The organism is Methanocorpusculum vombati (assembly GCF_026891935.1).
Classification (GTDB): domain Archaea; phylum Halobacteriota; class Methanomicrobia; order Methanomicrobiales; family Methanocorpusculaceae; genus Methanocorpusculum; species Methanocorpusculum vombati.
Genome location: NZ_JAPTGC010000007.1, coordinates 55,253 through 109,068, shown reverse-complemented (window position 1 = coordinate 109,068; position 53,816 = coordinate 55,253). Strand labels below are relative to the sequence as shown.

The 53,816-nt window shown below is 54.3% G+C and carries 64 protein-coding genes and 1 pseudogene (2 of these 65 running past the window's edge); 23 read left to right on the top strand and 42 right to left on the bottom strand.

All coding sequences use genetic code 11. From position 1 onward, the window contains the following. The 3 genes from O0S09_RS06535 to O0S09_RS06525 all read right to left on the bottom strand — a co-directional run. Nucleotides 1-764, bottom strand: the 5' portion of a protein-coding gene (locus O0S09_RS06535) for a metal ABC transporter ATP-binding protein (protein ID WP_268923163.1). The gene continues 22 nt to the left of window position 1, outside the view; the window shows 764 of its 786 coding nt (coding positions 1-764); the start codon lies at nt 762-764; the stop codon falls past the left edge of the window. Beyond that, nucleotides 761-1,630, bottom strand: a complete 870-nt coding sequence (locus O0S09_RS06530) for a metal ABC transporter solute-binding protein, Zn/Mn family (protein WP_268923162.1) — start codon at nt 1,628-1,630, stop codon at nt 761-763. Before O0S09_RS06530 ends, O0S09_RS06535 begins: the two co-directional genes overlap by 4 nt. 116 nt (nt 1,631-1,746) lie before the next feature. After that, nucleotides 1,747-3,201 carry a DHA2 family efflux MFS transporter permease subunit gene (locus O0S09_RS06525; RefSeq protein ID WP_268923161.1) on the bottom strand — a complete coding sequence of 485 codons (1,455 nt, stop codon included), beginning with the start codon at nt 3,199-3,201 and terminating at the stop codon, nt 1,747-1,749. 196 nt (nt 3,202-3,397) lie between these two features. Here O0S09_RS06525 and rpiA point away from each other — a divergent pair, with 196 nt between their 5' ends. Continuing rightward, entirely contained in the window at nt 3,398-4,069 is a 672-nt protein-coding gene (gene rpiA / locus O0S09_RS06520; RefSeq protein ID WP_268923160.1) for a ribose-5-phosphate isomerase RpiA, read from the top strand. A gap of 165 nt (nt 4,070-4,234) precedes the next feature. On the opposite strand, the gene O0S09_RS06515 is transcribed toward rpiA, so the two are convergent. Then, nucleotides 4,235-4,918, bottom strand: coding sequence for an ArsR family transcriptional regulator (locus O0S09_RS06515; RefSeq protein ID WP_268923159.1), 684 nt, complete (start codon nt 4,916-4,918; stop codon nt 4,235-4,237). Nucleotides 4,919-5,010: 92 nt separating this feature from the next. Further along, nucleotides 5,011-5,925 carry a nitrogenase cofactor biosynthesis protein NifB gene (gene nifB / locus O0S09_RS06510; protein WP_268923158.1) on the bottom strand — a complete coding sequence of 305 codons (915 nt, stop codon included), beginning with the start codon at nt 5,923-5,925 and terminating at the stop codon, nt 5,011-5,013. 133 nt (nt 5,926-6,058) lie between these two features. Between nifB and O0S09_RS06505 the strand changes: the two genes are divergently transcribed. Beyond that, the gene (locus O0S09_RS06505; protein WP_268923157.1) at nt 6,059-9,298 is read left to right on the top strand and encodes a tetratricopeptide repeat protein; all 3,240 of its coding nucleotides are present in this window, start codon (nt 6,059-6,061) and stop codon (nt 9,296-9,298) included. Next, entirely contained in the window at nt 9,299-9,775 is a 477-nt protein-coding gene (locus O0S09_RS06500) for a 23S rRNA (pseudouridine(1915)-N(3))-methyltransferase RlmH (protein ID WP_268923156.1), read from the top strand. A 33-nt stretch (nt 9,776-9,808) separates the two neighbouring features. Here the strand turns inward: O0S09_RS06500 and O0S09_RS06495 are convergent, their stop codons facing one another. After that, nucleotides 9,809-10,486, bottom strand: a complete 678-nt coding sequence (locus O0S09_RS06495; protein WP_268923155.1) for a RibD family protein — start codon at nt 10,484-10,486, stop codon at nt 9,809-9,811. A 116-nt stretch (nt 10,487-10,602) separates the two neighbouring features. Here O0S09_RS06495 and O0S09_RS06490 point away from each other — a divergent pair, with 116 nt between their 5' ends. Beyond that, nucleotides 10,603-11,250, top strand: a complete 648-nt coding sequence (locus O0S09_RS06490; RefSeq protein ID WP_268923154.1) for a CDP-alcohol phosphatidyltransferase family protein — start codon at nt 10,603-10,605, stop codon at nt 11,248-11,250. Between the two features lie 22 nt (nt 11,251-11,272). On the opposite strand, the gene O0S09_RS06485 is transcribed toward O0S09_RS06490, so the two are convergent. The 14 genes from O0S09_RS06485 to O0S09_RS06420 all read right to left on the bottom strand — a co-directional run bounded on the left by O0S09_RS06485 (nt 11,273) and on the right by O0S09_RS06420 (nt 24,202). After that, complete coding sequence (locus O0S09_RS06485; protein WP_268923153.1) at nt 11,273-12,370, bottom strand: HEAT repeat domain-containing protein; 1,098 nt, start codon at nt 12,368-12,370, stop codon at nt 11,273-11,275. Between the two features lie 18 nt (nt 12,371-12,388). After that, a complete protein-coding gene (locus O0S09_RS06480; RefSeq protein WP_483869621.1) occupies nt 12,389-12,736 on the bottom strand; it encodes a peptidylprolyl isomerase in 348 nt (115 codons plus the stop codon). 132 nt (nt 12,737-12,868) lie between these two features. After that, nucleotides 12,869-13,321, bottom strand: coding sequence for a ribonuclease III domain-containing protein (locus tag O0S09_RS06475; RefSeq protein ID WP_268923151.1), 453 nt, complete (start codon nt 13,319-13,321; stop codon nt 12,869-12,871). Beyond that, nucleotides 13,318-14,556: a methyl coenzyme M reductase-arginine methyltransferase Mmp10 gene (gene mmp10, locus O0S09_RS06470; RefSeq protein ID WP_268923204.1), complete on the bottom strand. Its 1,239-nt coding sequence runs from the start codon at nt 14,554-14,556 to the stop codon at nt 13,318-13,320. Before mmp10 ends, O0S09_RS06475 begins: the two co-directional genes overlap by 4 nt. Nucleotides 14,557-14,700: 144 nt before the next feature. Further along, nucleotides 14,701-14,970 (bottom strand): DUF5350 domain-containing protein, encoded by a 270-nt coding sequence (locus tag O0S09_RS06465; protein WP_268923150.1) that lies wholly within the window; start codon nt 14,968-14,970, stop codon nt 14,701-14,703. A 98-nt stretch (nt 14,971-15,068) separates the two neighbouring features. Beyond that, a complete protein-coding gene (gene gatE, locus O0S09_RS06460) occupies nt 15,069-16,907 on the bottom strand; it encodes a Glu-tRNA(Gln) amidotransferase subunit GatE (RefSeq protein WP_268923149.1) in 1,839 nt (612 codons plus the stop codon). Continuing rightward, a complete protein-coding gene (gene gatD / locus O0S09_RS06455) occupies nt 16,908-18,149 on the bottom strand; it encodes a Glu-tRNA(Gln) amidotransferase subunit GatD (protein ID WP_268923148.1) in 1,242 nt (413 codons plus the stop codon). Further along, the gene (argH, locus tag O0S09_RS06450) at nt 18,146-19,627 is read right to left on the bottom strand and encodes an argininosuccinate lyase (protein ID WP_268923147.1); all 1,482 of its coding nucleotides are present in this window, start codon (nt 19,625-19,627) and stop codon (nt 18,146-18,148) included. The genes gatD and argH overlap by 4 nt, the downstream gene beginning before the upstream one ends. Next, entirely contained in the window at nt 19,614-20,435 is an 822-nt protein-coding gene (locus O0S09_RS06445) for a CpXC domain-containing protein (protein ID WP_268923146.1), read from the bottom strand. The genes argH and O0S09_RS06445 overlap by 14 nt, the downstream gene beginning before the upstream one ends. Beyond that, nucleotides 20,432-21,082, bottom strand: coding sequence for a CpXC domain-containing protein (locus O0S09_RS06440; RefSeq protein WP_268923145.1), 651 nt, complete (start codon nt 21,080-21,082; stop codon nt 20,432-20,434). Before O0S09_RS06440 ends, O0S09_RS06445 begins: the two co-directional genes overlap by 4 nt. Nucleotides 21,083-21,086: 4 nt before the next feature. Further along, entirely contained in the window at nt 21,087-21,848 is a 762-nt protein-coding gene (locus tag O0S09_RS06435; protein WP_268923144.1) for a dihydroorotate dehydrogenase electron transfer subunit, read from the bottom strand. Next, nucleotides 21,841-22,731, bottom strand: a complete 891-nt coding sequence (locus tag O0S09_RS06430) for a dihydroorotate dehydrogenase (protein ID WP_268923143.1) — start codon at nt 22,729-22,731, stop codon at nt 21,841-21,843. Before O0S09_RS06430 ends, O0S09_RS06435 begins: the two co-directional genes overlap by 8 nt. A gap of 200 nt (nt 22,732-22,931) precedes the next feature. Next, a complete protein-coding gene (gene tmk / locus O0S09_RS06425; protein ID WP_268923142.1) occupies nt 22,932-23,525 on the bottom strand; it encodes a dTMP kinase in 594 nt (197 codons plus the stop codon). Beyond that, nucleotides 23,519-24,202, bottom strand: coding sequence for a HisA/HisF-related TIM barrel protein (locus O0S09_RS06420; RefSeq protein ID WP_268923141.1), 684 nt, complete (start codon nt 24,200-24,202; stop codon nt 23,519-23,521). The genes tmk and O0S09_RS06420 overlap by 7 nt, the downstream gene beginning before the upstream one ends. A gap of 108 nt (nt 24,203-24,310) precedes the next feature. Between O0S09_RS06420 and O0S09_RS06415 the strand changes: the two genes are divergently transcribed. The 3 genes from O0S09_RS06415 (at nt 24,311) to O0S09_RS06405 (ending at nt 26,783) form a co-directional block, all read left to right on the top strand. Then, nucleotides 24,311-25,000, top strand: a complete 690-nt coding sequence (locus O0S09_RS06415; protein ID WP_268923140.1) for a (5-formylfuran-3-yl)methyl phosphate synthase — start codon at nt 24,311-24,313, stop codon at nt 24,998-25,000. A 5-nt stretch (nt 25,001-25,005) separates the two neighbouring features. Then, on the top strand, nt 25,006-26,475 hold the full coding sequence (gene guaB / locus O0S09_RS06410; protein ID WP_268923139.1) for an IMP dehydrogenase: 1,470 nt from the start codon (nt 25,006-25,008) through the stop codon (nt 26,473-26,475). A gap of 155 nt (nt 26,476-26,630) precedes the next feature. Beyond that, nucleotides 26,631-26,783 (top strand): DNA helicase PriA, encoded by a 153-nt coding sequence (locus tag O0S09_RS06405; RefSeq protein ID WP_268923138.1) that lies wholly within the window; start codon nt 26,631-26,633, stop codon nt 26,781-26,783. A 1-nt stretch (nt 26,784) separates the two neighbouring features. On the opposite strand, the gene O0S09_RS06400 is transcribed toward O0S09_RS06405, so the two are convergent. Then, nucleotides 26,785-27,057, bottom strand: coding sequence for a DUF1922 domain-containing protein (locus O0S09_RS06400; protein WP_268923137.1), 273 nt, complete (start codon nt 27,055-27,057; stop codon nt 26,785-26,787). Nucleotides 27,058-27,160: 103 nt separating this feature from the next. Between O0S09_RS06400 and O0S09_RS06395 the strand changes: the two genes are divergently transcribed. Further along, nucleotides 27,161-27,898: a coenzyme F420-0:L-glutamate ligase gene (locus O0S09_RS06395; RefSeq protein WP_268923136.1), complete on the top strand. Its 738-nt coding sequence runs from the start codon at nt 27,161-27,163 to the stop codon at nt 27,896-27,898. 5 nt (nt 27,899-27,903) lie between these two features. Continuing rightward, entirely contained in the window at nt 27,904-28,392 is a 489-nt protein-coding gene (locus O0S09_RS06390; RefSeq protein ID WP_268923135.1) for a prolyl-tRNA synthetase associated domain-containing protein, read from the top strand. An 80-nt stretch (nt 28,393-28,472) separates the two neighbouring features. Here O0S09_RS06390 and O0S09_RS06385 read toward each other — a convergent pair whose 3' ends face one another. Continuing rightward, nucleotides 28,473-28,634, bottom strand: a complete 162-nt coding sequence (locus tag O0S09_RS06385; protein ID WP_268923134.1) for a preprotein translocase subunit Sec61beta — start codon at nt 28,632-28,634, stop codon at nt 28,473-28,475. A gap of 54 nt (nt 28,635-28,688) precedes the next feature. Here O0S09_RS06385 and O0S09_RS06380 point away from each other — a divergent pair, with 54 nt between their 5' ends. The 6 genes from O0S09_RS06380 (at nt 28,689) to O0S09_RS06355 (ending at nt 32,639) form a co-directional block, all read left to right on the top strand. After that, nucleotides 28,689-29,714, top strand: a complete 1,026-nt coding sequence (locus O0S09_RS06380) for an amidohydrolase family protein (protein WP_268923133.1) — start codon at nt 28,689-28,691, stop codon at nt 29,712-29,714. 50 nt (nt 29,715-29,764) lie between these two features. Continuing rightward, entirely contained in the window at nt 29,765-30,181 is a 417-nt protein-coding gene (locus tag O0S09_RS06375; protein ID WP_268923132.1) for a universal stress protein, read from the top strand. A gap of 84 nt (nt 30,182-30,265) precedes the next feature. Beyond that, a complete protein-coding gene (locus O0S09_RS06370) occupies nt 30,266-30,694 on the top strand; it encodes a universal stress protein (RefSeq protein WP_268923131.1) in 429 nt (142 codons plus the stop codon). A 301-nt stretch (nt 30,695-30,995) separates the two neighbouring features. Beyond that, nucleotides 30,996-31,841 carry a CBS domain-containing protein gene (locus O0S09_RS06365; RefSeq protein WP_268923203.1) on the top strand — a complete coding sequence of 282 codons (846 nt, stop codon included), beginning with the start codon at nt 30,996-30,998 and terminating at the stop codon, nt 31,839-31,841. An 85-nt stretch (nt 31,842-31,926) separates the two neighbouring features. Further along, nucleotides 31,927-32,196, top strand: a complete 270-nt coding sequence (gene trxA / locus O0S09_RS06360) for a thioredoxin (protein WP_268923130.1) — start codon at nt 31,927-31,929, stop codon at nt 32,194-32,196. 107 nt (nt 32,197-32,303) lie between these two features. After that, a complete protein-coding gene (locus O0S09_RS06355; protein ID WP_268923129.1) occupies nt 32,304-32,639 on the top strand; it encodes a hypothetical protein in 336 nt (111 codons plus the stop codon). A 34-nt stretch (nt 32,640-32,673) separates the two neighbouring features. Here O0S09_RS06355 and O0S09_RS06350 read toward each other — a convergent pair whose 3' ends face one another. Next, a complete protein-coding gene (locus tag O0S09_RS06350) occupies nt 32,674-33,231 on the bottom strand; it encodes an aldolase (RefSeq protein WP_268923128.1) in 558 nt (185 codons plus the stop codon). A 204-nt stretch (nt 33,232-33,435) separates the two neighbouring features. On the opposite strand from O0S09_RS06350, the gene O0S09_RS06345 reads away from it, so the two are divergent. Continuing rightward, a complete protein-coding gene (locus O0S09_RS06345; protein WP_268923127.1) occupies nt 33,436-34,482 on the top strand; it encodes an AAA family ATPase in 1,047 nt (348 codons plus the stop codon). Next, complete coding sequence (locus O0S09_RS06340) at nt 34,479-35,177, top strand: DUF4276 family protein (protein ID WP_268923126.1); 699 nt, start codon at nt 34,479-34,481, stop codon at nt 35,175-35,177. The genes O0S09_RS06345 and O0S09_RS06340 overlap by 4 nt, the downstream gene beginning before the upstream one ends. A 46-nt stretch (nt 35,178-35,223) precedes the next feature. Here O0S09_RS06340 and O0S09_RS06335 read toward each other — a convergent pair whose 3' ends face one another. From O0S09_RS06335 to O0S09_RS06280, 12 genes are all read right to left on the bottom strand, one after another. After that, nucleotides 35,224-36,030, bottom strand: coding sequence for a DNA integrity scanning protein DisA nucleotide-binding domain protein (locus tag O0S09_RS06335; protein ID WP_268923125.1), 807 nt, complete (start codon nt 36,028-36,030; stop codon nt 35,224-35,226). Continuing rightward, nucleotides 36,027-36,902: a succinate--CoA ligase subunit alpha gene (gene sucD, locus O0S09_RS06330; protein WP_268923124.1), complete on the bottom strand. Its 876-nt coding sequence runs from the start codon at nt 36,900-36,902 to the stop codon at nt 36,027-36,029. The genes O0S09_RS06335 and sucD overlap by 4 nt, the downstream gene beginning before the upstream one ends. Then, nucleotides 36,899-37,987, bottom strand: coding sequence for an ADP-forming succinate--CoA ligase subunit beta (sucC, locus tag O0S09_RS06325; RefSeq protein ID WP_268923123.1), 1,089 nt, complete (start codon nt 37,985-37,987; stop codon nt 36,899-36,901). The genes sucD and sucC overlap by 4 nt, the downstream gene beginning before the upstream one ends. Beyond that, complete coding sequence (locus O0S09_RS06320; RefSeq protein ID WP_268923122.1) at nt 37,984-38,520, bottom strand: 2-oxoacid:acceptor oxidoreductase family protein; 537 nt, start codon at nt 38,518-38,520, stop codon at nt 37,984-37,986. Before O0S09_RS06320 ends, sucC begins: the two co-directional genes overlap by 4 nt. Continuing rightward, nucleotides 38,517-39,305, bottom strand: coding sequence for a thiamine pyrophosphate-dependent enzyme (locus O0S09_RS06315; protein WP_268923121.1), 789 nt, complete (start codon nt 39,303-39,305; stop codon nt 38,517-38,519). The genes O0S09_RS06320 and O0S09_RS06315 overlap by 4 nt, the downstream gene beginning before the upstream one ends. Further along, on the bottom strand, nt 39,302-40,435 hold the full coding sequence (locus O0S09_RS06310; RefSeq protein ID WP_268923120.1) for a 2-oxoacid:acceptor oxidoreductase subunit alpha: 1,134 nt from the start codon (nt 40,433-40,435) through the stop codon (nt 39,302-39,304). The genes O0S09_RS06315 and O0S09_RS06310 overlap by 4 nt, the downstream gene beginning before the upstream one ends. Next, the gene (locus tag O0S09_RS06305) at nt 40,432-40,704 is read right to left on the bottom strand and encodes a 4Fe-4S dicluster domain-containing protein (protein WP_268923119.1); all 273 of its coding nucleotides are present in this window, start codon (nt 40,702-40,704) and stop codon (nt 40,432-40,434) included. Before O0S09_RS06305 ends, O0S09_RS06310 begins: the two co-directional genes overlap by 4 nt. Nucleotides 40,705-40,836: 132 nt before the next feature. Continuing rightward, nucleotides 40,837-43,575 (bottom strand): alanine--tRNA ligase, encoded by a 2,739-nt coding sequence (gene alaS, locus O0S09_RS06300; RefSeq protein ID WP_268923118.1) that lies wholly within the window; start codon nt 43,573-43,575, stop codon nt 40,837-40,839. Between the two features lie 122 nt (nt 43,576-43,697). Then, a complete protein-coding gene (locus O0S09_RS06295; RefSeq protein WP_268923117.1) occupies nt 43,698-44,243 on the bottom strand; it encodes a FumA C-terminus/TtdB family hydratase beta subunit in 546 nt (181 codons plus the stop codon). Further along, on the bottom strand, nt 44,240-45,064 hold the full coding sequence (locus tag O0S09_RS06290) for a fumarate hydratase (RefSeq protein WP_268923116.1): 825 nt from the start codon (nt 45,062-45,064) through the stop codon (nt 44,240-44,242). The genes O0S09_RS06295 and O0S09_RS06290 overlap by 4 nt, the downstream gene beginning before the upstream one ends. 300 nt (nt 45,065-45,364) lie before the next feature. Continuing rightward, nucleotides 45,365-45,730, bottom strand: a complete 366-nt coding sequence (locus tag O0S09_RS06285) for a hypothetical protein (protein ID WP_268923115.1) — start codon at nt 45,728-45,730, stop codon at nt 45,365-45,367. Next, nucleotides 45,723-46,256, bottom strand: coding sequence for a type II toxin-antitoxin system antitoxin SocA domain-containing protein (locus O0S09_RS06280; protein ID WP_268923114.1), 534 nt, complete (start codon nt 46,254-46,256; stop codon nt 45,723-45,725). The genes O0S09_RS06285 and O0S09_RS06280 overlap by 8 nt, the downstream gene beginning before the upstream one ends. A 173-nt stretch (nt 46,257-46,429) precedes the next feature. Here O0S09_RS06280 and O0S09_RS06275 point away from each other — a divergent pair, with 173 nt between their 5' ends. The 4 genes from O0S09_RS06275 (at nt 46,430) to O0S09_RS06260 (ending at nt 48,368) form a co-directional block, all read left to right on the top strand. Further along, on the top strand, nt 46,430-46,873 hold the full coding sequence (locus tag O0S09_RS06275) for a hypothetical protein (RefSeq protein WP_268923113.1): 444 nt from the start codon (nt 46,430-46,432) through the stop codon (nt 46,871-46,873). A gap of 1 nt (nt 46,874) precedes the next feature. Beyond that, on the top strand, nt 46,875-47,168 hold the full coding sequence (locus O0S09_RS06270) for a hypothetical protein (RefSeq protein ID WP_268923112.1): 294 nt from the start codon (nt 46,875-46,877) through the stop codon (nt 47,166-47,168). A 323-nt stretch (nt 47,169-47,491) separates the two neighbouring features. Continuing rightward, nucleotides 47,492-47,941 (top strand): type IV pilin domain-containing protein, encoded by a 450-nt coding sequence (locus O0S09_RS06265; RefSeq protein ID WP_268923111.1) that lies wholly within the window; start codon nt 47,492-47,494, stop codon nt 47,939-47,941. A 178-nt stretch (nt 47,942-48,119) separates the two neighbouring features. After that, nucleotides 48,120-48,368, top strand: coding sequence for a hypothetical protein (locus O0S09_RS06260; protein WP_268923110.1), 249 nt, complete (start codon nt 48,120-48,122; stop codon nt 48,366-48,368). Between the two features lie 145 nt (nt 48,369-48,513). Here the strand turns inward: O0S09_RS06260 and O0S09_RS06255 are convergent, their stop codons facing one another. Further along, nucleotides 48,514-48,834: a HepT-like ribonuclease domain-containing protein gene (locus tag O0S09_RS06255; RefSeq protein WP_268923109.1), complete on the bottom strand. Its 321-nt coding sequence runs from the start codon at nt 48,832-48,834 to the stop codon at nt 48,514-48,516. A gap of 39 nt (nt 48,835-48,873) precedes the next feature. After that, nucleotides 48,874-49,257 (bottom strand): nucleotidyltransferase family protein, encoded by a 384-nt coding sequence (locus O0S09_RS06250; RefSeq protein WP_268923108.1) that lies wholly within the window; start codon nt 49,255-49,257, stop codon nt 48,874-48,876. A gap of 767 nt (nt 49,258-50,024) precedes the next feature. On the opposite strand from O0S09_RS06250, the gene O0S09_RS06245 reads away from it, so the two are divergent. Continuing rightward, nucleotides 50,025-50,402 (top strand): nucleotidyltransferase family protein, encoded by a 378-nt coding sequence (locus O0S09_RS06245; RefSeq protein ID WP_268923107.1) that lies wholly within the window; start codon nt 50,025-50,027, stop codon nt 50,400-50,402. Beyond that, nucleotides 50,399-50,734, top strand: a complete 336-nt coding sequence (locus O0S09_RS06240; RefSeq protein WP_268923106.1) for a HepT-like ribonuclease domain-containing protein — start codon at nt 50,399-50,401, stop codon at nt 50,732-50,734. Before O0S09_RS06245 ends, O0S09_RS06240 begins: the two co-directional genes overlap by 4 nt. Before the next feature lie 164 nt (nt 50,735-50,898). Here the strand turns inward: O0S09_RS06240 and O0S09_RS06235 are convergent, their stop codons facing one another. The 5 genes and pseudogenes from O0S09_RS06235 to modA all read right to left on the bottom strand — a co-directional run. Continuing rightward, nucleotides 50,899-51,417 carry a nucleoside-triphosphatase gene (locus tag O0S09_RS06235; RefSeq protein WP_268923105.1) on the bottom strand — a complete coding sequence of 173 codons (519 nt, stop codon included), beginning with the start codon at nt 51,415-51,417 and terminating at the stop codon, nt 50,899-50,901. A gap of 5 nt (nt 51,418-51,422) precedes the next feature. Next, complete coding sequence (locus O0S09_RS10040; RefSeq protein ID WP_425438240.1) at nt 51,423-51,968, bottom strand: TOBE domain-containing protein; 546 nt, start codon at nt 51,966-51,968, stop codon at nt 51,423-51,425. Between the two features lie 8 nt (nt 51,969-51,976). Further along, nucleotides 51,977-52,466 (bottom strand): annotated as a pseudogene (locus O0S09_RS10035) (ATP-binding cassette domain-containing protein); the annotation flags it as partial. Between the two features lie 13 nt (nt 52,467-52,479). After that, nucleotides 52,480-53,301, bottom strand: coding sequence for an ABC transporter permease (locus O0S09_RS06225; protein WP_268923103.1), 822 nt, complete (start codon nt 53,299-53,301; stop codon nt 52,480-52,482). 31 nt (nt 53,302-53,332) lie between these two features. Then, nucleotides 53,333-53,816, bottom strand: the 3' portion of a protein-coding gene (gene modA, locus O0S09_RS06220) for a molybdate ABC transporter substrate-binding protein (RefSeq protein WP_268923102.1). It continues 440 nt past the right edge of the window; the window shows 484 of its 924 coding nt (coding positions 441-924); its start codon lies beyond the right edge, outside the window; its stop codon occupies nt 53,333-53,335.

The following is a 53,816-nucleotide window of genomic DNA, read 5'->3' as shown; positions in this document are numbered from 1 at the left end:
TCACCGGTATCATGACTCGCAAGAACACGGTGCGGCACATGACCGTGCGTGATCAGCTCCACCGGGCAGCCGTACGCAGCCGCAACCATATCCCCGGTAATCTTATCCGTATCATGCGTGAACAGTTTCCGGTTCAGGCACGCAACCCGGTTCACATGCCCCGACATCGCACTGATATCGTGCGTTACCATCAGTACCGTCATCCGCTCGCGCAGCTCCTCCAAAAGCGTCATTAACCGTTCCCCCGTCGGTCCGTCCACATACACCGTAGGTTCATCCAGAATCAGCAGTTCCGGACATCCTGCAAGCGCACGGGAGATCACTGCACGCTGCTGCTCTCCGCCCGACAGCTCTGCAATCGGACGGCTCTCATACCCGGTCAGATCCATTGCTGCAAGAGCATCCGCTGCTGCTGCATAATCCTTTTCGCGGTACCGCTTCACCAGCCCCGGAATGTGTCCGAGCCGCCCGGTCAGTACCATCTCCCGTACCGTCATCGGATACGAAAAATCAAACGTGTGCACCTGCGGCACATACCCGACCCGCGACCGTGCCGACACAGGATCTTCACCAAAGACCCGGATAACACCCGACTTCGGCTGAATCAGCCCGAGGACACTCATCAGAAACGAGGTTTTCCCCCCGCCGTTCGGTCCGATAATCGCAGCAACATCACCGTTGTGCAGTACAAAACTCACATCATCCAGCACCACGTGCCCGGACCGTTCCACCACCAGATGATCAATCTCCAAAACCTCATTCATTCCTTCAGCACCTCCGCAAGAGAATTCAGCGTATCCATATAATGCACTGACAACGGATTAATCTGCACCGGCACAACCCCAAGCTCTTCAGAAAGTACGATCGCAGTCCGCTCTCCGGACAGGGGCTCGGTCACAATAATATGTACACCCGCCGCCTTTGCCGAATCAACAATCTCCGCAAGTTCACGTGCCGCGGGTTCCTTTCCCTCACGGGCAATCACCAGCTGGGTGAGAGAATAATCCTCCGCAAGATATCCGAAGGATCCGTGCGTGGTCAGAAATGCCTTCGGTTCCATAGTCTCCGCAACAGCGGCAAGCCGCATGTCCGCATCGGACAACCCCGCGCAAAATGCAGCCGCCCTATCCGAAAACCGCTCCGCAAACTCCGGATATTGGGCCGTAAGCCCGTCACGTACCGCCTCCGTCATCAAAATCCCGTTCCGTGCCGACAGCCAGATATGCGGATCCATCTCTCCCTCTTCACCGCCCGCTTCAGCAACCGCCTTCACTTCCGCACCGGTTGCAACACGCGGCAGATCCGGCAGTGCAGCCGCCACCTGATCCTCCAGCGGCAGAAATCCCTCACCAAGCGTAAACCACATCTCCGCCGATGCAAACAAAGCCACGTCAGCAGGAGCCGGCTCATATGTATGGGGAGACATTCCTTCCGGTACAACCGGGAGAACAGTGAATCCGTCCCCGGCAACAGCAGAGACAATTTCCACCATCGGAGGAACCGTTACGAGCAGGACCCGCCCGTTTTCTGCCTCCGCAGGAACTGACACGCATCCCGCCGAACATGCTGCACACACAAGAACAACTGTCAGAACAGAACATATTTTGAAAACGGCAGAATACCCACGCATGAATAATGAATATTCAGCGTTTGGGATGCTAAAGATTTCGCCAAAAAAGATATTGCACCTGTACTCGTATGTCTCCCGCGGAACACACGAAAAAATGCCAAGATAAAACAGGGGATTTACTCCCCTGCTGCCGGATCTTCCCGGATAAAGATACACAGCAGGAAAAGAACCACGGCAAGAATGACCGAGACCACAAATGCCAGATCAAATCCGTGACTGAGAATTGCAGCTGCGATATCTCCCGGCGGTTTTTCCGTGATGCCGGAGTTACGGACCGCAGTCATGATACCGTGCATAAAGATAATGTTGTACACCGCAACACCGATGGTCATCGGAGCGAACCGTTCCAGTCCCGTGAGACTTGAGACCATGCCCTGTTTTGATGCAGGGGCAGCGTTCATGATGAGGGTGGTAAGCGGAGTTGTCGTAAGACCAAGACCAAGACCAATGAGGGCAAGTGCCGAGATGATCACGCCAAGACCGGTTACCGGTGTCAGATGTGTCAGGAGGAAGAAACCTGCCGCAATCAGTGCGACGCCTGTCATCACGAGGTACCGGATTTTTCCTTTCAGTTTTGCGTAGATCAGCCCTGCAAGAATTCCGGTGATCATCATCCCGACCGACATTGCGGTGATGATGAGGCCGGAAAAAGAAACGCTGTAGTCGTGGACATGCTCCAGATAGAACGGCAGGAGGTAGTTTGCACCGGCGAAGGTGAAGAAGAGCAGAGCGAAAACAACGTTAAGCACAATAAAGGATCTGCTTTTGAAGAGGCTCAGGTCAAGAAGGGGGTCGGTGTAATGGAGTTCGCGCCAGAGGAATCCGCCAAGACCCAGAACCGCAAGTACGATCGATATAAGGACAGGGGCTGAGGTCCAGCCGAGCGAGACACCTTCGGAGAAGGCGAAGAGAAGTGCGGCAAGTCCGATGAAGACAAGCACTGCCCCGATACTGTCAAATCCCTTCAGGGATGTTGTGGCGGCGGCGGATTTCGGGATTGCCGCGTATCCCAGCAGCACGGCAAAAATGCCGATGGGTACATTGATGAAAAATATCCAGTGCCAGGAGAGATACTCGGTCAGATATCCGCCGAGCGTCGGGCCGAGTGCCATACCGACCGCAGCAAAGAGGACAACAAGTGACATTCCTTTTGCCCGCCGGTCGCCCGGAAGATAGTAGGAAAGCATAGCGGGTGCGATCACGGTCATCATTGCGCCTCCCAGTGCCTGCAGTACCCGGGATGCAAGGAGTGTAGAGAACTGTCCGGTAAAGTCCGGCAAAAATCCGCAGGTGAAGGATCCAATCGTGAAGAGTATGAATCCTATCAGGAATATTTTTTTGAATCCGACCACATCGGATACTTTTCCGATGATGAGCAGGCACCCGGCCATTACCAGCAGATAGATCGTCGAGACCCATGCAACGGACGAGGTGGTGAGATCAAACGATGCGGATATGGTCGGCAGAGCAATGTTGACAATCGTTCCGTCAAGTGCCGACATGAAGGTTGCAAGCGAAGCTGAGAGGAGAATGAGTGTCAACGTTCGCCCGGAAGGGGTTTCACTCTGCATAATGTAGAGTGTTACGAGTGACTCGGATAAAAAATGTTGGAAACAGCCATTGTTCTTATCCCTGACGTTGTCCATAACGTCCTGATACCTGCGATTTGCAGGGCGATCCATGCGACCCGGGGGATGTTCAGGAATAAAGGATGCACCTCCCGCCCTCACCAAGTACTTATATGCGAAGGCCGCATACGAGTCTGGTATGAGTGATCCTGTTGTTGCAGCGAAGAAGGATGCCGGCATCCGTGCGGCAAATATGGTAGAAGACGGGATGATCGTCGGTCTGGGAACCGGTTCAACCGTGTTTTTTGCAATGGAGCGGCTGGGCGAGCGGATAAAAACGGAAGGTCTCCGCATTCTTGGTGTCCCCACTTCAAACCAGACGGCGATGCGTGCAGAGGAATACGGGATTCCGCTTACAACGCTGACCCTGCATCCGGTGCTTGATCTTGCGATTGACGGTGCGGATCAGGTTGATCCCAAAAAACAGATGATCAAGGGCCGCGGTGCGGCACATCTGCGGGAGAAGGTTGTGGCAGATGCGGCAAAGCAGTTTGTCGTCGTGATCGATTCCGGTAAAGAGGTTACGGGTCTGGATGCAGCTGTCCCCATTGAAGTTCTCCCCTTTGCCTACGGCAGTGTAGCAAAAAAACTCCGGGAACTCGGAGGCGAGCCGGTGATGCGGGAAGGAGTAAAGAAGGACGGCCCGGTTATCTCCGATAACGGCAACTATGTGGTTGATTGTGCGTTCGGGGCAATTGCCGATCCCGCTGGTCTTGAAGCAGCAATCAACCGCATCCCGGGTGTTCTGGGCAATGGTATTTTTGCCGCGATGACCGCAAAAACGGTTGTGATCGTCGGCGGAAAAAGATAATTTTCTTTTTTCGGGAGCAGGATGTCACGAAAGGATTTCGCAGCATCATAGAGTAAAGTACAACTTTTTCCGGAATCTTTTTTGGTATGAAAATGAATTGCCAATCCCGAATTCATCGGGATGCCTGAAATTCCCGTATCAGGAACAAAAAAATGCAGCGCCCCATCAGATTCGCATCGGAAGAACCGGACCGGCGGCAAGTGCAACAGCCTTTTGCGTCCCCTTGATTCGGTAACGGCCGCCCTCCGACTCCACATATCCCTTGGTGGCGAGTGTACGCAGGGACCCGGTCACCTCGGGGATCGGGTGACCGATGGTATCGGAAAGCTCTATCGGTGTCAGCGGCGAGTAAATGAGGGCAAGAAGAATCTCCGACTCCACACTGTTCTGGAACACACTCCTGCCGCTGACAATGACATCATTCATCATCTCATCGATATCCTTTTCCACCGCTTCCAGATTTTCGATCAGCTTCTCACGGGAGTCCAAGAGACGACGTATCATGAGTATTTTATCGGTCAGCGGGGGAGCAGACGACTCCGTACTTTCCGGCACGGGCGCCAGAACAACACTCTGCGGCGGCTGTTCGGGCTTTGTCATCTGCACCGAAAGTTCAAAATCCTGCACCAGATAATAGTATTTTCGCCGCTTTTCATCCTGATAAAAGGAAATAACATCCTCTTTCTGCATGATTGCCAGGTGCTCAATAACCGCTTTCGGGTTGATCACCAGACGCTCGGATATCTCCGTTACAAAGCACGGCTTCTGGCGGAGAAGATCAAGTATCCTTCGTCTGTTCCGGTTCCCGAGAATATCCAGTAGATGAGCTATTGCGTCCTGATCCATCATAGTGCAGCTTACATATTGTAAGTGTTGCGTCCGTAAAAAGATTCTCTCCGGGATGTGATGCAGTCAGGAAACCCGCAAAAAAGAAATGAGGATTACCGACAACCCGTTCCGGAACCGTCGCCCTTCCCGCAGCAGCCGAACTCATTCTGCACATCCTTGCCGAGCAGCCCGACCGCATCCGCACGGCAGCGCTGACAGTGACGCATCTGGCGGACATACGGGGCACAAAGCTCATGCATATGCGCTTTCTCCGCAGGTGTTGGCGGAAGTATATCCTTAAACTTGTACTGGGGAATTAAGGGAATGATGTTGAAGTTGAACACACCCATTGCCCCAACCTTCTTGGCAATCTCCGGGATATGGGCATCATTTACTCCGGGTATATACACGGTGTTGATCTTTACCAGCATCTTTCTCCGAACCGCCTCCTCAATTCCCGCAAGCTGATGGGAAAGCAGAAGCTCTGCCGCCTCACGACCGTGATACTTTTTCCCGCCATACTCAACGAAGGTGTAAATTTTTTCACCGATTGCAGGATCAATCGCATTCAGCGTCACCGTGATGTTGCGCACACCGTATTTTTCCAGCTCATCAATCTTGTCCGGCAGAAGAAGACCGTTCGTACTGATACAGAGAATCGTATCCGGATACCTCTCATGAACCAGACGGAGCGTCTCAAAGGTCTCGGGATTTGCAAGCGGATCGCCCGGACCTGCAATACCGACAACCTTGATGTGCTTCATCTTTGCAACGACCTCATCGATGCGCTCCAGCGCCTCTCCCGGCTGAAGCACCATACTGGTAACGCCCGGCCGTGACTCATTGACACAATCAAAGTCACGGACACAGTAATTACACTGGATATTGCATTTGGGAGCAACCGCAACATGACAGCGGCCGAAGGAGTGCCGCGCCTCCGGACTGTAGCAGGGATGTTCATTGATGCGCCGGAGGGTCTCAGGATCATAGGGAAGATCCTGTGCCGGCGTTGAGCCACTATATTCCATAAGTATAATCTATTACCCGCCCCGCCTATTTCTAATATAGGGATTCGGCATGCGCAGGAGGAAAGTTTTTGCAGAAACATGGTATAGTAGAGGGATCAAACAAGTACAGCACTACTCTTGAGGATATACGTATATGGTTGATATCGGCGGTCTGTTTGGTAAAAATGATAGGCAGAACCCGTGGACTCCCCGCGGCGAGCTGTCATTTGAGAAAGGACTTTACGAAGACGCAGCAAAGAGTTTTGCCCGTGCCGTAGAGCATGAACCTCAGAACAGCTCCCTGTGGTACAGGCTCGGGGTATCCCAGAACCGTTCCGGTCAGCATGAACAAGCAGCACGTTCGCTTACCAAAGCGACCGAACTCGACCCGCAGAATACGGATGCATGGATCACCCTCGCAACACTTCTTGCCGACGCCCGCAGATTTGAGGAAGCGGTCGCAGCCATCAGTCATGTAACGCTCGGCGACGGTGAACCCTATCTGCAGGAACTGAAGTGCGAGTGGCTAGAACGCATCGGCCGGTACGCGGATGCTGCCGCGGTATGCAGTCATCTGACGAATCTTCGTCCCGATGACAAGCACCTGCGGATGCGGCTGGCAGAACTGACCATGCGGTCCGGAAACTTTGCCGGGGCAAAAGACATGTTCGATCAGCTTGCCGCAACAGCCTTTGATGACCGCGGCATGTTTTTGTCATCTGCCGCGTTCTGCTGTGAAATGCTGAACGACCGCGACGGTGCCCTTTCCCGATATACCGGACTTGCCGAAGACGACCCCGCCGGCTGGTACCGCCGCGCCCGGCTGGAAGAAAGCATGGGCAGCTACAAAGATGCCGCAGCATCCTACGGAATGGTGCAGCAGTACTCCGCAGACACCGACATTACCGTAACCGTGCGCCGTGCGCTTTGTCTCTACTGGGACGGAAACGAAAAGGAATCCGCAGTACAGCTGGAAAAAGTGCTTGCACGCGGATATGCAAATGCGGAACTGTGGTATCTGCTGGGCATTGTTTCCTTCCTGTCAGGCAACATGAAACGTGCATCCGAAGCGTTCCTTGAGATGATTCATCTGAACCAGTCAAACACCTCGGTCTGGTACATGAAAGGATGCGCCGAGTATCTGTCAGGCAGATACAAAGAAGCTATCGACAGTTTTACCCGGATGGGCAGACTCGGCGGAGACGGAGGCCGGGCTCCGTCAAAGATGAAGTGGTTTGCCGAAGAGGACGACGACATGCAGCTGTTCAACAACCCTGCGCCGGTAGGGGCAGCTGCAATGACCAAACCCGAGATCGGTGCGGTCAATGTCGGCCTTGCCTCAATGCAGAGCTTTGCCCTGTCCGCACTCGGACGGTATGCGGAGGCGGACAAGACGGCAGTGCGTGCACTGGATGCAGCACCCGACCGGCTGGATTTACAGCTTCTGCACGGAAAGTGTCTTGCAGCACAGTCCAGCTATCAGCAGGCAGCAGATGTCGCCGCCCGCGTAATTGCAAAAGACCCCGAATCACTTGCCGCGCATGAACTGTATGCATCCTCAATGATGCGCATCGGCCGCTACAAGGAAGCGGCCGATGCATGGGAGGAAATTATCCGGACTGCTCCGGATAACAACCCTGCATTCTTCGGAGTGGCGGATGCATGGGCCGGCATCGGGAAGTACGAAGCAGCAGCAACCGCGTATGCCCATCTGCTGGAAACGATGCCCGACGATCTGTCGCTCATCTTCGGATCGGCGGACGTGCTGTTCCGGAACGGACAGTATGCCGACGCACTTGCATACTACGAGCGTGCGGCAGCGGTGTCCCCGGGAACACCTGCGGCGCATGTGGGGGTTGCAAAATGTCAGGAGATGCTGGGAATGTATGCACAGGCAGGTGAAGCCCTTATCGCCGCCGAACAGCTTCTGCCCGGCCATCCCGGCATTCTGATCGCGCTTGCGCGGGTACAGGCGGAGGGCGGCAACGCTGAGGCGGCGGTTGCAACCTACTCGGGAGTTCTGCGCGAGTATCCGGAAATTCCGGGAGTCGCCGTGCAGGTGGCAAAACTCTGTGTAGCCCTTGGCAGAAACGAAGAAGCAGCCGACGCAGTTGCCCTCGCGCTGAAGGATTCGGAGGGAAGTCCGGACCTTCTGACCCTCGGCGGGGATATCTGTACGACGCTTGGCCGGTATGATGAAGCGGCGGAGTACTACTCCCGCGTTGCAAAACAGATGCCGGAGAATGCCCATGTGTGGTTTGGTATCGGTCATCTGCATCTGATCAGCGGCGACTTCCGCGAAGCATCAATCGGCATGGACAAAGTTCTCGAACTGGAACCCGCGAACACCAAAGCGCTGCGCGACAAGGCAGCAGCCCTTACCGCACTCGGCAAACTCCCGGAGGCCGAAGATGTTCTGCGGAAACTGACCGAAGCAGACGAGGCGGACACGAAGGCACTGCTGGATCTTGCCGGTGTTCTTGAACAGATGCAGAAGTACGATGAAGCGCTTGAGGTGTATGGCCGGTACCTGCAGAGCGGTGCATCCAGCAGTGATGTGATTCGCAAACTCTCGGCAATCTATCTGATTCAGGGGAACTACGAAGAGGCGCTTGCGGGATACGACATGCTGCTTGCGGAGAATGAAAAAGATCTGGTGACGACCCGTCAGCGCGCGGAGACCCTGTGGTATCTCGGGCGGTATGACGAAGCAGCGGCGGCGTACTCGGATCTGCTGGATGAACGACCGGGCGATGATTCCGCACGCTACTCGTATGCATCGGCTCTGGCAAATGCAGGCCGGACCGATGAGGCGATTGAGGAGTTTTCACGGCTGGTCGCAGACAATGCGGACAATACGGCGGCACTGTTTGCGGTTGCGGATCTGTTCGGCCGCGCAGGGAAGTATCTGGAGTCTGCGAAGTGCTACGATAAACTGATCGGACTGTACCCGAAGAACAGCCTTGCACACCTGCAAAAAGCAATGATGCTGGTAAAGGTCGGGAACATTCCGTCCTCGGCTGAGGCGTTTGAATCGGCCCTTCTGGTTGATCCGAAGAATCCGTATCTGCTGTCAGGTCTTGCATTCATGCAGATGCTGTGCGGCCGGCCTGCGGAAGCGCTTGCACAGCTGGAAAAAGCGGAACGTGCGGGTGCAGCTGATTCGGATCTGTTCTACTGCCGCGGTCTGATCTGCCTGCAGCAGAGCAGGTTCGATCTTGCGGTTACCGCTGTAGAAAAGATTCTGGAAAATCATCCGGATCACGCGCCGGCCTGGCATCTGAAGGGACGCGCACTTGAAGCGGCCGGTCATCTCCGCGAGGCGGTTGCATGCTTCACCAAAGTGATGGAGTTCGAAGCGGACAAGGGCACGGACACGGACGGGGAAGCCTGAATGCAGATTCAGGTCCTGTGTGTCGGCAGGATTAAGGACAGCTATCTGAATGAGGGAATCGCCGAGTTTGCAAAGCGGCTGAGACCCTATACCACTGTTTTTGTGACGGAACTTGCAGAAGTGAAGGTGCCGGAAAGTGCATCACCTTCCGCAGAAATGCAGGTGAAGGAACGGGAAGGCGAAAAGATCCTTGCCGGAGTGAAGCCCGGATTTCTGACGATTGCGCTGGACCCCCGTGCGCCGCTGATCGCAAGCGAGGAGATAGCAGCACAGCTGGGAGAGGCAGAACTTTCAGGGAAGAACATATGTTTTATTATCGGAGGACCGCTCGGCCTGGGGCCGGCGGTTCTTGCGGCTGCGGATCGGAAGGTATCGTTTTCCCGGCTGACCTTTACACATACGATGATCCGGCTGATTTTATTTGAACAGATTTACCGGGGTTTCCGGATTCTGCGCGGAGAGCCGTATCATAAGTAACCGTACGTGAAGGAAAAAAACGGAGATGTATGTTTAGAGTACCCGGTACTCGGTAACCAGATTTGTTCCAACCATCCGTGTCCCGGAAAGTTCAAGCCGGATCATCTGATCCTCTGAATCGATGTGCATCCCGCCGACCAGTGACGGCGTGTCATTCCCGCCCACAATAAACGGCAGATGAATTAATCGTATCTCGTCCACCAGATGGTGATGCAGCATGTGCCAGTTCAGGGTAGGGCCGCCCTCAATAATCAGGTTCCGTACCGAAAATTCCCGGTACAATATATCCATCAGGACAGGAAGGTCCACCTTCTCCTCTCCTGCGACAACGACGGACACGCCCTTCTCCCGAAGCGCCGCAACCCGATCCGCCGGAGCCGCAGCAGACACGGCGACAACCGTCGGCACGGCTGAGGTGTCCAGCACATTCGCATCCAGCGGAATATCCGCCAGACCTGAGGGGATCACCCGCAGAGGACTTTTCCCCGGGACCATGCGCACGGTCAGAAACGAGTTGTCAATCTTAATCGTGGATGATCCGACCATAATCGCATCATAGGCCGCACGCGTCTCATGCAGCAGAATTTCTGCTTCATGCGACATATGCTTCATCAGAATCTTGCTGGAAGCACCGCGTTTCAGGGTAAGTTTCCCATCCGCCGTAATCTCCGAGATCATCAGCACATGGGGTTTATGCAGTATCGTATTCATGAAGTATTTCCTCTTGATTCATATAGGAATAAAAGCTAAAGAATATTTGGTATGGAAATCCCGTCCAAAAATGTATCATCCCATGCTTTCCCGGCATCTGATGCAGTCAGGTTACCATGAATATTACCGCTCTTCGTCCCCGGCTGATTGGCTGCATTGATCCAATCGGCAATGCCTTCGTCCGGATTGGACTTAAACCAAACCAGATAACAATACTTTCCCTCGTTTTCGGCATTGCCTGCGCTGTATGTTATATGCAGCATCTGTTCCTCCTCGGCAGTATCCTGCTTGCGGTCTCCGCCGTACTGGACCTCGTCGATGGAAATGTGGCCCGGAAAACCAACCGCAAGAGTGATTTCGGTGCGGTACTTGACTGGATCATCGACAAATACGTGGACGGACTGGTCCTTCTGGGAATCGGTCTTTCCGGAACTGCCGTCATCTCCCAGTTCCTCACCGTTCCGTCCTGGGTTGATACCGCAATCGTCGGCCTTGCCATTATCGGTTCGCTGATGAACACCTTCATCAAACCGGTAACCTACGCAGAAATCGGTTACACCAAAAAAGAGGACGGGAAGATCAGTGATCCTCTGGAAGGAATCGGGTTCTTCGGCAGACCCGAGACCATTCTCTGTCTCATCCTCTTCGGCCTCGTCAGCCAGATCTGGATCGCCGTACTTCTCATTGCTGTCTGCACCAACCTTTCGGCTCTGCAGAGAATTCTCTACCTTGCACGCCGTCACGGCGCCTACAAGGAAGAGTAAAAAAGGGATTGAAAGAAATTCTCTATTTTTTATTTTTTTTCAGGGCTGCGTTCAGCGCGTTCTTCATAATTCCGCGGAGAATCGCGTTCCCGCTCTTTGATGCCTCGGTGAGTGCGGCGATCACGTCATCGCCGCCGATCTCGCCAAGGGCGGTTGCTGCAGCTGCCTGAATTCCTGGTTTTGGATCATGCAGACAGGCGATCAGTGCCGTAACCACATCGGGCCGCCGGGATGATGCAAGAGCGGTCACCGCTGCACGCCGCACGCCGGGAACGGCATCGGATAAGAGCGGCAGAAGCACATCCTCCATCATATACCCCTGTTTGCCGACAGCTTCTGCGGCGGCCATCCGGACTGATGCATCGGTATCTGTACACAGTTGTACCAAAAGGGCCTGGGACGCGGTTACGGATGCAACTGCACGGCGGACCTGGGGACTTGCATCCTCAGCAGACTCCTCAGGGACCAGAGGGCCGAGTACAGCAACCGCCGCTGCACGGATCTCCGGAAACTCGGCATCAGAGAGGCATCCCGAAACCTGTACCAGATCCTCAGGAGACAGTTCCCTTCCCCGGAGACCTTCAAGCGCTGCAAGACGAATCTGCGGGTCGTCCGCCAGTGCTGCAAGAAGCTGCGGAATCACGCATGCATCCGCATACACGCCGAGGGATAAAACTGCAACCTCGCGGATATCAGGGTTTTTTGCACCTGCCGCATGCATCAGGGGAACGAGCGCCTCAGGAGTCCGGAACTGTCCGAGGGCCTGAACCGCAGAAAACCGGATTTCCTCCTCCTCAGAAGAAACTGCCGCCGCAACAAGTGCATCGCATGCAGGGCTTCCCCCTTCCATAAACAAAAGAAGCGCCGCCTCGCGCACTGCCATATCAGGATCATGGAGATATGCAAGAAACTGCGGATACGCAATCTGCCCGGCATAGTTTCGCAGGGTCCAGAGCATTACTCTTCGGACAAGAGGACTTGGATCATTGAGATGATGCAAAATCTGCGGCAGCCAGCAGCTGTCCATCAATGCCGCAACTGCATTTGCCGCTTCCTCCTGCACCGCAATATCGCTGCTTTTTATTGCCTCAATGCAGCACAAAAAGGTCTTTGCATCCATAGAACACCAAAGAGAAACTTAGTTTTTCACATCAGTAACTTTGATCACATGCCAGCCGAACTGCGTCTTCACCGGCCCCACAACATCGCCGGCCTTTGCCTTAAATGCCGCATCCTCGAACGGCTTCACCATCTGTCCTTTCCCGAAATATCCCAGATCGCCGCCGGATCTTCCGGACGGACACTGGGAATGAAGCTTTGCGAGTTTTGCAAAATCATCACCATCGGCAAGCTGTTTCATCAGTTGTTTTGCCTCGGATTCCGTCTTTACCAGAATGTGGGATGCCTTCACCCGTACCATACCATAGCATATCGCACTGAAACGCAATAAACTATGACGGCACGATTGCGGAATAGTGACATGCATCTCCTACTTCATGTGAGTTTTTCTAAACCAAAAAAATAAGATGTGTGGAGGGGATCAAACAAAATAAAAGCAGATCACGGAAAAACTCCTGCATCGGATGAGAAACATCCGGTCTTTTTCCTTGAGCTGGTGTTATTTTGCCGAGCCGTGCGGCGTACGAACGGTTCTGATAATCGTCGTTGCAGCCTCAACACCGCCGTCCATGTATGCGGCGCCGACCAGCGCCTCAAAACATTCTGCAGACACCCGGCCGCTCGTCCATATCTGCATGCGGAGTTCACCCTTCCCCCATTGCATATACGAGGGAAGTTCCAGTCGTTCAGCAATTTTTCGGACAACCGTCATATTGACGGCATCAATCTTTTTGCGGGTAATCTCACCTTTGTCATACTCGCCTTCCGCCATGATCTCGCAGATCATTACCAGATCCAGCACTGCGTCACCGAGGACAGCAAGGGAATCCATGGTTTCATTCATCGGAGTTTCATGTTCGCGGGCGTATGCAGTCCGTGTCATTGCATGGTCAAGATACGCTTCATTTTTGAACGTGTATCCTATCTTCTCATATAGCTTAGCATATTTCATGTAGGACACCCATACTGGTTTATCAGCCGGATAAGCGCAGAAAACCCTTCCATTTCCATGGTAAGGACATCAACCTCCGTCATACCCATACTTGTCTCCCCGTCAGCTGAAAGCATTTCAGGTCCCCGGACGACCGTGCGGTACACGCCATCACGCGAAAGAACCTTTTCCGCCTCCGCATCATGCACAAATGCGCGGCCGGGAAGTATTACGGTATCACAGAGATCCGGCAGATGAAGTGATGTAAGATCATCAATGGTTATCAGACAGGCGATCTCTTTGTTCACCGCTATGACGGAAGACGGGTCCCCGCCGCGGGCCGAGAGAATTGTTCTGATATATGGAGATGCAACGGCGCCGGTTATAATTGTTGCTCTTTTGTGAATCATCGGCAGACGATCCAGCAGTTCGGGCATGTTGCGGATGGCAAACGGTGAGTCGAAGAGGGGATCATACAGCGGAGTTCCGGAGATCCGGAGATCGGGGAATGCTGCTGCACTTTTCCGTACCAGTTCAGAAAACTCTTCGATTGTGTGCACCCGCTGACCGGGGAGAATTGGGGCATTTTCAAGGATCAGTCCCTGTTCCGGGCGGTTTGCAAACCGCATCAGAATTACTCCCTTCACTCCGATGTCTGAAAGCCATGACAGTGTTTCGGTAAGAACAGCACCGTCATTTACCTCCGGAAGGACAACGATCGCCGCATACACATCAATTTCTTGTGCAAGACGGCGGATGATCGCAAGCGACGCTTCCGGGGTTGGATCATGCATCCATTTCCGTCTGAGTTCTGCGTCCGCAGCAAACACGGTGAATGAAACTTCGGTCAGGTGGTTTGCAATCAAAAAGTTGGCAATCTCCGGGTCATCAAAGCCTTTGCCGCTGGTGTAGCCGATGTGCAGCGGAATGTCCAGTGTTCCGAGCAGCTCCACCAGATCGCGGAATTCAGGATAGCAGCTGGGGTCACCCCCGCCGGAGATGGTGATGCGAGTAACGTCTCCCGTAACCATCTGGAGGTCTGCAAGAAACGACTCAGCAACGGTTTGCAGAGGCAGAAACCCGGAGTACTCTTCTTTGACCCCGCGGGAACAGTAGTCACAGCCTTTCAAAAACGGAAGACAGTACCGGCAGCCGAACGGAGGTACATCCTTCGCATGCTTGAAGTAGCAGTAGGCACAAAACCCCCGGCAGTCGGCACCGGGACGTCCGCCTATATCAACGGTAAGATGCACCATGGTTTCTTCTATATTCATTGGCGCTGCAGGGTTATGAAAGGTTGAGATAAAAAAACCAAAAAACAACAAACAGAAAGAATTGAAAATGTACTCCCGCATGCGGGAATACATAAATTGGGGGTGAACGTATTGTGTCCGAGAAGATCAGCGCTTTGCCTTTGCCTTTGCGCCCATCATGGACTTCTTGGATCTGCGGATCCGGCGGCGAACGCGCGGGTCTGCAATCTTTGGTCCACGGCGGCCCTGCTGCGGAGCGTTTGCCATGCGGCTCTCGATCTTCGTAACAATGCTTGCTCTCTTGAATCTCTGGTTCGGTCCTGGTTTCTTGACTTCTCCCTCTTTCTGGGGAACGAGTCTGATCTGACCGTTGACACCTTTGACCTGGTGCCAGTTGATGCTACCTGTCTTACCCATATTGAACTCCTTACCTTGTTCGTGCCCTATTCACTTAAACATATCTCAATGACGGCGGTCTGACTGTATATCTCAGTATGCCAAAGAATCTGAACGGATCAGATGATCCGTCCAAGTTCCTCGTCCAGAACCTCCGAAACCACTTTACCGTCGATCCGACCGCGGACCTCCTTCATTACCACGCCCATAACCGGACCGAGCGCTGCTTTCCCGCGTGATTTAATGAAATCAACGCGTTCCGAAACGATCGTGCGGACCAGTTCCTGGAGCTCCTCGCGGGAAAATGCAGGCGCGACCGTTGCAATCGCCTCATCCAGTGTCATCCCGCGTGCGCATGCCGACAAAATCTCCGACACAGCTTCTTTTGCCGCATGACCGGCTTCAACCGCCTTCATCACCGCAATCACGGAGTCGTCAGGGATCGCATCCGGCGAAATACCCGCACGGCCCAGTTCCTTTAAGGATGCAAGAATCGTGCGTGCTGCAAACACCGGACGGATACCCTCGGAAACCGCACGCTCAAACAGCGGCAGCTTCTCGGAGAATGCCATCTGATGCGCCATACCGGCATCAAGACCGTACGCAGAGATAAACCGCTCCGCTTTGTCGGTTAGAAGCTCCGGCGTTGCAATGCTTTCCCAGTACTTCCGGCTGACCGGAACAGGCAGAATATCCGTCTCCGGATACATCCGTGCAGCCCCCGGCAGCGGGCGCATGTAGGCGGTTGATCCTCCCTCAAGCATCTTGCGTGTCTCTTCAGGCACACCTTCCATCGCCATCTTCGCGCGGCGGATAATCATCTGCATTGCGCACCGGGACTTCTGCTCCGTCGCCGCAACAATGATCACCGCATCCTGCTCGCCCGCACCAAGGCTCTCTTTCAGAACAGCAACCTCCTCGGCCGTCACTCCGTAGGCAGGCAGTTCGTCGGTGTGGAACAGACCGCCGACCCCGCACTTCTTTGCGTAATCCGACATCTCGGACCCGAGTCTTCTGCCCGGCTGAATCTCCATCCCGACAAGTCCCGCAAAGCCGTGCAGAACGGTTCCGAGAATTACCTTCGCCTTCTTCAGCACCTGTGACTGGGTCTTTGCAAAGACCGATGTCACATCGTACACCTCTCCGTTCACCAGCGCATTGCGCGCAGCCAGTTCATCCTTGATTGCAAGCAGCGACAGCTGGCGCTGTACCTCGCGGCGGACAACCTCGGCGATCAGATCCAGCTCCTGCACGCCCTTGATCTCCACACGTGCACCATCACGGATGGACACATTCACATCCTGACGGATCGTACCAAGACCCCGTTTCACCCGTCCCGTAGAGCGCAGCGTCATACCGATGTACTGGGCAACGTCATGCACCTGTTCGGGAGTCCGCATACACGGAGCAGTCGTAATCTCAATCAGCGGAATACCCAGCCGGTCCACCGAGAACACCTGATCGGTAACACGCTGGCAGGCATCCTCCTCAACGGCGACCGTCTCAATCCGGCAGGTCTGATCAATTGCACCATTCAGCGCAACAAGCGCTGTCCGCTGGAATCCGCTCGTGGCAGAACCGTCCACGATCATTTTGCGCATCGTGTGAATCTGCGGCAGCGGCGTCATGTCAAACATCTTTGCAATCGTCAGCACCAGATCCAGCGCATCGGGATTCAGCGGCGCGGGCGGCTGCTCATCGATCTCCACAAGGCCGGTCGTATCATAGGTATAATACGTAAACAGCCGTGCCGAAAGCATTTCCTCTTTTGCCGCGCGGTCAACATCCCCCATCTCAGACGTTGCAACACGGAGGAACCGTTTCACCTCCCCCGTATGTTCGGCCGAATCACGGATGATCGTCGGTGTGTGGGAAAACAGCTTCTCCTTCGTATTAAGCTGCTGGTGAATCTCGATTCCTGCCTTTAACCCAAGAGCCTCGTAGTCGAAATCAGTCATTTACATCTCCCTCCCGAGATCATAGTCAAGTTCCCCTTTCAGGTTCGTCTGCATCATCCGCACCGCATCCTCGCGGCGGGTAGTATTACCAAGAACCCACATCAGTTTCACGAGCGCAACCTCAGGCAGCATACTTCCGCCCTCAACAACACCGGCGTCAAGCAGATCGCGGCCTGTTTCATACACGCGGTCACAGACATCACCCGCCTGACACTGCGAGGTCATCACCACCAACGTTCCCGCAGCAGTAAGTGCTGCAATCTTTGCAATGCAGTCCGTTCCCACATGGCCAAGACCCGTTCCCGCAATCACAAGACCCGCATACCCGGAGAACGCATCAAACACCGCAGGGTCCATGCCCGGATAATACTGAAGGAGAGCGCAGCGGGACTCCAGCCGGTCAAGCAGCCGGAGTTCATGGGTTCCGCGCAGAACAGCATCCTTCCCGAGTGTTACCGCACCATCCGGATACGAAACCATCCCAACCGGTGCTCTTCCGATGCTCTGGAACGCATCGCGGCGCGATGTGTGGTTTTTGCGCACACGGGTCGCCCGGTGCAGTGCACACTCCACATCATCAGAGGTTGCATGCATACAGACAACAACCTCGCCAAGGTCCGATACCCCGGCCTTTGCCGAGCAGATCGCGTTCATAGCGTTGTCACTGCTCGGGCGGTCGGCAGACCGCTGGGCGCCGACAAAGATCACCGGTACCGGCGTGGTAAGCATGAATGAAACCGCCGCAGCACTGTAGAGCATCGTATCGGTCCCATGCGTCACAATAACTCCTGCAGCACCTGCGGCAATCTCATCGCGCACCGCGCGGGCAAGCTCCTGCCACATGGCAGGGTTCATGTTCTCCGACAGAACATTGAACGGCTGGGCCGTGTGGTAGCGCGCAATTCCTGCAAGTTCGGGGATGGAGCGGATGATGTCTTCTGCGGTGAATTTGGAAGAAACCGCTCCGGTCCGGTAGTCAACCGTACTTGCGATCGTACCGCCGGTTGAGATGATCGAAAGCAGAGGCAGGTTTGCATCCTGCTTCAGCGGCTCTGCTGCTGCGTGATGCGGCTGTGCTGCCGAACACTCCGGTGCCGGGGTGCAGAGCACCTCGGGCACACAGATGTTGTAGCCGCTGGAAAGTTTCACCACGGCATTGCCGTCTGAACCGGAGATGTAAATACCGTGCAGGTCAAGACCTGCAAACGCCACGTGTACGGGATCGCTGTTGGAAAATGTCATGCCGTTAACCTCATGTAGTCTGTTTTTATGGAATCATCTGCGCGGGCAAGCGCAGAGCGCAGAGACTCTGCACGTTCCTCGTCGTCTGCGAGCAGGGCACCTGCGGCATCTGCCGCTGCTGCCATCATGGCAGGGTTTGGTGCGCCCGCACTCTGTTTCGCTGCAACCATCTCGGACGGAGACAGCGCGCGGTCAATATGCTCCTGAGTAAGTCCCAGCTCTTTCAGGGACTGACCGTAAATCTCGATGCCTGCCGATTCGACGATATCAAGCGACAGTCCGCCGAGTTTTACCGCCCGGCCAACAATGTTGTGAGCCGTCCGGAAGGGCATCCCGAACTCCCGCACCATGAGATCCGCAAGCTCGGTCGCCGTCGAGTTGCCGCGATCGGACTCCTCCGCCATTCTTTCGGTGTTGAAGGATGCGGTCCGGATCATTCCTGCAAGGATCGGCAGGCTCGCCTCGGCAGCATCAAAACTCCGCCACAGATGCGGCGTTAAATCCTGCATGTCGCGGTTGTAGCTCATCGGCAGTCCTTTCATCAGGGTGATGCCTGCCATCAGCTCGCCGGAAGCAACGGCGGATTTGCCCCGCATAATCTCTGCGGTATCGGGATTCTTCTTCTGGGGCATAATGGAACTGGTGGAACAGTAGGCATCATCCAGCTCGACAAACCGGATGAAGGCACTGCTCCAGAGCACCAGCTCCTCGCACAGGCGGCTGACGTTTGTCATCAGAATCGAAAGCGCGGCAAGTACCTCAAGCATAAAGTCGCGGGACGCAACGCCGTCCATTGAGTTGGTCATGGCCGCGGTAAATCCGAGGTATGCAGCGGTCGCTTCGCGGTCAAGGGCAAAGCCGGTCCCGGCAAACGCAGCGGAGCCGAGCGGTGATGCATTCAGGCGGACGTACGCATCAAACAGCCGTCCCGCGTCGCGGGCGAACACTGCTTCATATGCGAGCAGATAGTGGGCAAGTGTCGTCGGCTGTGCATGCTGGAAGTGCGTAAAGCCCGGCATGATGCTGTGGGTATGCTGTGCCGCCTGGTCAAGTAAGGCGCGGCGCAGTGCGGCGATGCCGTCAAGGATCTCCAGAATATCAAGACGTGTCTGCATCCGCAGACACGTCGCAACCTCATCGTTGCGGCTGCGGCCGAGATGCATTCTCCCGCCGGTGTCCGCACCGCAGTCTGCGATCAGCTGTGCCTCAATGCCTGCATGAATATCCTCGTGAGCCGGATCGAACACCGCTTCCGGAAGTCCGTCGTTCATATACCGGTGAAGGTGGGACAACAGTACCTTTGCGGATGCCGGATCGATCAGGTTCTGTTTTGCAAGCATCAGGATATGTGCCATGTCCACGCGGAGATCGCAGTAGGCAATGCGCCGGTCCGCCGCTGCCGAGGAAAGAAACTCTGCAACCGCGCAGCTCCGGTCGCCGCCGAGCCGGCCTTTGCGGATCTGATCAGTTCCGGTCATGGTCACACCCGCAGCAGTCGCACGTCCTTCGGCCTTGCTCCGCTCCCTCTTCGGTATCGCAGTCGCACGCCGTTCCGTCGTGCTCCGTTTTCCCTTTGGCATCACAGTCACACTCTGCACCCTCGTGGTCGCAGTCACATGCATGTTCTTCTGCTTCACCCGCTTTCAGCCGGTCGGCGATCCAGTCCTGATCGATTGCCGCGCATTCCGTGACGGGTGCATCCCAGATGGGCTCGCCGGTCACCACACAGGTCTGATAAAGCGCGTACGGCAGCTCAACAACACCCAGATATTTGTTGTCCCGGAATGCTGCAAGAAAGATTTTTTTGCCCTCTGCATCCTCATCCACCTTGGTGAACAGCAGAACATCCGGCACCTGATCCGGATTGTCGCCGTGCAGTTTAGTGAGCGTCAGCATCTTGAACAGCTCCATCACCCGATCGTCAAGACCAGCCTCAAAGATGAAGATTTTTTCCTTCAGGGCGTTCAGATCCGAAACAAGCCGCATCGGTTTTTCCCGGTACACGACCTGATCCGCCATATCACCGTCAATACCCACCTCGCGGTCGGGACAGTCCGGTTCCAGATAGATCAGAAATCCTCCCTGCGTCTCTTTGTCTTCATAGACAAACGGGTATCCGGCAAATCCGGTGTAACCACACTTCTCGCAGGTGAACAGGAACAGTTCGCCGGAGAGAACCTTTTCGCGCATCTCCGGATCGGTTGTTACGTTCACGGACGGACAGATGGTAATCTTCTGTTCATGCTCGCAATCGGGACAGACAACCACATCCTCGTCGGTGATCATGTCTGCTCCTTCTTTGCGGCGGACTGCACCCAGAGTTTGTCAACAACGGTGTAGCCCTCAACCGCCCGCTCCCAGATGCCGTGCATCAGCATCTTGATCTTTTCATAGGTTTCGAACGGAATTTTGATCGGTTCAAGATACTCTGTGCCCTTTCTCGGAACAAAGATGAGAGAGCGGCCTTCGCAGCCGAACATGTCCTGCGCATAGTACAGGGCATCGGGCATTTTCTCCTCGTGGCGGGCATCCATCTCCCGCAGAATGGAGTCCTTGACGGTCTCGACGATCCGGTCATCCAGAAGGTCACGGAAGATGAAGATCTTTTCGCGGAGGTCGTCTGCGTTGTGAACAAGCCGCAGACGCATCTCGGGAAGCAGATGGGCGGGCAGGACGTTCGGAAGTTTTGCCTCGCGGTCGCTGCTGTCGGGTGCAAAAAAGACCGAGAACTTCTTGTCAAGGTCGTGGTAGAGCATCGGATACTCAACAACTCCGGAAAATCCGCATTCTTCACAGGTCAGGGTGGTAAGCGTTCCTTCGAGATATTTTTCCGCAAGACCCGGATCTGACGAGGCGTTGATGCTCGGGTACATGGTGAAGTTCTGTTTTTCCCCGCATTTCGGGCAGGTTATGATTTTTACTACTGGTTTCATGGTATTATTCCTTTCTTCCGGAAGGACCCCGGTGGTGATGGGCAAACTCGCTGTTTTTGATGATGTCGCCGGTAAAAACCGGGCCGTCACGACAGACACGGAGACCTTCATGATCCATACAGCAGGAGCCGCAGACGCCGACGCCGCATTTCATGTACCGGTGCAGGGAGAACTGTCCCCGTGTCTCAATGCCTTTGGCTACGAGCCGGTCAAGGATTCCTTTCATCATCATCTCAGGACCGCAGACGCAGATGGTATCATATTCTGTTGCGTCAAGCTGGTCGAGAATACCGGTGACAAATCCGTGATATCCGCGGGTTCCGTCGTCGGTTGCAATCTTCAGGTCGGTTACGTTTGCAAGTTCATCCGCAAAGACCAGCTCTTCGGCGGTTCGCGCCCCAAGAATGAAGGTGTCAACCTCGCCGCTTGCGGCGAGGGTGAACAATGGCGTGACCCCGATGCCGCCGCCGATGGCGAGGACTTTTCCGGTCGGGAAAAATCCGTTGCCGAAGGGTCCCCGGATGCCGATTTTGTCACCCTCTTTGAGGGTGAAGAGGGCTGCGGTTGCGTCCCCGACTTTCATGACGGTGATGGCGTTTGCAGCGGAGAAGGCCATCGGGATTTCGTCAACACCCGGTACCCAGACCATGCAGAACTGACCGGGCCGGAAGTTGAAAAGTTCGTCGAAGACGAAGGTTTTGATGGTCGGCGTTTCCTCGATTACTTTGGTGATGGTGACCACCACCGGCATGTGTTCTTCAGTCATGAGCGCACCCCACAATTTCTCCGGCAGGTATTCCGTTCGCATCATACAGATCCTCGGCGATGTCGGAGAAGACATTGATGTTATCATAGACCGCGCTGCCGATCTCAACAGCCGCAGCGCCCGCCATCATCATCTCAAGGACGTTGTCGGCGGTGGAGACACCGCCGCAGCCGATGATGGGGATGGTACATGCTTCATAGAGATCATACACTGCACGCACCGCAATCGGGAACACGGCTGTTCCCGAAAGGCCGCCGAACTTGTTTCCGAGAACCGGGCGGCGCATGCCGGTTGAGATGCGCATTGCCTTTACGGTATTGATGGCAACGACCGCGTCTGCTCCTCCCTCCTCTGCGGCTCTGCCGATTACCCCGATGTCGGCGACGTTCGGGGTGAGTTTGACCCAGACCGGTTTCCCAAAGGCCTTGACGGCTTCGGTACACTCCCGCACGACACGCGGGTTTGCGCCGATCGCAGCGCCGTATCCTTCGGCGTGCGGACAGGAGAGGTTGAGTTCAAACGCAGGGGCGTCCGGGAACCATTCGGCAACTTTGGCGAACTCCGCCGGAGTTCCGCCAAAGATGCTGACAACTACCGGCTCTTTTGCGGTAAGGAGCGGGGCAATTTCTCCGGTGAACTCCTGCGAGGGGTTGGGCAGACCCATTGCATTGAGGATGCCGCCTGCGACCGGAATAAGCGACGGGCCGTGATGACCGTCTTTTGGTTCCGGGCCGATTGATTTGGTGACAACTCCGCCTGCCCCGAGGCGAAGCATTCGTGACAGTGATGCGGCGGTAGTCCCGAGCACTCCTGCGGCGAGGAGCATATGGTTGCCGAGAGGGACGCCGCCGATCGTTTCTGTCGGTGTCTGCAGCTTGATCATATCTGTGTTATTGTATGTAGTCCGCCCCGCATTAATCCTAACGAGGTGATGGGCTTTACGCCAAACGTCCCGACTTGGTTTACCGCTTCGCAGGAGTAGACGGAAAGAGGAAAAACTCACGAACTGTTTTCAAAAAAATTGTCATCACGCAGATGTTTGAAAAATAGAATAGAGATACCGGGGTAAAGCCCTGACGGGCTTTACCGTACGGCTGCACGAATACTCTTCTCCACAAAATCGAGAATTGTTTCCGCGTCACGGTCGGCATCCACCAGAACAAACCGTGCCGGATCCTCCGCAGCACGGGCAAGATAATTTTTCTGCACGGCCTCTAAGAACTCCTGCCGTTCAAAGTGTTCCTGCTCGCACCGTCCCGCAAGCCGCGACATCGCCACCGCCACCGGCAGGACAAGAAGAATCGTCATGTCGGGCCGTACAGACCAGCCTGCATGAACTGCCTCCAGCCATCCGTGCGGGTCCGGATGGACACCGGCAAGCGATACCTCCTGATAGGCAAACCGTGAATCCGAGTACCGGTCGGAGATGACAATACGGCCATCGGCCAGAGCCGGTCGGACAACCTCGGCGAGATGCACCGCATGGTCGGCGACGAACAACGCAGCTTCGACCATCGGATCACCGTCGGCGGCAATGGCGCGCCGGACGGCGTCGCCAAGGTACGGACTTCCCGGTTCACGGGTGAAGAGGGGATGAAGATCCGCAAGGCGGGTTTTCAACCCTTCATAGAGGGTCGACTTGCCGGAACCGTCGATGCCCTCAAGGGTAATCAGCAAAACGATCCCTCCCGGATGATCTCAAGCGGGACCGTTCCCCGGTGCACCGCGGTTGCAACAATCGCGCCGTCAAACCCGGCATCGGCAAGAGTCTGCAGATCCTCCACCGACCGCACACCACCGCCGTAGTAAAGTTTTTTCGCAGAACTGCTCCGCAGCAGTTCTGCATATGCGGGATCGATGCCCGAGGAGGTACCGACCGAGGAGATGTTTAAGAGAATACATCCGTCAAAATCGGTTTCATCCGCCGCACGCAGCACGTCTGCGGGACTGGCCGCAGGCGGAAATGCCGCACCTATCACGTGACCATCTTTGACGTCAACACTCAGGAACCCGCCGGCAAATTCATTGAGGGGAGCATCGATCGTTTCGGTTCCCACAATATTATGGATGGTTTCCCCCCGCAGATACTCCTCGGGGATACTGCATCCGCGATCCACCCAGAGTCCCGCAACCCGCTCTGCAAGCCGGAGAATCAGTTCTGTATGATCCCCGCACATTCCGATCCGATCAAGGTCTGCTGCATACAGATACTTCGGCTGCATCGCCGCAAGATACGCGGACGGCTCTGCCGACGGGGACAAACCCCAGGTCAGCGGCGTATAGGTCCCGCGGTTCCCGGAACTACCGTGCACCACGTATCCGTCCTTGAGATCCATTGCAAGTACAACATCCATCTTGGTAATTGTATATGACGCGCCGGGGAATAAAAAATCCCCGGGGTCTCCCCGTTCCGGCGACCAGAAGTGAATGTCCTTATTAAGGGTAAAGACCATATAATATCCATGAAACTCTTAGTCAGCCCAAGCTCTATAGAAGAGGCAAAGTTCTGCCTCGATGCTGACATTATTGATGTGAAGCGTCCCGCTGAAGGGTCGCTGGGTGCGAATTTTCCGTGGGTTATCCGCGAAATTAAAAAGCTTGCCGGAACCAAGCCGGTCTCCGCCGCTATCGGGGACTACGGACCGACGCCGGGCAATGCAGCTCTTGCCGCATACGGTGCGGCATGCGCCGGTGCAGATTTTGTAAAGATCGGTCTGATGTTCAACGACAAGGATGCTGCCCGTGATGTCATTAAGGGTGTGGTTCGTGCCGTCAAGGAACCGTTCCCGGAGAAAACCGTGGTCATTGCCGCATACTCCGACTATGTCCGGCTGGGAACGATTGCCCCGCAGGTTATGTCCCCGATTGCCGCGGAGTGCGGAGCCGATTTTGCAATGATTGATACCGGCAAAAAGGACGGCAAAAGTACGTTTGAGTTTATGAACAAAGAGGCTCTGCAGGCATTTACGGATCAGAACCGGTCGCTTGGTCTGGGAACGGCCCTTGCCGGTTCCCTGAAGTTTGAGGATATTCCGGTCTTACAGGAGATCGATCCCGAGATCATCGGCGTCCGTGGTATGGTCTGCGGCGGCGACCGGTCAACGATGGTCAAAGCAGAGCTGGTAGCAAAAGCAATTCAGATGGTCAGGTAAGCAAAATGTACAGTGACAAACTCAATATTCCAACGGCATTAACGTTTGACGATGTGCTGATTGAACCGGCGGAGTCCTGGACCGAGCCGAGCGATGCGGATGTGAAGTCGAGATTTTCGAAGAATATTCCCCTGTCAATTCCGCTCGTGAGTTCGGCCATGGATACGGTTACGGAGTCGGCAATGGCGATTGCTCTGGCACGTGCCGGCGGTATCGGAGTTTTGCACAGAAACTGTACGCCGGAGCAGGAGGTTGCCTTTGTGGAGCATGTGAAGAATGCCGAAAAGGTGATCGAGCGCGATGTCCGGTACGTGACGCCTGATACAACGATCGGATTTGTGGCAAACCTGATGGACATGCACGGCATCGGCGGTGTTCCGGTCGTCGGCCCGAAGGGAAAGCTGGTCGGTATTGTGTCCCGCCGTGATGTGCGCGGTGTGGTCCACAAGCTGGGTGCGGAGACGGTCGATACAATCATGACGAAGCGGCCGATTACGGTGAAGGAGGACATCACCGCGGATGAGGCCATCAACACGATGTATGCAAAGAAGGTTGAGCGGCTGCCGGTCGTGGATGAGAAAGGGAAACTGATCGGTATCATTACGATGCAGGATCTTCTGGAAAAACAGCAGTATCCAAACGCAAACCGCGACAGAAACGGCAATCTCCGGGTTGCAGCGGCGGTCGGTCCGTTTGATATGAACCGTGCGCTGATGCTGGCCGAGGCCGGGGTTGATGCAATTATTGTGGACTGCGCCCACGGCCACAACATGCATGTGGTCAAAGGAGTAAAGGACATTAAGGGTTCGGTCTCCTGCGATGTGGTTGCCGGAAACATTGCAACAGCTGCGGCAGCCCGTGAGCTGGTGGACTTTGTGGACGGTATCAAGGTTGGTATCGGTCCGGGTTCGATCTGTACGACCCGCATTGTTGCGGGTGTCGGTGTTCCCCAGGTCTCGGCGATTGCGAATGTATGCGATGTGGCAGAGCCTGCGGGCGTACCGGTGATTGCGGACGGCGGCGTGAAGTACAGCGGCGATGTGGCGAAGGCAATTGTTGCCGGTGCATCATCGGTAATGATGGGCAGTATGTTTGCGGGAACCGATGAAGCACCCGGCAAGATCATTGTGGTGAAGGGGCGCCGCTATAAGCAGTACCGCGGTATGGGTTCGCTTGGTGTGATGACGTCCGGCCAGTCGAGCGACCGGTACTTCCAGAAGAAAGGCATCGGTGCGACGAAGTATGTGCCGGAGGGTGTCGAAGGCGCAACGCCGTATGTCGGATCGGTGACGGATGTGATTTATCAGACGATCGGCGGTCTGAAGTCTGCGATGGGGTACACCGGCAGCAAGGATATTGAGTCGATGCGGAAGAATGCACGCTTTGTGCGAATTACTGCGGCTGGTCTGAAGGAGAGCCATCCGCATGACATTCTGATCACAGACGAGGCCCCGAACTACCGCATGGGCCTCTGATTTTTTCTTTTTTTTGTTTGCTGCATCAGGCGGGATCACGATTCTCCGGGTCCGGGAAAAATGACGGGAGATTTTGATCCTGCACCAAGAAGCTGTTGGAACAAAATCCGTTCAAGCACTAAATTTATCCGCTTCCGTGCAGAGGTATTATCCATATGGTAGTTGAACACATCTGCGGTTTCAAAAAAGAGATTTACTGCCGCGAGTGTGGAACGGAACTCATCCAGAACTCGCACGGTCAGCTCCTCTGCCCCAAATGCGGTCGTCGTCCGGCAATTCTCTGTCCCAACTGCGGCAGACTCTGGTAAGTTATACCGCTGCGTGCAGCCAGGCAAGATACTTCTCGCGTATCAGATCCACCTCTGCGGGTGTCAGATCCAGACGCCCGCTCCGGTACAAATACCGCTCCACCTCTTTTATCAAGACCTCGGCCTGCGAAAAATCATCCACCTCCAGATAGATGGGCACGCGTTCCAGCGAGATAACCTCCCCGCAGACCGGACAGAGCTTCCACTTTCCATACTGATCCGTATACGTAAACTGATGGCAGCCCGGGCAGCGGATAACGCGATAGGTACTCATTGCGGTTATATGAGTTGATCGACCTGAAGACTAAAAAAAGTATCTCTTAGCGCCCAGTACAAAACCCCCGACTTTATAATCACACAGGTGCATATCACAGGTAATGTCAGTTCAGGTAACCGGAATTTCCGGAATTCCGCTCATACAAAAGGGTGACGACATCGCTTCGATCATCTGTGCAAACACCGGTTTTGAAAACGGCGATATCATCTGTGTCGCCTCAACAATCGTATCCAAAGCCAAAGGCTATGTGCGGGCGCTCGCAGAGATCACGCCAACCCAAAACGCAGAAAGGATTGCTGCAAAAACCGGAGAAGATCCCAGGTTCGTTCAGGGAGTCCTGGACTCATCTGCCGACATCATTATAGAATATCCGTTTCTCCTCTCTGAACTCCCCTTCGGCCACGTAGGGGTGCGCGCCGGAGTTGACAACAGCAATATCGAAGGCAAAAACATCATTCTCCTGCCAAAGGACCCGATGGCCGAAGCCCGCGAGATCCGGGAAAAAATTCATCAGATAACCAAGAAAAACGTCGGCGTTATCGTAACCGACACCTGCGGCCGTGCCTTCCGCCGCGGACAGACCGGTAACGCCATCGGCTGGGCCGGTATGACCGCTATCCGCGACTTCCGCGGCGACCACGATCTCTTCGGTCTGGAACTTGAGATTACGGAAGAAGCAGTCGTTGATGAAATTGCCGCCTTCTCCAACTTCATCATGGGCGAGAGCAACAACGGCATTCCGGTTGTCAAATTCTCCGGGTGCGGGACCTGGAAAGGCCATGACTCCCTCTACTTCACCAAAGAGGAAGACCTGATTCGAAAAGCCCTTCACATCTGAGAAATATGAATCCGGAAGACCCTGTCTTTGCCCTGCTGGACGAGAAAAAAATACCCTACAGGATAACCCGCCATCCGGCCGCATACACCTATGAAGACATGGAGAACCTTGGTGTACCTGACCTTGGTGAGGTCTGTAAAAATCTTTTTTTGCGCGACGCAAAGGGAAAGCGGCACTTTCTTGTGGTGCTCTGCGGCAAAAAAACCGCCGACCTCAAAACACTTGCAGAAAAGATCGGATCGACCGCCCTTGGTTTCGCCTCGGCAGAACGCCTCACCCGGTATCTCAGTCTCTCGCGGGGCGAGGTAACACCCTTTGGCATCCTCAACGATCACGACTCTGCGGTTGAGGTAATCTTCGACGCGGATCTGATCGAAAAACCGTGCATCGGTGTTCACCCCAATACCAATACTATCACCGTCTGGATAGCCTATGCCGACATCCGGCGGATTGTGGAAGAGCACGGAAACAAAGTTCAGGAAATTACCCTCTGAACAAAACAGATTTCAAAAAAATACCGCTGTCAAAAATGACAGCGCAAATCCCTGCAGGGGTCTCCAAACCCCGGAATGATTTAGAAGAAGAAATTCAGCAGGTATACTGCAACACCAACAACTGCCACGACAATCAGAACGGTCTTCGGACCGATATGAACAGCCGTCCGGTTGTCGGCATCATAATACGTAACAAGACCTGCGGATGAACTTAATCCTCTGCCCGACTTCTTTGATGCCATACCATATTATGTTCCCGCTCCAAACATATAAACTCAGGAGGAAGATCAGCAGATATGCCGGACGGAGAAGTGCAGGGACTCGCATTCTGTGGGGAAACATTTTCACCGCGCAATGTATCCATCAGTATTGAAAAGGGTAGTATCACTTGTATTGCGGAGAGTAAAAAACCGGTAACCCGATGGATAGCACCGGCATTTTTCAACGCCCACACCCATATAGCCGATACCGTTGCGATGGATACACCAGTCGGGGGCCGACCGCTTGCAGACCTTGTCGCACCACCCGACGGACTGAAACACAGAATTCTCCGCGCAACCCCGGACGTTCGTCTGAGCGCTGCAATGCAGGAGACAATGCAGTTCATGCACGCAACCGGCACCGCAGCATTCGCCGAGTTCCGGGAGGGAGGGGAGGACGGTGTCCGGCTTCTGCAGCAGGCGGTAATACCCGGCATTCATCCCGTAATCTTCGGACGGGATGGGGGCGAGTTTTCGGCGGACGGGCTTGGTCTCAGCAGCGCAAAACATCCCGCCGCAGATCTTGCCGCAGTGGAACGCGCCCGCGCCGCAGGGAAACGCATCGCCATTCATGCCGGGGAAGCGGGAACGAAAGACATCGACGATGCGTTTGCACTGGACCCGGATTTCATCATTCACGCAACCTATTTCGAGGACCGCCACATACGCGAAGCTGCCGACCGAAATATCCCCCTGGTTCTCTGTCCGCGGTCCAACTGGATACTGGGCGGAACAACCACCGCAGCACGCCCTCCGGTACGAAAAATGATCGATGCCGGATGCACACTCTGGCTTGGTACCGACAATGTCATGTTTGTTGCTCCCGACATGTTCGCCGAATGTGCATTCCTCACCACCGTGTATAAAACATCGCCCGAAGAAACACTTACCATGGCAACCGGCGGTTTTTCCCTTCTCGGTCATCGGGGCATCATCGAAGAAGGAGAACCCGCAAACCTCATCTGTCTTGATCCGGGATACGCAAAGGAATGGACACAGTCTCCGGCACTCTCGCTTGTATCACGGATCGGCAGCCGCTCTGTCCGGGCAGTGTACGGGTAAACAGAATCATCCGACATTTTTTATTCTTATAACGCGACAGTAAAATTATCATGTTCACCAGAATTCTTGTGGCGCTGGATGGTTCTGAGATCAGCCGGATAGCGTACTCCCGGGCGCTTGAGCTCGCCAGAGAAGACAACGCCGAACTGCATGTGATTACGGTTGTCAACAGTCCTCACATATGGAAGGACGACAGTCCCGCAAACCAGACCCGGACCGAAACGGATGCAAAAATGCTGCTTGACGAACTGGAAAATACCGCAAAAGAGGCGGGTGTTTCCTTTACCCCGCATCTTGTCTCCGGCCATCCGGGTGACAGAATCGTCAGCACCGCCGACGAGATAGATGCCGATCTGATTCTGGTCGGTTCCCTCGGAAAGTCTCATCTGGATCGTCTGCTGCTCGGCAGCGTATCTGCCTATGTAACCCAGTACAGCATGCGGAATATCCTGGTTATCCGCGGATGAAACGGATCTCTTGCCCGCTCCGAACTCTTTTTAAGTTTTGGAGAGGATAAGTAATCATAACGAGATAATCGGAGGTATACAGTCATGTTTTCCAAAATACTTGTAGCAATTGACGGGTCCGAGATCAGCCGGCGGGCATTTTCACGGGCAGTCGAACTGGCGAAACAGAACAAAGCCGAACTCCATGTAATCTATGTCATAGAATCAGGCATCGTCAGCCCCGCACCGGTGGACACCACCTGGGAACTGATCTACGAGCGGTTTGAAAAGGAGGGGCATCAGGTCATTGCAGAACTTGCCGAGGACGCAAAACAGCAGGGAGTCACCGTTGAGCCGCACATCGAGGCAGGCCATGCGGGAGACACCATCATTGAAATTTCGACCAAGATCGATGCAGATCTGATCGTTGTTGGTTCCCTCGGCAAATCCAAACTGGACCGCCTGCTTCTTGGCAGTGTCTCCTCCTATGTGGTTAACTACGGCAAAACCAACATCTTAATTGTCCGGACCTGAAATATTCGCACAAATTTTATCAGAGAATCCCCCTCTTTTTTTCTGCGCGTGGTATCTGATCCCCTTTGAAGGGATGAAAAAAATTTGTCCCTTTTACCGGGGTTTCTGCAATGATTCCGGCTTTTTCTCGCATCCGAACAGATCCTGCAAAGCAGATCATCCATTGTACCGGATAGAACTGTTTTTACATCAATAGCCCTAACGTAATTCTAACTTTTCCCTTTGGGAAGAAGTGTAATGCCCATGTCACAGACAAGAAAATTCGTACAACATACGAAGGTGTTCCATGACAACTGAAGAAATGCTTGCAAAAGACTACATGACAAAGGATGTTGTGTCCGTGGAGATTCCCTCCAGCCGGGACGACGTTCTCCGGATTCTGAAGCGCACCGGCATCTCCGGTGTTCCGGTAGTAAAAGGCGATCAGCTGATCGGCATTGTCACCAGAAAAGATATTCTGCATAATGCAGAGGAAAACCAGATTGCGCTTCTGATGAGCCACGAGCCGCTGACCATCCGTCCGGATGCAACGCTTGCCGAGGCTGCGGAAGTTATGACCAACTGCAATGTCCGCCGTCTTCCGGTTGTTGAGGGTAATAAACTGGTTGGTCTTCTGAGTGTTTCCGATCTGGTCAGCGCAGTTGCCAAGATCAATGACAAGCGCGAGATTCGCGACCGGTTTGTTGACAAACAGACCTTTGCCATCTGGGAGGAGACCCCGCTTCCCGTTGTCGGCAGAATCATGGAGCTTGCAGAAGTGGATGCAATGCCTATCTTAAACTCCGAGAATAAACTGACCGGTATTATCTCCGAACGTGACTTAATCCGCTGTTCCCGTATTGAGGATGATGTGCAGACCAGCGATTTCTCCACCGGAACAGACGATGATGAATGGACCTGGGAGAGCATCCGCGACAACCATACCATCTCCTACGGTATCTCCAAAGTGGAACTTCCAAACCGTCCGGTTAAGGATGTCATGGTGACAAAGGTTATCTCCGTCCCGAACAATGCCGAGATCAGCGACTGTGCCTTAAAGATGAAGCGCGGTCGTGTGGATCAGATGCCGATCATCGATAATGATCAGCGGCTGTCCGGCATGCTGTTCGATCGCGATGTGATTACGGCATTATACGAAGCAGAATAATATTATTTTCCCTGAAAATACTCCATCTATTTTTCTGCATTCCCCAAAGAGAAGTTATATTAATCTGCCTGTCATACGAGTAACTATGACAAAACCCGTGTTATATGATTTCTTTGCGACCTGGTGCGGTCCGTGCAGAATCCAGAGTCCGATTATTGACTCGCTCGCGGAAAAGATTGGTGACAAGGTTGACATGAAGAAGGTGGATGTGGACCAGTTCCCCGACCTTGCAAACAAATACCAGATAAGCGTGGTTCCCACTCTCATCATCGAAAAGGACGGGAAAGTTGTCCACCGTCTTGAGGGTGTGACGGATGCATCCCGCCTTGAAGCGCTGCTGATCCCTCTCTGCTAATCCCAATATTTTTGAGGGAAGGTGCATGCCGTCCGGTTGTGCACCAGACCTTTCTTTGGAAGTAATTTTCACAAAGCCCTTTTTATCAGACGTTCAATACAGTATCCATGACTCAGATCACTGTTGAGGTTGTCGGCTACACCTATCGTCCCTGCGGTCCGTTCCCCTGTGATGCCGAGCGTTCCTGCGGACTTACGGAGTGTTACCAGAAAGAGAAGCTGTCCTTTGCATTCCCGGCGCTGCGTGATGCACTCGGGGAAAAGTACGGCGACAAGGTTTCCGTTGAACTGGTGCCGCTTGACAAAGAGATTCCCGACCGTATCAAGGAAATTGTCCGCGCCGAACATCCGCCGCTGCCGATCATTTTGATCAACGGAACATGTGTTCCGGTTGGTGCGGTATCCGTCCCGCGGATCAGCGAGTACATCGATCCCCTCCTCTAAAAAAATATTTTTTCCCGGCAGTTCGGGTGATACGTTACTGTCGGTAGAGTTTTGTGTAGTGTAATATTTTGCAGCAGTGTTCTGCAAGAGAGGTAAAGAGATATGCCTGATCCAGATCTTTTCCCGCCGCAAACGTTCCGTGCCCTCTTGCAATGACCACATTTGCACTGCGCAGCCCTTTTGCAACAGCGTCGGCAAGTTCCTGTGTCCCGGGCGCTCCGTCCACGACGGTAATGGAGGGTGCAAGCATTTTTCCTTCGCTGTCGATGGTGCGTATCTCATCCTCCACCAGAAGGGAGAGTGCGACGGCATGGGCCGGGTGGGCATGGACAACTGCTGCGTGCTGCTCTGCTTCATTGTAGATTGCCGTGTGTACCCGCCACTCGCTGGATGCTCCGGGAGTAACCCTGCCGTTCAAAGGCATGAGGACCGCCTGCGCCGGGTCTGCATCAAGGTAGGATCCGGTGCGGGTGATAAAGTAACCGTCAGCGTAACGTGCGCTCATGTTTCCGAAGTTTCCGCCGACGAGATGCTCGGTGAAGAGGCGTTTTCCGATGCGGGAAAGATCGGAAAAGATTTCCTGGTCTGTCATATATGGGATTATATTTCCCGGAGTTGCTATTTCTATTCTGGGGTTTGCAGCGCTGCATCTTTCTTCGTGACTCGCCTGCGGAGCACACAGAACGCAGGTTTTTTCGTGTTTTCCCGTGAAGCGGCGGGAAACGCAAAGATTTGTGAATCGTGCACCCTCCCAAAGACGCAGTTTTAATACCCTCCGCAGCGATACTGACAAATAATGACTGCCCCAGACATCTCACGAGTACGGATTGCAGGATTTCGCTCAATTGAAGATGCCGATTTTCCGCTTGACCGTATTAACCTCCTGATAGGATCGAACGGGTCAGGGAAAAGCAATATTCTCGGCATATTTGAGCTGTTTCATGCAATCACGATGGGGAAACTGCAGACGTATGTTGCCGAGAGCGGCGGGCCTGAGGTTCTGTTCCGGTACGGAACCAAACAGACGAATACAATCGTGCTGCGGGCGGAGTTCGGAGACAGTTTCTATGAGATACATCTCCATCCCGATTCAGGCAGCGGATGCCGCATCGCATCCGAACAACTGATCATCACCACCGGGGACAAATCGCTGAAACTGGTTTCCTCTGATACGGTTGAGACGGGAATCTTTGCAGGAGCGTACGAAGATCCCTCGTGGGAAAGTTTCCGGCTGCATCTGCAGAGCTGGACAACCTACCGGTTTCAGAGCAGGTGTACGGGAGCGGAGGATGAGCGGCGGCTGACGGAGTTTTTGTTCCGGCTCAAACTGACGGAGCCCGGGTATTTTGAAAAGATCACCGATACCATCCGGCTCATATTCCCCCAGTTCGGAGATTTTCTGTTCCGCGAGGAGAACGGAGCCGTAACACTGTTCTGGACAGACGCGCAGGCAGGCGGCCACGTATTCGGACTCTCGGTACTCTCCGGCGGTACCGCCCGGTTCATCAATCTGGCAGTCCTTCTCCTGCAGCCTGCTCCGCCGCGGCTGATTCTGATTGATGAACCGGAACTGGGACTGCACCCGTTCGCGGTTGCCGTGCTTGCGGATCTGATGAAGCTGGCAAGCAGAAGTGCACAACTGCTGGTCTCCACCCAGTCGGTACAGCTCCTGAATGCGTTCGGTCCCGCAGAAGAGAGTGCCGGTTCCCGGATTCTGATCGTTGACATGAACCGCGGCACAACAACGATTACCGTGCCGACACCCGAGAGTCTTGCGGACTGGATTGAGGAGTACAGCATCGGAGAGCTCTGGCAGATGAATGTTCTGGGAGGAAATCCGTGACGCTTCTTCTGAAGATTCACGTGGAAGGATACACAGAGGCCTCATTTGCATCCCGGATGCTCCGGCCGCATCTTGAGGAGTATAACTGCAGTATCGCAGTTATCATCAACAAGACAAGCAACAGCCGCGGTATTGCACATCGCGGGGGCCTGAGTCATTATGAACAGTTCCGGGTGAACACGCGCCGTCTGCTGAAGAACAGAAATGCCGTGGTGACGACGATGATCGACTATTACGGACTTCCGGCAGATTTTCCCGGAATGGAGGAGGTGAACCGGTTTCCCATCTCCGCAGAACGCGTTGCCTATCTGGAACGGCGGCTGGATGCGGATATCAGCGGGGATACTGTTTCAGAGGATACGTTTATTCCCTATATTCAGCTGCATGAGTTTGAGGCGCTGCTCTTTTCGGATGTATCCGTTGTGGACCGTGTGCTGTCCGTAGACCGCGAATCAAAGTATGCCGAACTGACGGAGATCAGAAATCACTATGCACCCGAAGAGATCAATACACATCCGGAGACGGCACCGTCAAAACGGCTGAAGAAACTGTATCCGCGCTACTCAAAGACGGTGGAAGGAATGGCAATTGCCGAACGAATAGGACTTCCTGTCATCAGGAGCTGCTGTCCGCATTTTGATGCATGGCTCACAAAACTGGAACTGGTGGCGGAGTCCCGGCAGGGAACAGAGTAAGCGGGTTCGTCACACCCGGGATAATACGGCAGCGCCAAAAAAAGATTCAGACGGAGAGCCGGATATCGGTCCGAATCTGCGCAACGGCGGATCCCGCCACAAACACACGGACAACACCGCCGCTCTCGGAGACGGTAATACCAATTGCAGGCGCAACCTTGGTGATTGCAGCCGTCGCCAGGTGGCGGCCTCCAAGACCGCTCTGGAGATGCACGTCCCGGCCGTCGGCATCCAGATACCTGCCGGATGCACCGATGATGCCGTTTTTGTCGATCAGAAACACGCCGTCAAGCTGGGAGAACTCTTTGACGCTCTCCCAGTTTTCCTTCATCCGCACGTCGCGCACCGATTCGGGGTGGCCCTCGTACGGGTTTAAGACACCCTGATGCGACCAGCGTTTCAGCTCTTCGATATCGCCGATGATAAAGGCAGTGCCGATGGCCCGGCCTTCCCTGCCTTCCCGGGCGATCTCAAGTGCAAGCGACAACACGGAATGCAGTGCGTCGAGATCGGCAATATCGGCATACTGCTCAATGTTGAACTGATCGTTTGCATCCTCGATGTCATAGATCAGCAGGGCATATGGGAACACCGCAACAACAGTTCCGCTCTGCATTTTTGTCAGAATTTTGTACTGCAGTACTGCATCGATGATGTGGTTGGAACAGTAGTCCACCAGCGCCACCATGGTGTGGTCACGGAGAATCTCGGGCTGGATGTCGCGGACCCAGATCACCGGGGTTTCCAGATGAATTTCGTTGTCCTTGTTCAGGAAGGAAATAATTGCAAGAGCGTCCACTGTCCGGGCAAGTTCATCTGCGGCGAGAAGCAGTGTACGATCTTTTTCCTTCATAGGACCTCCTTTACCAGCAGCGGAATCTCTGACGGGCGGGTTGCAACCGGAATGCCAAGTTCTCTCAGACGTTCAATCTTGGATGCGGCGTCACTCTCGCCGCCCTCAACGATCGCACCGGCATGGCCCATGCGTTTCTCTTTGGGGGCGGAGATGCCGGCAATGTAGGCAACAACCGGCATGCCGAGAGAGAGTGCACGTTTTGCGCCGCGAATCTCCAGGTTTCCGCCGACTTCACCGATCAGAACGGTGGCACGGGTTCTGCCGTCTGCAACGAATACGTCCATCACATCGGAAAATGTCTGGCCGATGATCGGATCGCCGCCGATACCGATGATGCCTGACTGGCCGAGTCCGGCAAGCGAGAGTTCCGAGATGACCTCATAGGTCAGCGTTCCGCTGCGTGAAACTACGCCAATATCGCCTTTGCGGCATAAATTTGTTGGGATGATGCCAAGTTTGCACGCTTCCGGGATCAGAAATCCCGGACAGTTCGGGCCGATAACCTTTGTGCCGCAGGTTTTGGCGTAGGCAACTGCCCGCATCACATCGTGCACAGGAATGTGCTCGGTGATGACAACGACCGTCGGAATCCGTGCATCTGCTGCTTCCATGATGGCATCGCCGCATCCGCCTGCCGGAACAAAGATGACGGACGCACCGATGTCATGATGGTCCATTGCATCCCAGACGGTGTTGTACACCGGTACACCGTGTACCTGCTGACCGCCTTTGCCGGGGGTCATGCCGGCAACAACGCCTGCGCCGCCTACCTCTTTTGCGTACTGGTTCATCAGATTGATGTGGAATGCTCCCTGCGAACCGGTCGCTCCCTGTACCAGAATTTCGGTGTCTTTGTCTGCGTAGATCATTTGTTTGCCACCTCCACTGCGGCACGGATGGCCTTATCCATCGTATCAAGCATCTGATACCCTTTTTCTTCGAGAAGTCTGCGGCCCTCAGCTTCGTTTGTTCCGGCAAGCCGGACGATCACCGGCTGGGGGACACCTGCGTCAATGATACCGTGGGCTACTTCATCACAGCGGGTGATACCGCCGAGAAGGTTGACCACAATGACCTTCACGCCGGGCATGGAGGCAACAAGACGCACCGCACGCGCCACGCGTTCGAATCCTGCACCGCCGCCGACATCCAGGAAGTTTGCGGCGCGGCCGTTGTAATGGGCGATGATGTCAAGCGTTGCCATGGTCAGACCTGCACCGTTGCCGATGACACCGATGTCGCCGCCCAGTTCAACGTAGGAGAATCCGTGTTTCTCCGCCTCAGCCTCACGAGGCGTTAGGTCGCGGTTCTCGGAGATTCCCTGACGGACAAGTGCGTTGTCGTCGAGCACAATCTTGCCGTCCGCGGCAATGACGCCTTTTGGCGTCATTACCAGAGGATTGATCTCGGCAAGGATTGCATCGGTCTTGCAGTAGACATGATAGAGGGCGTTGATGACCGGACCAATATCCTTCGGGGCGGACCCTAAGACATTGCGCATGAGGAAATCCGGTACATTGGTAAAGCAGGGATCAATATAGGCGCGGTGAAGTGCTTCCGGTTTTTCCTTTGCAAGCGTTTCAATTTCCACACCGCCTTCTTCGGAGAAGAGGATGACCGGCATTTTAGCGGTGCGGTCGATGGTGATACTGAGATAATATTCATGCCGGATGTCAAGTGCTTCTTCAACCAGTACCTGTTCCACCGGCAGTCCCTTGATGGTTTTGCCGAACAGTTCTTTTGCAACTTCGGCAATATTTTCGTCGGTTGCGGGAAGAATGCCGCCCGCTTTTCCGCGGCCGCCAACGTCCACCTGTGCCTTGAGGACGACACGGTCTGCAACCCGTGCCTGAGCCGCGGCTGCTTCACCGGCACGGCTGATAAGTTCGCTGTTCGGGACCGGGATGCCTGCTTCCCGGAAGATCTGTTTTGCTTCGTGTTCGCGGAATTTCATGGTCTCTGCTCTCGTATCAGTTCCATGCCGATGGCAAGGGCTTTTTTGTTGTTTTCTTCGGTGCCTTTGGGGACGCTGTCAAGAACTGCGTGCTCAAGTGCTTCATAGCTGATGATGCCGGTTGCTTCAAGAAGTCCGCCGAGCATGATGACGTTGGCAAAGACCGGCTTTCCAAGCCGGGCCTTTGCAACGGCAGTTGCGGCAACTTCGTAACAGGTGCAGTCAGGACGGCTGGTGACATAGCCCGGGTCAATCAGCATGACCGAATCAGCTGATGCGTTTGCACCGTATTTTTTGTATGCCTCCTCGGACATGATCGCATAGATGTGCGGATCGGTGACCTTCGGATAGTGGATGGGTTCATCGGAGATGATGACGGCGGATGCACTTGCACCGCCGCGTGCCTCCGGGCCGTAGCTCTGGGTCTGGACGACGTGTTTTCCGCCGTAGAGTGCTGCGGCGCGGCCAAGGATGACGGCGGCGGTGATGATGCCCTGACCTCCGAGTCCGGAGAAGCGGATTTCCTGTCTCATGGTCTGCCTCCGAGAACCGGGTTGCTGCGCCGGACAAGTTCACCGACGATGAACTTCCCCGGGGCGAGCGGGATGCCTGCTGCTCTGTCGCGTTCGGCTTTTCCTTTGAGGACGGCGTTTGTACGGAACATGTCGATCATCTGGGAAACCTGCTTCATTTTGTTTTTGCTGCCGAACGAGGTCGGGCACTGTGCCATGACCTCAATGAAGGAGAGACCCGGGGTTTCAATTCCCGTACGGATTGCTTCGGTGAGTTCCTTGACATGGAAGGAGGTCCAGCGTGCGACATAGTTCGCTCCGGAAGCTTCTGCCACGGCGCAGAGGTTGAACGGCATTTCGTGCATGCCGTAGGGGGTTGTGGTGGTTATTGCGCCGTAAGGGGTGCAGGGGCTCCCCTGCCCGCCGGTCATGCCGTAGATGTTGTTGTTCATGCAGATGACGGTGAGGTCAATGTTTCTGCGGCAGGCGTGAATGAAGTGGTTGCCGCCGATAGCGGAAAGGTCGCCGTCACCGGTAAAGACGATGACATCGTTCTCCGGTTTTACGAGTTTGACGCCGGTTGCAAACGGCAGTGCACGGCCGTGCGTGGTGTGCAGGGAGTCGCTTGCGGTGTAGCCGGCGGCACGCGACGAACAGCCGATGCCGGAGACGAAGGTTGTTTTGTCCTGATCCAGTCCGAGTTCGTTTACGGCCCGGAGCGTGCAGTTCAGGATGGTACCGTTTCCGCAGCCGGCACAGTAGATGTGGGGCAGGCGGTCCTGACGATACCAGTCTTCGAGGGTCACAGTACTACCTCCGTGAATGTGCCGGTCGCAGTCGCTGCAACGTCTGCGGCGTGTCTGAGTTCGTCAACGGTGTGCAGTGCACCGCCGAGTTTGGGGGCGGTGACAACCGGAACGTTGGTGTGCATGCGGACCTCGCGGGCTATCTGGCCGAGGTTCATTTCGGGAACGACGAAGGCTTTCGCCGCATGGAACACGGCAAGTTTTGCGTCCGGGAACGGCCAGACAATTCTGAGGTTTAAGTGGCCGTACATTCCCGGATAGTCGGCAAGAAGCTGCTGGACGGCTCTGGTCGGGGCTCCGTAACTGATGAAGACGATTTCTGCGTCAGGGTTTACGATGTCAACGTCTGCTATCTCATTGCGGAAGTTTTCGATTTTTCCGACCTGACGTCTGACAAGGTTTTCGTGCAGGGCTGCGGAGTCGGTTGCCGGATATCCCCGCTCGTCATGGGTGAGTCCGGTGATGTGAACGCCGTGTCCGTTGCCGAAGGTGCCAAAACCCGGTACGCCGCAGGCGTCCGGTTTGCAGGGAAGCTCGCCTGCGGCGAGTTCGCGGCGCGGGGTGATCTCGACGTTGTCCCGCAGAACAACCTTTTCGCGCATGTGGCCGATGGTTTCGTCCGCCATGAGGAAAACGGGGGTGCGGAACCGGTCGGCAAGGTTGAACGCTTTGACGGTCAGGTCAAACATCTCCTGCACGGAAGAGGGGGAGAGGGCGATGATACTGTAGTCACCGTGCGAGCCGAACCGTGCCTGCATCATGTCTCCCTGGGCTGCCATGGTGGGCTGGCCGGTGGACGGGCCGCCCCGCTGGACGTTGATAACTACACAGGGGGTTTCGGTCATGGCGGCATAGCCGATGTTTTCCATCATGAGGGAAAATCCCGGGCCCGAGGTTGCGGTCATGGTGCGTGCGCCGGCCCATGCACCGCCGATGATTGCGGCCATGCTGGCGAGTTCGTCCTCCATCTGGATGAAGGTTCCGCCGATTTTGGGAAGACGGGCTGCCATGCGTTCGGCAACTTCGGTGGAGGGGGTGATCGGGTATCCGGCAAAGAACCGGCATCCTGCGGCAATTGCACCCTCGGCACAGGCAGTGTTTCCGTTGAGAAACTCGGTTTTATCGGTCAATATTCAATCACCACTTTGTGTGCTTCGTAGGGTTTTTCTTCTATCCATGAGATGGCCTGGTCCGGACAGGTCATCTGACACATTCCGCAGAGCTGACGGCCGTACATGATCTGCAGGCGGCAGTTGGTACAGCGCTCGGGATGGTCAAGGACAGGTATTACATAGCCGCGGGGACCCGGACGGTTCCCTTCCTGAAATATCCGATAGGGGCAGACCCGGGTACAAAGGTTGCAGCCTTTGCAGCGGCGTTCATCGATGACGAGCTTCATTAGATACTGCTTATATTATGCGTTTGGAAGAGGCTAAAAGTTCTCGTATGGGGACCTCGGGAAATGGGGCTTGCGAGTGTGTGACACGGTTGGCCGCGCAGTGATGACAGTAAAAAGGATCGAAAAAAAAGGTTAGAGCTGTGCTCTGATGAGAGTGTCGGCCTTTGCGATCGCATCCGCGATCTTTGCCGCGTCACTTCCCGCACCCTGTGCGAGATTTTCTTTGCCGCCGCCTTTGCCGCCGAGCTCGGCACATACTGCAGAGACAAGCTGTCCGGCATGGACTTTGCCGGTGACACCGGAGGCTGCAACAACGCCGATGCCGTCTGCGGTTGTAATGAGAACCGCGACACCGCCCCGTGCCGCAACTGCTCCGGCAACTGTGACCAGTTCTTTGCGCGAGACATCCACCTGTTTGATGACGACCTCAATGCCGTTCACCACAACGCCTTCCAGACGGGAGAGTTCCAGCTCCGCAATCTTGGCCCGCAGACGTTCGATCTCTTTGCGCTGGTCTTTCCATTCGGTGAAGAACCGCTCGACGGATGCGGGCAGGTTTTCGGTCTGCACGGACAAGGTGTCGGCAGAGGTGTTCAGGAGTGTCTGAATGTGCTGCATTGCGTCAAGCGCGGCAAATCCTGCGGCGAACTCGACACGCTCCACACCGTCCTGAATGTGTTCCAGACGCAGGAGTTTGACGGGACCTATCTCGCCGGTGCTCTGACAGTGCGTTCCGGCGCAGGCCTGTACCTCGGCACCCATCTGTACGATGCGCAGCTCTTTTCCCGGCGGCACACCACCCTGATAGAGGGCGAATCCGAACTTCTGTTCGGCTTTTGTGCGGCTTTCCATCTTGATCATGACCGGCAGGTTCTCCATTACCAGACGGTTTGCCACGATCTCAATCTGTTTGAGCTGTTCGGGGGTGATATGGGTGTAGTGCCGGATGTCAAGCCGGGCAGTATCCGTGGAGAGCTGGGATCCTGCCTGGTGGATATGAGGTCCGAGCACCTCTTTTGCCGCACGGAGAATGACGTGGGTTCCGGAGTGGTGGCGCATGAGTGCCCAGCGGCGTTCTTCGTCAACAACACCTTTTACCCGGTCGCCGCGTTTGAGTCCGGGACCGCGGACCTTGTGAAGAATCACGTCGCCGGACTTTACCACTTCATCCACGCGGATCATGGTGTCAATTGTGACAAATGTTCCGGTATCGGACGGCTGGCCTCCGCCTTCGGGGTAGAAGAGGGTATGATCGAGAATGACGTAGTCGTCAAAGACGTCCACAATGGTTGCCTCAAACTCCATGTCGGTCGGCCGTTCGTAGTAGCTTCTGCGGGTTGCAGGAAGACCTGCAATACGCTCTGCGTATTTGGATAGCGGGGATTCGGGTTTCACTCCCTCGTTCTCCGAGTGCATGTCGGCTATCTGGGAGTCGAAGTCGTCCGGAATTTCGAACTGCGCACCGGTCTCGGTCAGAATCCGGCCCATCAGATCCACCGGGATGCCGTGGGAGTCATAGAGCGTGATAAGCTCTTCGAGCGGGACCGGCTGGTTCTTCTTGACATAGGTCTGACCGACGCGCTGCACGGTACGGGTTCCACGCTCAATGGTTGCGTCGTACTTCTCGACCTCGCGGCTGATGATCTCACGGACGATTGCGGGTTCCTGTTCAAACTGGGAGAGACCGATCTTTTCCATCTGTGCAACGACAAGATCGCTGAGGTCTTCGTCAACGCCTGCTTCCTGCATCATTCTGATGCTGCGGCGCAGAACGAGACGTGCAAGGTATCCTTCGCGGACGTTGGAGGGGACGATTAAGTCGCCGAGCATGTAGGCAAGGCAGCGGGTGTGGTCGCAGAGTGCATAGATGTTTTCCATCGGAACAATCATTTCTTCCAGTTTTGCGAGGGAGACACCGGTTGCGTCAGCTACTTTCTGCCGGAGATCGTGCAGTTTTTCGCCGCGAATGTCCATGAGTCCGGCGAACTTTGCGTTCATTCCGAGAATGTGTGCAAATTCCGGATTGTCGAGGCGGTCTTCCATGCCTGCAGCGTTTAAGAGCCGCGGGATCATCTCGGGGAAGACTGCGTCATATGCGGTCGGTGTTCCCTGCGATGCCCAAGCAAACCGTTCAAGGCCGTAGCCGGTATCCACGATCCGGAGCGGCATTTCATAGTAGTCCTTGCCGTCGATCATGACCTGTGGTTTGCCGGAGTTCTTCCGTGAGAGGTTCATGAAGACGAGCGTTGCAACCTCAAGTCCGCCCATCAGAACTTCGACGCTTGCACCGGCGTTTCCCCCACCAAACCACGGGTTTTCTTTGAAGGTGAGGTTGGCAAGGTCGCCGCCGATGGATTCCACAAAGCCGCTGCAGAGTTCAACACAGTGGTCCTTCCAGTACACCGGATGGTCGTCGGTGTTGAAGGCATGATGCGCCATCATCTCAAAGCAGGTGAAGTGGCGGCCCGACCGGCCGACATTGTCGAGGTCGTTGAGCCGGATGCACGGCTGGGAGATGGTAAGGGGATTTGCCGGAGGAGGGCAGATACCGCTTGTGACGTACGGCTGGAAGTCAGCAATGGATGCGATGGTCAGGTAAATGTCATCGCGCCACCGTGCGGCTACCGGGTACCGGCTGATACGGGTGTGACCGTTTCTCTCGAAGTAGGAGAGATAGGCTTCCCGCATCTCTTCCACACTGTGTCTGGCAAACATGGGGTTGCCGATGAACTGGTATGGTTCACAGGGAGCGTCACCGCAGACTTCACGTTCCGGGTCCCGGGTCCAGAATGGCATTCCGCATTTTTTACAGATTTTGCGGACAAATCCTTCCCGCTTGAAATATTCAAGCTGATATTCATTCTCAAGCATGAAGAACCACTAACTGAGGTTGATAACCACTATACGTTAGAGTGGAGGTAAGATAATAATTCCTTTCGGGTGGGCGGTGCTGTGATGCCGCAAAAAGAATGGGACGGTAAAACCCCGCAGCCTCACCAGCGCAGCTGATCATACCGTTTGCGCACACCCTGCGCCACCTCTGCAAACAGATCCCCTCCATGCGCATCAATCCCCACCACCAGCGGCATATCCCGCACACGAATCTCCCACACCGCCTCTGCCATCCCCAGCTCCGGATAATGACAGCCCGCAAGTGCCATACACGAGGCTGCAAGAGCCGCACACCCGCCGGTAAAGGCAAAATACACCGCCCGGCCTGCCAGCGCCTGCCGCACCCCGGCTGACATTCCCCCCTTCCCAATAAGCGCCCGCACACCTGCATCCACCATTGGCGCAGTAAGACCATTCATCCGCGCAGACGTTGTGGGGCCTGCTGCAACAATCACATTCCGCCCCGTATCGACCACCGGCCCGCAGTGATAGATCACTGCACCCGCCGGATCAAACGGAAACCCTTGCTCCAGAATCTTCAGATGCGCCTCATCCCGTGCGGTATAAATCGTCCCTGACAAAAGCACGCGGTCCCCCGCCCGCAGATCCAGTACCTCCGCACCCAGCGGTGTCGTCAGACGGATCACAGCGCCACCTCCCGCACTCCGCGCCGGCAGCACCAGCACTGAATATTCACCGCAACCGGCAGTGATGCTGTGTGACAGAATCCGCGCTTCACCTTCACCGCCAGCGCCGTCGTGTCCCCGCCAAGCCCCATCGGCCCTATTCCGAGTGCATTAATCGCATCACAGATCCCCTGCTCATATGCATCCATGGTATCAATCCGCTCCAGAAGTGCCTCCTTCGCAAGCGCCGCCGCACCATCAAACGTCCCCCCGATACCAACACCTACCACAACCGGCGGGCAGGGGCGTGCCCCTGCTGCCATCACCACATCCACCACAAACCGCGGAATATCCGAAACCTCCGACGGCAGCATCATCCGAATCTGTGACATATTCTCCGATCCCGCTCCCTTCGGCAGCACCGTCACGCGGAGCACATCCCCCGGCATCACATGCACCGGCGGAAGACCCGCACCGGTATTATCCCCGGAGTTCTCCCGCGAAATCGGATCAACCCCGTTCGGCCGGAGCGGAACCGACAACGTCGCCCGCCGGATACCCGCAGCGACCGCCTCGTACAGTTCCGCAGTCACCGGAACCTCCGGCGGGACTGTCAGGTACACCACCGGAATGCCCGTATCCTGACAGATCGGTACACGCAGTTCCCGCGCCTGCGAAAGATTTTCCAGAATATTCGCAAACTCCCCGCGTGCAACCGGATTCGTCTCACGCCCGGCAGCAAGCCGGAGAACTGCTTCAACATCAGGCGGAAGAATAATCTCCGCCTCCTGCACCGCTTCTTCCACAGCCTGCACCAGACGTTCAAACAGCAGAGGATCCATGAAAAGAATATTGCAGGAGAACGGATTAAGACTGTCGTTTGGGGGGGGTCCATACAGTTCTGAGACCCACCGAAAACACTGAACACACTGAAAGATAAAAAACATCACGGAACATACGTGAAGAACACGGAAATACTGCGTTGAATAGAAGATAGAAATGCTGTGATGTTATGAGCCACGTAGTGACGAATGGAACCGGCCAAAGGCATGCGGCTCATGTATATTCCATGAGAGTTTTTTCATTCCGGGGATTCCACCGGAATTTTCCCTCCTTATATTAGTATCATTCTCTTGTTCATCCTATGATAGAGATTCTAAAAATTCTAAAATTCGCACCACATCATGGTTTTCCGTAGTAGATTTATGATATATTTGGATCAGCGTAATCTTGTCTGCTGCGACGTCATCATAAAAAATTACTCTCATCCCGCTTTTAGATCCCTGTCCTTTTAGGGACATACATCGAAAGGATTTGACTTTATAGACCGGATATTTCGCATACGTTTCACCAAGATTTGCAATGCGCACCGTCCCCCGGATTTCATTCTGACGAATAAAACTCAATGCTGTGATAAAAACGTCCATATCCGCATGAAGGGAGGGATATTTTTTCAGGAGTTTTTTTAGATCACGATCAAACTCCAAAATACGCGTAATCTCAGTCATCGTCGCAGTATTCTCTCACCGACATCTCTGCAGACCGATAAAATACCAACTCATAATCCAGATCATTGTTATCAGCGCTCGCTATCCAAGGAATATCCTTGTGGGACATGGCCTCAATTTGTGATCCATTCATTGATCCGTACCGTCCCAGAGTGTCATCAATATGTTTTATCTCAGTTGCACTAAGGAGGCTCAGATCAGGTTCTTTAAGTGAACAAAATCTCGTCTGATTATGACCATAATAGTCTACTTTTTTCTCAATGATAGCCTTGTCTTTCTTCAACATAGTAACAACGCTATCAAAATGCCGGGGGGCAGGACCATGCTCTAATTTGGAATATTTTTCACCTGTCATTTTTACTTCATTCAATTCATAGTAATTGAAATCGTTGAAATAGAGTAATTTATAGAGAACTTTTTTACCCACATTTGGGGACGATTCCGTCTTACTAATGATATAATGTAATACCTGCCTGAATTTCTCTGAATTGAATGCGCCACTCTGAGGATCGGGGGTGACAGACATAATTGTGAATATATAGGGTATCTCATATCTTAGTTCTTTTTGTAGAAATACAAAACAAGAAGATGACAGGTGCCCCGGGAGGCAGGCACCCCCGCATGCGGTATCCTCAAAACCGGAGCAAAAGAATCCCAGGCAAAAGACCTATTATCTCCCCCTCCCCATTATCAGATATCATGCAGGCGATGGATCAGAGACCGCAAAAAACGAGTATCACCGTCTCGACGCATATTAAAGAGCGTGTTTGTTCCAGAAAACGCGGCAATCAGACCTATGATGATGTTCTTGAGCAGATGCTGAATATTTCTGATATCGGGGATGAAGGAAAGGCATCCGGGGTTGTATTCTTGTATTCAGTACCTATTGGTGCAGATAACGAGATGAAAAAATTAAAATCACCTCTTCCTCTTCTGCTTCATGTAGATGAGAAAAACGGTTTCATTGATCTGGCGAATAACGAGTTTAAAATTCTTGTTTCCTGTAAGACCTTGGAAGAGGCTTTGGAAGAAGCCGGATTACAGTTCTCCGACAGTTTCGACGAGTATAACGATCCAAGTATCCCCATGACAACAGCTGCCAAAGAATTCGGTAAGAAACTCAGGGATGCAGTGTGGTTGTAATATGGTCGTTCTGAAAGCTGATGTAATCAAAAAGGCATTAGAAAAGAAGGGTTTTGCTCCTGTATCCGGAAAGCAAAAACATCCCCGGTTTACGTTCTTTGATGAAGGAGTACGGAGCACCGTAACGACGCACATGAGTCATAATAATCAGGAACTCAATGATTTTCTGCAAAGTCAGATGTCAGAACAAACGTATCTCACAAAAGCTGAATTTCTTGAGATGATCTCCTGCAAAATCGGTCATGACGATCTTGCTGCCCGGTATGCCGCTCTTGATCTCCTGAAGAAAGAGTGAGCCGCGCTTCCCCGTCACCCCCGCCCGGATCGGCATGCGGTGGTCGGGGGGACACGGCATCCGGTTCCCGATCCATCTGTTTTTAATAACATGGGGATACCGCACCCCCGGTATTGCATCTCCGGAAGCGATCCTCTATGCGCGCCAGGTATTTCATAGGTATTCTCCGGCACCGGTGCGGAGGGGCTGCCGGAGGGAAACAGTGAATGAGCAGACCGGTGTTTGAAAAAACAGGACGTCCGGCACCGAAGTTCCCGGAGGATTTTCTTTGTAGTACTCCGTCCACATCTTTATATGGGGGTATTTCCAATGGTAATATAACTATGAAGTCTGTAGCTAAAAAAGATGATGCAGTCTCACCGGTTATCGGTACGATTCTGCTGGTGGCAATCACGGTTGTGCTCGTCGCAATCGTTGCCGCTGTAGTTATGGGTATGGTCAGCGGTGTTGGTGACTCCAAGACAATTGGTATGAGTGTTACACCGTATGCGAATACTACTGAAGAAGGGATTGGTGTTATTCTTACCGTCACCGGCGGCAAGGATGCATCATTACTGAAGAATGTAACTCTTTACATGGATGGAGTGACTGAGTGGGACCCAGCGGAGATTACTGGTTTTGCAGTCGGTAAACCGATTTATGTTACAGCCACCGTTGCTGATGATGACATACCCACAACGGGAGTTCTGACTGTTACCGGTTCATTTACTGACGGAGCTACGAGCGTTATCTATCAGGGTCGTACAACTATCCCCGCAAAGGTAACAACATAATCCCACTTAGGGATATTCATTTTTCTTTTTTACCTTTCTCTGGTTCACCTCATGTGTTCATTTTGTCTCTCTGTGACTGTGATGCATTATCCCAGTCTCCGCGGATTTTTTCTACTCTTTCGCACAAAATCCCCCTGCCCCAGAACCATTATTACCCCTTACCGCCTAAGGAGTACTTATGGAGTCTACGGCTCTCGCCGGTCTCACGACAGGATACCGGAGTGATGTGGATTTTTATTTGAACGAACCGTCGCAGCCCAATGTCATTTCCGATCCGGTTGTCGGTACACCCTACCGGCTGAATGTTCTCGGTCCCAGTAGCGGGATGCCCGACTTTCCTATCTCCGGAACCTTCACCGTGACCGGTCACTCCACCGACGGCACCGCGCAGGTACTGTATCAGAAGAGCATCACGCTGAAAAAATAATTTTTTTCCGGCAGCATCTTTTTTTCCGGGGGGCCTAATGCGTGGTGATGCTTGGGAAGCGTTGCGCCGTAATCGGACCGGATGGGAAAAAGCACCAGCAGTTTCCGAAAAAAAACCACCATAATACTCTCGTCACAGCACACAATTAGCTATTCTGTTCCGGAGTTTCTCCCAAAAGAACTGCGATCTGTTTTTGCAGCTTAGGAATATCGCGGGTTACGGTATCCCAGAGAACATCATAGTCCACCGTGAAGTATGCATGGATCAACGTATCCCTGTTTCCCGCAATCACTTTCCAGGGAACTTCCGGATGCCGGCACCGATAGGCTTCCGGGATATGTTTTGCCGCTTCGCCGATGATCTCCAGAGAGCGGGTCAGGGCATATTTGCAGGCGAGATCCTTGTCATACTCCTCATAGGTCACTGTCGTAAGATACCGGGTGATGAACACGGTCTCCTGATACATATGGCGAAGAAAACCCTTCGACCCCTATCTCGTCGGGCTTCATGCAGTATCCGCCTGCGGGCCGCCGCAGAAAATGACGTCACGCTCAATGTACGGCCGGAGAATAGGACTCATCCATTTTTTGCTGACCAGATCGACCCTGCGTCCGAAAAGATGCTCAAGATCGTCATGCAGTCCGGACAGATTGGCCAGAGTGGATTTGCCGGGCTGAAAAGTATAGAGAATATCAATATCAGAGTCGGGCGTATCCTCCCCACGACTGACGGATCCAAAGATACCAATATCGGCAATGCCGTAGGTTTCCCGCAGCCGGGGCAGTTCCTGCTCCAGTGTCCGAAGAACTCTGTCTCTGATGCTGACATATGCAGTCGTGGTTTTTTCCCTCCTCTGTTGTTCTATGGAATAGTAAGGCAGTTTCAGCATATGAGAGTTTGGGTGATACCGGCATTGCACCTGTTTCCTGAACCTGCCGAGAATCTCAAAATATTGTTCGACAGAAAAGTGGTGATGCCGCGAAAGGATTTAGTTGATTTCTCCGGAACGTGTGTGTTTTCTGAAAATTGTAGGCGGGTGAGTGGGGAGTCTGGCAGGATGAGAATAAAAAACGCGATCAGCGCGAATCTCGGTCGCTTCGCTCCCTCCACGAATCGCATTTGCATTTCGTCGCTCGCCTTTCCGTCCGAACGGACGGGTGGCGTTGCTATCGCACGGCGGAGCCGTGCTCCACTCCCCACTTCGTGGGTCGTTATCGCAAACGCGACGGCAAATGCTGGACGGCGCCTTTCGGGCGCCTCCATGAGATAACAGAGGTCTTGAAAATGTGATGCGAAGTGGGCTGATAATTCTCGATCCAGCAACAGGCGGCACCCGAAAGGTGCCGTCCGGCATTTTTAGCGGCGTTAAAAAAATGCGATTCGTGGAGGGAGCGAAGCGACCGAGATTCGCGCTGATCGCGTTTTTTATTCTCATCCTGCCAGACTCCCCACTCACCCGTTTTGTGCTGCACCGAAGGCCCATCTGTGAAAATCTGTGGCGACTTTTCTCATCGTGCCCATTCACCAGACAACAGTTTCCGGAAAAATATCTACGAAATCCTTTCGCGGCATCACAACTTTTCTGCCGAACAATATTTCGAGAATCTCGGCAGGTTCAGGAAACAGGTACAATGCCGGTATCACCCAAACTCTCATATGCTGAAACTGCCTTACTATTCCATAGAACAACAGAGGAGGGAAAAAACCACGACTGCATATGTCAGCATCAGAGACAGAGTTCTTCGGACACTGGAGCAGGAACTGCCCCGGCTGCGGGAAACCTACGGCATTGCCGATATTGGTATCTTTGGATCCGTCAGTCGTGGAGAGGATACGCCCGACTCTGATATTGATATGCTTGTCTCCTTTACCCCACAACGGGAGACATACGATGCGTATCTGGGACTTGCCGAGGATCTCGAAGCACTGTTCGGCAGAAAGGTTGACCTGATCTTTTCTGACTGGATTCATCCCCGGATGCGTCCATATATTCTGAAAGATGCAATCTACTGTACTGCCGGAGATGCAGCATGAAAGACATCACTATCTACCTCGGAGATATCTGTGAGCAGGCAGAAATTCTGATGCAGGCAGTCTCCACCATATCATATGAAGAATATCTCCATACACCCCTCTATCAGAATGGGATTGTACGATCGTTTGAGATCATTGGAGAAGCAGCGAAACAGATTCCTGAGGAGTACCGCATGCAGCATCCGGAGATCCCCTGGAAAAAAATGGCAGGATTGCGGGACAGACTCATTCATGCTTATGCTTCAATAAATTACCGGCTGGTGTGGGAGATTGCGGCAACCGAAATACCCGTTCTGCATCAGCAGATACGATCTTTACTTACGGAACAATGAAAACCGGCTTTCCTTTTGCAAACAACGTGAATGCAGATTTGCACGGGGAAATTCTCAGTTCACACAAGCATTGCCCGATACCCGCACCACGAAACGGGCACTTGTGATGCCACAAAAAGATATCGTACCATTCCGCGATCGTATCCCGTCCGCTCACCCGCAGCTTAACACCGCTCCCGCATCCGCCGGAGAACAACCTCCCGCAGCTCATCACGATTCTCCCGCGTCACCACAAGCACCTCCACATGCGGATGTCCCCGCACCGCATCCAGAAACGGCAGCCGCCGGTCCCGGACAACACCAAGAACCGGAACCGTCCCGTCAAGAACAGAAAACACCGCCTCCTGAAACAAAAAACACGACGACTCCATCCACCCAAGCTCATCCATAACAACCAGCGGACCCGAACAACCCGCAAGCAGCGGCACACCGCAGGAAACAAACACCTCCTCATGCACCTCGGGCATCCGCCCCGGCACACGATGGGCAAGATGCGCCGCAGGCGTACAATCCTCCCGCGTACCCGCAGCAGGAATCAGAAAAATATCCGACTCCCCGCCCTCCCCCACAATCGCCACCGTCCGGAACCCCGACACCCGAACACCAAGCTCCGCAACCACACCGGAAACAATCGTACTCTTCCCCACCTGAACATCCCCCGTCAAAAAAAGATGAAGAGACATAAAAACTACACAAACACCTGAACCGCAGTCGCCTTAAACGTCACCGTCACCGCATCACCAACTGCAAAATGCAGACGCTCCATACTCTGCCGCGTCACCGCCGCAGCAAGCGTAATCCCGATATCCACATACACATACTGATACAGACCCGTATCCTCCACCCGCGTAATAGTACCCTGGAACGAATTGATCGCACTCGACTCAAACTTCCCGCGGGAAAGAATCAGCTCCTCGGGCCGGATCCCCACACTCACCGTCCCGGACAACGTCGTCGTCGCCCGGATCTTAACTCCCGCAACATCCACACAAACCACCCCGCTGCGGCTCACCACAACCTCCCCGCGGAACAGATTCAGATTCTCCGAAAACGACGAAACAAAACCATTCGCCGGATTATGAATAACCTCCTCCGGCGCACCGCACGCAACAATCCTGCCCCGCTCGATCACCGCAATCCGATCCGCCACCGCAAGCGCATCCACAATCGAATGCGTAACAAGAACACAGGGAATCCGCTCCGACCGGATCACCGACGCCAGCTCGCGGCGCATCTGCTCCTGCGTCCGCACATCAAGCGCAGAAAGCGGCTCATCCAGCAGCAGAAGCTCCGGAGACGGCGCAAGGGCACGGGCAAGCGCAGTCCTCTGCCGCTGCCCGCCCGACATCCGCGTCACCAGCTCATCCGCAATCTCCGCAATACCCATCCGCTCGCACAACTCATCCACCCGGGCATCAACAGCACCCTGCGGCATACGGCGAACCCTCAGACCATACGCAACATTCTCCCGTGCCGTCATATGCGGAAAAAGCGCATAATTCTGAAACATATACCCGATCTGCCGATCCTCCGGCGCAAGAAAAACCCGCTGCCCCGCATCAAACAGAACACGATCATTCAGAACAATCCTGCCGGACTCAGGCCGCAGCAGACCCGAAAGAATCCGGAGAACCGTAGACTTACCCGCTCCATTCTCACCGATAAGCGCAAGCGTCTCCCCGTCCTGAACCACAAAATCCGCAACATCAAGACCAAAGTCCCGCAGCGGCATCGCAAACGTCCCGTTAAGCATACACACTCTCCCTCTTACCAATATACTTCACAACCAGAATAATCCCAAACGAAAAGACCACCAGAACAATCGCAAGCGCAATCGACACAGCCATATCACTCTGCAACTCCCCGTAGATAGCAAGCGGCATCGTCTGGGTCTTACCCTGGAAATTTCCGGCAAACATCAGCGTCGCACCAAACTCACCGAGCGCCCGGGCAAACGTCATAATAACACCCGAAAGCAGCGAACCTGCGGCAAGCGGCAGCGTCACCCTCACAAACGTCTGCAGCGGCGTCGCACCAAGCGTCCGTGACGCCGCCTCAAAATTCAGATCGACCGCCTCAAAACTGGAACGCGCCTGACGGATATAAAACGGCGACGCAACAAAAATCTGGGCGATAACAACCGCAATCGTCGTAAACGCAATCTGGACATCAAAAATATTCAGATACTGACCCAGCAGACCATTCCTGCCAAACGCCATCAGAAGCGCAAGACCCGCAACCGTCGGCGGCAGCACAATCGGCAGATCCGTCAGCGTATCAACAATGTTCCGTCCCCGGTACGAAAACCGGGCATTCACATACGCAAGCGGCGTCCCAAGAACCACCACCACCACAGTACTAAACGTCGCCGTCACCGCACTGAGCCAGAGAGCATCCAGCGCAAGCGGACTGGAAAGAGCAGTAACAAAATCCTCAGGACTCACCCGCGTAAAAAGTGAAACAAGCGGAATGGTGATAAAAATAAGAAACAGGAGGATGAGTCCCCCCGCCACCACCATCGTACCAATGCGGGCAGCAGAGTGTTTTCGCGTGTCGGTTGAACTCATAGATACCTATTGTTTACGCGGCAGCAAAGGATTATGCTGTCGCTGCCACGGGATCAAACCCGTACTCGGTCAGAAGTGCAGTACCTGCAGGTCCGGTCATGTACGCTTCCCATGCCTCAACTGCCGCCTTGTTCTTGGTTGCATCGATGATACCATACGGATAGTCGGCAATAACATTGTACTGATCCGGAATCTCAAGTAACGTAATGTCCTCCTTATCGGACTTGGAGATATCGGACTTATAGACAAGGGACGCATCCGCCTCATCAAGGACAAGGAGCGGCTTGATCTTATCAACAGCATCAACCTCGGACTTCACATTTGCCATAAATGCATCAACATATCCCGGATGACTGTCGTTCTGATACTTGTTGATGATATCGCGGGTGTACTGGCCGAACGGAACATCCTTGTTTCCGATAACAAGAACAACACCCTTCTCTGCCATACCGGCAAGATCCGTGATCTGTTTGGTGTTTGCCTTGGGCACCGCAATTGCAAGCTTGTTCTTTAAC

What these genes read in the sequence shown, in the direction of transcription:
- O0S09_RS06530 (WP_268923162.1), bottom strand. Translation starts at nt 1,630, where the DNA reads ATGCGTGGGTATTCTGCCGTTTTCAAAATATGTTCTGTTCTGACAGTT.
- O0S09_RS06525 (WP_268923161.1), bottom strand. Translation starts at nt 3,201, where the DNA reads ATGCAGAGTGAAACCCCTTCCGGGCGAACGTTGACACTCATTCTCCTC.
- rpiA (WP_268923160.1), top strand. Translation starts at nt 3,398, where the DNA reads ATGAGTGATCCTGTTGTTGCAGCGAAGAAGGATGCCGGCATCCGTGCG.
- O0S09_RS06515 (WP_268923159.1), bottom strand. Translation starts at nt 4,918, where the DNA reads ATGATGGATCAGGACGCAATAGCTCATCTACTGGATATTCTCGGGAAC.
- nifB (WP_268923158.1), bottom strand. Translation starts at nt 5,925, where the DNA reads ATGGAATATAGTGGCTCAACGCCGGCACAGGATCTTCCCTATGATCCT.
- O0S09_RS06505 (WP_268923157.1), top strand. Translation starts at nt 6,059, where the DNA reads ATGGTTGATATCGGCGGTCTGTTTGGTAAAAATGATAGGCAGAACCCG.
- O0S09_RS06500 (WP_268923156.1), top strand. Translation starts at nt 9,299, where the DNA reads ATGCAGATTCAGGTCCTGTGTGTCGGCAGGATTAAGGACAGCTATCTG.
- O0S09_RS06495 (WP_268923155.1), bottom strand. Translation starts at nt 10,486, where the DNA reads ATGAATACGATACTGCATAAACCCCATGTGCTGATGATCTCGGAGATT.
- O0S09_RS06490 (WP_268923154.1), top strand. Translation starts at nt 10,603, where the DNA reads ATGAATATTACCGCTCTTCGTCCCCGGCTGATTGGCTGCATTGATCCA.
- O0S09_RS06485 (WP_268923153.1), bottom strand. Translation starts at nt 12,370, where the DNA reads ATGGATGCAAAGACCTTTTTGTGCTGCATTGAGGCAATAAAAAGCAGC.
- O0S09_RS06480 (WP_483869621.1), bottom strand. Translation starts at nt 12,736, where the DNA reads ATGCATGTCACTATTCCGCAATCGTGCCGTCATAGTTTATTGCGTTTC.
- O0S09_RS06475 (WP_268923151.1), bottom strand. Translation starts at nt 13,321, where the DNA reads ATGAAATATGCTAAGCTATATGAGAAGATAGGATACACGTTCAAAAAT.
- mmp10 (WP_268923204.1), bottom strand. Translation starts at nt 14,556, where the DNA reads ATGGTGCATCTTACCGTTGATATAGGCGGACGTCCCGGTGCCGACTGC.
- O0S09_RS06465 (WP_268923150.1), bottom strand. Translation starts at nt 14,970, where the DNA reads ATGGGTAAGACAGGTAGCATCAACTGGCACCAGGTCAAAGGTGTCAAC.
- gatE (WP_268923149.1), bottom strand. Translation starts at nt 16,907, where the DNA reads ATGACTGATTTCGACTACGAGGCTCTTGGGTTAAAGGCAGGAATCGAG.
- gatD (WP_268923148.1), bottom strand. Translation starts at nt 18,149, where the DNA reads ATGACATTTTCCAACAGCGATCCCGTACACGTGGCGTTTGCAGGTCTT.
- argH (WP_268923147.1), bottom strand. Translation starts at nt 19,627, where the DNA reads ATGACCGGAACTGATCAGATCCGCAAAGGCCGGCTCGGCGGCGACCGG.
- O0S09_RS06445 (WP_268923146.1), bottom strand. Translation starts at nt 20,435, where the DNA reads ATGATCACCGACGAGGATGTGGTTGTCTGTCCCGATTGCGAGCATGAA.
- O0S09_RS06440 (WP_268923145.1), bottom strand. Translation starts at nt 21,082, where the DNA reads ATGAAACCAGTAGTAAAAATCATAACCTGCCCGAAATGCGGGGAAAAA.
- O0S09_RS06435 (WP_268923144.1), bottom strand. Translation starts at nt 21,848, where the DNA reads ATGACTGAAGAACACATGCCGGTGGTGGTCACCATCACCAAAGTAATC.
- O0S09_RS06430 (WP_268923143.1), bottom strand. Translation starts at nt 22,731, where the DNA reads ATGATCAAGCTGCAGACACCGACAGAAACGATCGGCGGCGTCCCTCTC.
- O0S09_RS06420 (WP_268923141.1), bottom strand. Translation starts at nt 24,202, where the DNA reads ATGGATGTTGTACTTGCAATGGATCTCAAGGACGGATACGTGGTGCAC.
- O0S09_RS06415 (WP_268923140.1), top strand. Translation starts at nt 24,311, where the DNA reads ATGAAACTCTTAGTCAGCCCAAGCTCTATAGAAGAGGCAAAGTTCTGC.
- guaB (WP_268923139.1), top strand. Translation starts at nt 25,006, where the DNA reads ATGTACAGTGACAAACTCAATATTCCAACGGCATTAACGTTTGACGAT.
- O0S09_RS06405 (WP_268923138.1), top strand. Translation starts at nt 26,631, where the DNA reads ATGGTAGTTGAACACATCTGCGGTTTCAAAAAAGAGATTTACTGCCGC.
- O0S09_RS06400 (WP_268923137.1), bottom strand. Translation starts at nt 27,057, where the DNA reads ATGAGTACCTATCGCGTTATCCGCTGCCCGGGCTGCCATCAGTTTACG.
- O0S09_RS06395 (WP_268923136.1), top strand. Translation starts at nt 27,161, where the DNA reads ATGTCAGTTCAGGTAACCGGAATTTCCGGAATTCCGCTCATACAAAAG.
- O0S09_RS06390 (WP_268923135.1), top strand. Translation starts at nt 27,904, where the DNA reads ATGAATCCGGAAGACCCTGTCTTTGCCCTGCTGGACGAGAAAAAAATA.
- O0S09_RS06385 (WP_268923134.1), bottom strand. Translation starts at nt 28,634, where the DNA reads ATGGCATCAAAGAAGTCGGGCAGAGGATTAAGTTCATCCGCAGGTCTT.
- O0S09_RS06380 (WP_268923133.1), top strand. Translation starts at nt 28,689, where the DNA reads ATGCCGGACGGAGAAGTGCAGGGACTCGCATTCTGTGGGGAAACATTT.
- O0S09_RS06375 (WP_268923132.1), top strand. Translation starts at nt 29,765, where the DNA reads ATGTTCACCAGAATTCTTGTGGCGCTGGATGGTTCTGAGATCAGCCGG.
- O0S09_RS06370 (WP_268923131.1), top strand. Translation starts at nt 30,266, where the DNA reads ATGTTTTCCAAAATACTTGTAGCAATTGACGGGTCCGAGATCAGCCGG.
- O0S09_RS06365 (WP_268923203.1), top strand. Translation starts at nt 30,996, where the DNA reads ATGCTTGCAAAAGACTACATGACAAAGGATGTTGTGTCCGTGGAGATT.
- trxA (WP_268923130.1), top strand. Translation starts at nt 31,927, where the DNA reads ATGACAAAACCCGTGTTATATGATTTCTTTGCGACCTGGTGCGGTCCG.
- O0S09_RS06355 (WP_268923129.1), top strand. Translation starts at nt 32,304, where the DNA reads ATGACTCAGATCACTGTTGAGGTTGTCGGCTACACCTATCGTCCCTGC.
- O0S09_RS06350 (WP_268923128.1), bottom strand. Translation starts at nt 33,231, where the DNA reads ATGACAGACCAGGAAATCTTTTCCGATCTTTCCCGCATCGGAAAACGC.
- O0S09_RS06345 (WP_268923127.1), top strand. Translation starts at nt 33,436, where the DNA reads ATGACTGCCCCAGACATCTCACGAGTACGGATTGCAGGATTTCGCTCA.
- O0S09_RS06335 (WP_268923125.1), bottom strand. Translation starts at nt 36,030, where the DNA reads ATGAAGGAAAAAGATCGTACACTGCTTCTCGCCGCAGATGAACTTGCC.
- sucD (WP_268923124.1), bottom strand. Translation starts at nt 36,902, where the DNA reads ATGATCTACGCAGACAAAGACACCGAAATTCTGGTACAGGGAGCGACC.
- sucC (WP_268923123.1), bottom strand. Translation starts at nt 37,987, where the DNA reads ATGAAATTCCGCGAACACGAAGCAAAACAGATCTTCCGGGAAGCAGGC.
- O0S09_RS06320 (WP_268923122.1), bottom strand. Translation starts at nt 38,520, where the DNA reads ATGAGACAGGAAATCCGCTTCTCCGGACTCGGAGGTCAGGGCATCATC.
- O0S09_RS06305 (WP_268923119.1), bottom strand. Translation starts at nt 40,704, where the DNA reads ATGAAGCTCGTCATCGATGAACGCCGCTGCAAAGGCTGCAACCTTTGT.
- alaS (WP_268923118.1), bottom strand. Translation starts at nt 43,575, where the DNA reads ATGCTTGAGAATGAATATCAGCTTGAATATTTCAAGCGGGAAGGATTT.
- O0S09_RS06290 (WP_268923116.1), bottom strand. Translation starts at nt 45,064, where the DNA reads ATGGATCCTCTGCTGTTTGAACGTCTGGTGCAGGCTGTGGAAGAAGCG.
- O0S09_RS06285 (WP_268923115.1), bottom strand. Translation starts at nt 45,730, where the DNA reads ATGACTGAGATTACGCGTATTTTGGAGTTTGATCGTGATCTAAAAAAA.
- O0S09_RS06280 (WP_268923114.1), bottom strand. Translation starts at nt 46,256, where the DNA reads ATGTCTGTCACCCCCGATCCTCAGAGTGGCGCATTCAATTCAGAGAAA.
- O0S09_RS06275 (WP_268923113.1), top strand. Translation starts at nt 46,430, where the DNA reads ATGCAGGCGATGGATCAGAGACCGCAAAAAACGAGTATCACCGTCTCG.
- O0S09_RS06270 (WP_268923112.1), top strand. Translation starts at nt 46,875, where the DNA reads ATGGTCGTTCTGAAAGCTGATGTAATCAAAAAGGCATTAGAAAAGAAG.
- O0S09_RS06265 (WP_268923111.1), top strand. Translation starts at nt 47,492, where the DNA reads ATGAAGTCTGTAGCTAAAAAAGATGATGCAGTCTCACCGGTTATCGGT.
- O0S09_RS06260 (WP_268923110.1), top strand. Translation starts at nt 48,120, where the DNA reads ATGGAGTCTACGGCTCTCGCCGGTCTCACGACAGGATACCGGAGTGAT.
- O0S09_RS06255 (WP_268923109.1), bottom strand. Translation starts at nt 48,834, where the DNA reads ATGTATCAGGAGACCGTGTTCATCACCCGGTATCTTACGACAGTGACC.
- O0S09_RS06250 (WP_268923108.1), bottom strand. Translation starts at nt 49,257, where the DNA reads ATGCTGAAACTGCCTTACTATTCCATAGAACAACAGAGGAGGGAAAAA.
- O0S09_RS06245 (WP_268923107.1), top strand. Translation starts at nt 50,025, where the DNA reads ATGCTGAAACTGCCTTACTATTCCATAGAACAACAGAGGAGGGAAAAA.
- O0S09_RS06240 (WP_268923106.1), top strand. Translation starts at nt 50,399, where the DNA reads ATGAAAGACATCACTATCTACCTCGGAGATATCTGTGAGCAGGCAGAA.
- O0S09_RS06235 (WP_268923105.1), bottom strand. Translation starts at nt 51,417, where the DNA reads ATGTCTCTTCATCTTTTTTTGACGGGGGATGTTCAGGTGGGGAAGAGT.
- O0S09_RS10040 (WP_425438240.1), bottom strand. Translation starts at nt 51,968, where the DNA reads ATGCGCCGCGAGCTGGCGTCGGTGATCCGGTCGGAGCGGATTCCCTGT.
- O0S09_RS06225 (WP_268923103.1), bottom strand. Translation starts at nt 53,301, where the DNA reads ATGAGTTCAACCGACACGCGAAAACACTCTGCTGCCCGCATTGGTACG.